We start from the raw sequence: 44998 nt of genomic DNA, 5'->3' as shown, positions 1-44998 counted from the left end.
CGCGCTGGGACTGCAGTACGAGCGCCAGCACCGCGGCCGTCACGAGCAGCACCACCACAGCCACCTGCAAGGCGAAGACCTGCCCTGCAAGGCTCCGAGGGTGTTTGTCCGTGAGTGACCGAACCGGTGCGTTCCGGAATCGGCCGAAACGTGTCGCCACATTGCCCTTTGTAACACCGCAAGGTCGACGGCGCGTCAGGCGAGGCTGGTCGCGGGCGACCGGTGTACGGGGCGCCGCAGGGCTCCCCTTGCCGGTGCTAGCAAAGCCGCGCTAGCGTGTTTCTGTGCCCAAGACTCAGTTGAACGTGAGGGTGGACGAGGCTACCGCCGAGGCCGCGCGACAGCGCGCGATGCAGAGGGGGATGAGCGTGAACCGCTACATAGAGGAGCTTGTGAAGCAGGATGCGGGCGAGGTCGGACACACCTTCGTCGAAGCCGCGGCCGACTTCATGAAGCAGTACGAGTCGGTGTTCGCCGAGGAGTTCGGCCCGGAGCGCAAAGGCACGCGTTGAACCTCCAGATCGACCTTTCCTGGCTGCTCATGGTGGCCGAGCACAAGACTCCCGGCGATCCTCAGGTCGTCGACTGGGGTGCGCTCGTGGCTGCGGTGGCCCGTCATGAAGCCGAGATCTTCGGCAGCCCCGTCTACAGCGACCCGCACGCCAGGGCCGCCGCCCTTCTGCAACTGCTCCTCCATGTCCCAGCGCTCGAACACTCGAACGCGATGTTCTCCTCGGCCGTCGCATACGGCTATCTCGTCGCCTCCGGGCTGAAGGTCATCACCTCGCCCGAGCAGGTGCGCGACCTGGCTCGAATGGTGAAGGAGGGCAAGGCGGACGTCCGGGCCATCGCCGACGAACTGCGCAGTTGGAGTCTGTGACACCACCGGCACGCGGTGGTGGACCAATGCCTCAGCCAACCGCGGCCGGCCGCCGCGCCACGCCCAGCACACACGCGGACGTGGGCAGCCGGATTCCCCAGTCGGGCATCCTGACCCTGCGGTAGGCCTCCACCGTGAACCCGGCTCTTTCGATGGCGGCCACGGTGTCGCGCGCCGTGTGGCACCCGCCCGTCACCAGCGGCCAGACCGTACGGTCCAGCGCCCGCTGGGTCGCTGCCATGATCCGGTCATCAGCCCGCACATGCTCGAAGAAGCGCAGCTCGCCGCCGGGCCGCAGCACCCGTACGATCTCCGCGAGCGAACGTTCCACATTCCGTACGGTGCACAGCACCAGCGATGTGACGGCCCCGTCGAACGCCTCGCTCTTCACCGGCAGGGCTTCTGCCGCGCCCGGCATCACATCCACCGGAATTCCGGCACGCAACGCCGACCGCACCGCCAACTGCCGCAGGCTGCGCTCGGGTTCGATGGCCACCACCTCCGACACCGCGGGCGGGTAGTGCGCGAAGTTCAGGCCGTTGCCCGCACCTATCTCGATGACTCGGCCGGACATGCCGGCCAGCAGCTCCGAGCGCACCGCGGCCAGCCCCGCCCCGGTCTCCGCGGCCACGCTCATCCGGGCGTAGAGCCGAGCGAAGACGGGGTGGTGCACCGCTCCCTCCGGGATTTTCGTGCTGCGCAGACGCATGACGGACCTCCTCGACACGGCGCTCGACCGGAAAGGTACGGCTACTTCGATTCTCCCCCCGTCCCGCGCGGCTCGGCCGCCCACTCGGCCGGCCGATTCCCGCCGAGTTGCGCCGTCAGCCAACTCCCGGCCTGCGCACGGAAGTCGGAGGGCGCCAGCGCCCCCGCACCGGCCGGCACGGCACCCAGCAGCGGGGCGCCCGCAGCCACCGGAAGGTCTTCCAGATTGCAGCGCGTCGCGAGGTCCGGCTCGGAGGGCATGCTGCCCACCACCACACCGAGGCACTCCAGCCCCCGCGCCCGCAGGGCCTCCGAGGTCAGCGCGGTGGAATTGAGAGTGCCCAGTCCCGCCGGCGCCACGACCAGGACCGGTGCGCCCAGCAGCCGTGCCGCGTCGGCCAGGGTCGCGCCGTTGTCGTCGAACCGTACGAGCAGTCCGCCCGCACCCTCGACCAGCACCAGATCGTGTCCGGCCGCCAGCTTCTCGGCCGCCTCGGCGATCTCGTAAGGCCGTACCGGCGGGAGACCGGCCCTGCGGGCGGCCGTGGCAGGTGCCAACGGCTCGGGGAACCTGGCCAGTTCGACCGCGGTCACATGGCCGCCCGCCAACCGTGCGACCTCGGCGGCATCGCCGGGCTCGCCGGGAGCCAGCCCCGTCTGGGCAGGCTTGAGCACCGCCACGCTGCGATCCCGGCACGCCGCCGCCACAGCCGCGGTCACGACCGTCTTGCCGATCTCCGTGCCCGTACCCGTCACCACCAGAACCGTCATCTCAGCCCTCCCGCGCAGCCGCGCACACGGCGCGGCAGATCCGCGCCACATCCTCGTCACCGGTCACATACGGCGGCATGGTGTAGACGAGATCGCGGAACGGCCGCAGCCACACACCCTCCCGTACCGCAGCCCGGGTCGCGGCCTCCATGTCCACTTCGTGATCAAGCTGTACGACACCTATCGCTCCCAGCACCCGCACATCCCGAACCCCGGGCAGCTCCGCAGCCGGGGCGAGACCGTCCCGCAGCCCGCCGCCGATCCGCTCGACCTCCTTCTCCCAGTCCTGGCCGAGCAACAGGTCGATGGATGCGCATGCCACCGCGGAGGCGAGCGGATTGCCCATGAACGTAGGTCCGTGTGCCAGCACCGGTACCTCGCCCCGCGAGATGCCCTCCGCCACTCGTGAGGTGCACAGCGTCGCCGCCATCGTCAGATACCCGCCGGTCAGCGCCTTGCCCACGCACATGACATCCGGCGAGATCCCCGAATGCTCCGCGGCGAACAGCTTCCCCGTACGGCCGAAACCCGTGGCGATCTCGTCGAACACCAGCAGCACGTCATGCGCATCGCATGCCTCGCGCAGCACCTGCAGATAGGCGGAGGAGTGGAACCGCATCCCGCCCGCGCCCTGCACCACCGGTTCCACGATCACCGCGGCCAGCCGGTCGGCGTGCTCCGCGATCAGTTCCCACAGGTGTTGTACGTACGCGGCATCCGGCTCCGCGTCGAAGCCCGCCGGCGGCTCGTCCGCGAAGATCTGCCGGGGCATTACGCCCGACCACAGCTCGTGCATGCCACCCTCGGGGTCGCACACCGACATGGGCTGCCAGGTGTCCCCGTGATAGCCGCCGCGCCAGGTCAGCAGCCGCTGCTTGGCCGGCCGCCCGGCCGAGCGCCAGTACTGCAGACACATCTTCACCGCGACCTCGACCGACACCGACCCGGAGTCGGCGAGGAAGACATGCTGCAGCGGCTCCGGGGTGATCTCGACCAGCCGGGTGGCCAGCCGCACGGCGGGCTCATGGGTGAGTCCGCCGAACATCACATGACTCATCCGGTCCAGCTGACCGCGTGCCGCCTCATTGAGCACCGGATGGTTGTAGCCGTGCACCGCCGACCACCAGGACGACATGCCGTCGACCAGCTCGTGCTGCCCGTGGGCCGGTTCGGCGAGCCGGAGCCGTACCCCGGACGCGGACTCCACGACCAGTGGCTCCTGACGCCCCGGCATCGGGCCGTACGGATGCCAGACGTGGGCCCGGTCCAGCAACCGCAGTTCGGCCGGGGAGAGCGCCTCAGGCATTGGGGGCGAGATCCGTACCAGCGCCGCGGCGGCGAACCGCCACCAGATCCGTGCGTGCAGCCGGGATCTCGCTGGGCTCGGCAGCGGCTTCCGAGGGCGTGTCGCCACAGGGTGCGCACCCGCCGTCGTGCGAACCGCAGCCGCCGCCCTCCTGCGCACGGTGCGCAGGCAGCGTCGTCGTCCCTGCTCCCTCCACCTCGAAACCGGCGTCCGCGATCATGTCCAGATCCGCCTGCCCCGCCTGTCCCTCGCTGGTGAGGTAGTCGCCCAGGAAGATCGAGTTGACCAGGTGCAGAGCGAGCGGCTGCATCGAGCGCAGATGCACCTCGCGCCCGCCCGCGAGCCGCACCTCCACATCCGGGCAGACGAACCGGACCACCGCCAGAATGCGCAGGCACCGCTGCGGCGTGAGGTTCCACTCCTTGGCCAGCGGGGTCCCCTCGAACGGGATCAGGAAGTTCACCGGCACCGAGTCCGGGTCCAGCTCGCGCAGCGAGAAGACGACATCGACCAGATCGGCATCGCTCTCACCCATCCCGGCGATCAGCCCGGAGCACGCCGAGAGCCCGGCGGCCTGCGCCTGCTGCACGGTCTCCACCCGGTCCGCATAGGTATGGCTGGTGGTGATGTTCCCGTACGTCCCCTCGGACGTGTTGAGGTTGTGGTTGTACGCGTCGGCGCCCGCCGACCGCAGCCGGTCGGCCTGTCCGTCGGAGAGCAGACCGAGGCAGGCGCACACCTCGACGCCCTCGTGCCGCTCCTTGATCGCCGCGATGGTCTCCGAGACCCGGTCGACATCCCTGTCCGTCGGACCGCGACCGCTCGCCACCAGACATACCCGCTTGGCGCCGCCCGCCACCCCGGCCGCTGCGGCCTTCGAGGCCTCGTCCGGTTTCAGCCAGGTGTACTTGAGGATCTCGGCCTTCGACCCGAGCCGCTGCGAGCAGTACGAGCAGTCCTCGGGGCAGAGCCCGGACTTGAGATTGACCAGATAGTTCAGCTTCACACGCCGCCCGAACCACTGACGGCGCACCCTTCCGGCCGCGGCCACCACTTCGAGCAGATCGTCGTCCGAGGTCGCCAGTACGGCGAGTGCTTCTTCACGGGTCGGCAGCTCGCGCCGCAGTCCCTTGTCCACCAGCGTGTTCAGGAGGTCCATGACATCGATCCTGGCCTACGGCACGGCCCGCAGCCAAGGAGGAACCGGACAACAGAGCCTGTCGAGGGTGTGTGTATTGCCACACCATGACCTGCTGCGCCCCCGGTTAAGCTCTGTAAGCTGCCTACAAAAGGGACCGTTCATGCCCTTCGCTCCGTTCGACTGGATCGACGACGAGGCGCGCCGCCGCGCGGACGCCGGACTCGTCCGCGTGCTCCGCCCCCGGCCCGCCGAACCAGAGCTTCTGGACCTTGCGAGCAACGACTATCTGGGCCTGACCCGGCACCCCGAGATCATTGCTGCCGCGGCCGAGGCCGCGCACCGATGGGGCGCGGGGGCGACCGGATCACGGCTCGTCACCGGCTCCACCGCACTGCACGCCGAACTCGAACGCGAACTGGCCGATTTCTGCGGTTTCGAGGCGGCTCTGGTGCTGTCGTCGGGCTACGCGGCCAATCTCGCCGCCCTCACCGCTCTCACCGGTCGCGGCTCGCTGATCGTCTCCGACGCGGTCAACCACGCCTCGATCGTGGATGGTTGCCGGCTGTCCCGGGCCGAGACCGCCGTCGTGCCGCATGCCGACCCCGATGCCGTACGCAAGGCGCTGCAGGCACACGAGGGACGCGCGTTGGCGGCCACCGACTCGGTCTTCTCGGTCGACGGCGATGCCGCGCCGCTTTCCGAACTGGCCGACGTCTGCCGAGCGGAGGGCGCCGCACTGCTCGTCGACGACGCACATGGCCTCGGCGTGCTGGGCGAAGGCGGCCGGGGTGCGCTCGCCGCCGCCGGTCTTGCGGGCAGCGAGGGAATCGTCACCACGCTCACGCTGTCCAAGTCCCTGGGCAGCCAGGGCGGAGCGGTCCTCGGACCGGCCCGGGTCATCGAGCATTTGGTCAATACGGCTCGTACATTCATCTTCGACACGGGTCTCGCACCGGCCGCGGCGGGCGCCGCTCTGGGGAGCCTGCGGCTGCTCCATCGCGAGCCGGAACGCGCCGGCAGAGCCCGCGCGGTCGCCACCGCTCTGTACGAGCGGCTGACCGAGGCCGGTCTGACCGCCGTCCGCCCCGACGCGGCAGTGGTCTCGGTGCGGGCACCCTCGGCGGATGCGGCGGTGCGCTGGGCGGCCGACTGCCGCACCGCGGGAATCGCGGTGGGATGCTTCCGGCCGCCGTCGGTGCCGGACGGTGTCTCCCGGCTGCGACTGACCGCGCGAGCCGACCTGACCCAGCATCAGATCGCCACCGCCGTGGCGATCGTGCGACGGACCGCTCCCGTCAGCTGACCGAACCCCGGTGCAGGCCGGAGACGAAAATTTTCCAGGCCGCCGCGGAGAACCGCAACGGTGGCCTGGACACATCCTTGAAGTCCCGTACGGCCAGCCGTCCGTTTCCGAACGGCGCGGTCTCCACACAGTTGTTCATACCCGTGCTGCGGCTGCTGCGCCGCCACCGTAAATCGTGCTGTGCGAGGCAATCCGACATGAGCCCCCCTCGGGCAGTCCGGGGTCACCGACCGTCGCGGTCGATCGCGGCGATGAGGTCCAACGAGTGCTGCGGCGACAGCGCGTGCGCCTGCATGGTGCGGAAGGCCGAGCTGTACGCCTCAAGGTCTTCTTTCCGCTCCAGATAGAGGCTACTCGTCAAATGGTCGAGAACTACCACGTCCAGATCAGAAGTGTTCGGAAATGAGAAGATAACGAAAGGGCCGGTGAGTCCGGCATGGCAACCGACCGAGAATGGCAGCAACTGAAGCTCCACGTGAGGTAGTTGAGCCACGCGAGTCAGATGGCGCAGCTGGTTTCTCATCACCCGGCCCCCGCCGACCTCGCGCCGCAGCACCGCCTCGTCGAGCACCGCGCTCAGCCGCAGCGGCGGATCGGTCCGAAGCACCCCTTGCCGGGCGAGCCGCACCTCCACCAGCGAGTCCAGCTGGCGGGCGGGTAACCCGTCCAGCGATGCCCGGGTCACCGCGCGTGCGTAGTCGGCCGTCTGCAGGAGCCCCGGCACTACCGAGGTCTCCAAGGTCCGCGCGGTCCGCGCCTGGGACTCCAGACTGATGAAGTCGCGGTACTGCGGCGGGATCAGACCGCGATAGGCATGCCACCATCCGGTACCGCCACCGCCCGCCGAACCCGCCAGCGCTGCAAGAAGCGTCCGCAACTGCGTGTCGTCCACGCCGTACGCGTCCAGCAGCCGGGTCACATCGGCCGGTCGCACCCCACTGACACCGGTTTCGATCCGGCTCACCTTCGACTGGTGCCAGCCGAGCGTCCGAGCGGCGTCCCGACTTGTCAATCCGGACGCGTGGCGCAGACTCCGGAGCTCCTCCCCGAGCTTGCGGCGCCTTACCGCAGGGCCGTGCTGCATCTGCGGCCTCCCTCCCTCTTCCGCCGAGCGGACAGTGTGACGCCCGCGTACGGCCTTGCGTGGCAGGGTCACCGCATTGAGCGACAGATATATGCATATCTTGGTGGATCGCCGTTGCGGAGAGCAGCACCAGTGGCAATCCGGCGCGAAGCGCGACCGAGACCGGTGGTGGGTCGGTTCCGAGGGGAAAGGGACGGCTAGCCATGGCAGACCATCGGGAAGCAAGCGTCGCTCTGCCACTGTCGACGGCGGCAAGACAGATCACGGCCGGGGCCACGGGCGTGATGTCCGGACAGGCGTCAGCGGACCCGCCCGTAATAGACGCTCTTCGTCCAGATCTTCTCCAGCCGGACCACCGCGCCGGTCCTCGGTGAGTGCCAGATCTTGCCCTTGCCGGCGTAGATCCCCACGTGGTAGATGCTGCGGCCGTGATGGAAGAAGACCAGGTCGCCACGTTGCCTGTGCGAGGCGGGGATATGGCGAGTCTTGTTGTACTGCTGCTGGGCCGTGCGCGGGATTTTCTTGCCCGCCTTCTTGAACGAATAGACCGTCAGACCCGAGCAGTCGAAGCGGTTGGGGCCGGTGGCCCCCCACCCGTACGGCGATCCCTTCTTCGATGCGGCGATGTTGAGCGCTTTCATCGAGAAAGTCGCTGCCTGGGCCTGGCTCGTGGCGCCAGGGGCGAGCATGGTGCCGCCGACCGCGGCCAGTGTCAGAACCGAGGCCGTGCCGGCCCGGGCGAGCAGAGACGGGACATGAACCTGCGCAGTCATGCGCAACCCTTCGTCAGCCGCCTGTGAAGGATGACCTGTCGGGTTCGGGCTGGCGAAGTTGCCCGGCCGCCCCTGGGCGGCTTCACCCCGAGGGCCGACCGGTGTTCCGGTCGGCCCGTTGTGCTCGGGTCCTCCACTCCTGCCGATCCACTTCTGTCGACCAGGCATCCGGACGGCGGCAGGACTCGGCGTCCGCCCGAACCGCCCCGCCGCGGTGGCGGGGGCTTGTCGTCCCAGGGATCTTGACTCACCGGCTGCCCGATTTCTCAGGGAAAGCAGCGATATGTGAGGCTTCTCACGACTGATCCGTTCGGGTGAGGCTGATGAATTCGGACGCTCTGCCGGTCGCTCGGACCGGTCTCGTACCAGGGGTGGAATGACAGATTCCGCTCACTGTCCTCATAGGAAAGCGCAAGTTGAGATGTCCCTCGCGAGGGCGAACCCCTACGCCGAACGAGCGAGGAATTCCGATTTGCCTGCCGGGCGTGTCGCGCAGGGGAGTTGAGCAAAGCCCGTCAGAGGTGAAGGCAGGGGGAGTTGACCGGACTCGGCAGGGGTGTCGGCGAACTGGCCGATCAACTCGTCCGAGCAGGGGGCACGGTGACACGTTCCGCCCGCCGTTCCCCGTCCAGTACACGCAGCGCCCGCGCCAGGGTGGCGGCGTGGATCTGTGCTTCTCCGCGCTCATGCATCAACGCCAGTGCGTCCCGTAGCGCGCCCGCCCGTGAGACCAGCGCCTGTGCGGCGCGCAGTGCGCCGTAGGTGTCGCTGCCGCGGGCCGGGTTGATCCGGCCCAGTTGGTCGAGGGCTTCGAGGTAGCAGTCGATGAACTCTCCCTCGGCGCACGTCAGTGCGGGGAGCGGCGGCAACTCCGGTGACTGCATCGGGCGTTCACCTCGCGCTGTGCGGCGGGAATGACGACATCCGGTTCTCCACGATGTGGTCCACCAGGCCGTACGCCTTGGCGCCCGCCGCGTCGAGAATGAGGTCGCGCTCGATGCAGGTGGTGATCTGCTCGGCGCTCCGGCCGGTGTGACGGGCCAACAGCGTGGTGAGCATCTCGCGGACCCGTTCCATTTCCTGTGCCTCGATCTCGAGATCGGACGGCTGACCCCGAACCGGCTCGGTGAGGTCGGGCTGCTTTACGACGACCCTGGCACCGGGCAGTGCGTGCCGTCGTCCGGGAGTGCCCGCGGCGAGCAGTGCGGACGCGCAGGAGCCGGCCTGACCGAGGCAGTAGGTCTCCACCTCGCAGGTGAGGTACTGCATCGTGTCGTAGATCGCGGACATGGCTCCGAACGAGCCACCGGGGGAGTTGATGTAGAGCGAGATGGGCCGGTCAGGGGCGTCGTGTTCCAGATACATGAACTGGGCGATCAGGTCGGTGGCCGCGGTGTCGTCGACCGGGGTGCCGAGGAAGACGATCCGTTCGGCGAGCAACTTGGAGTACGGATCGAGGGTGCGGGTCCCGTTGGTCGTGTGTTCGGTGAACTCGGGCAGCACGTAACGGGTGGTGGGGCGTAACAGCATGGCGATGCCTTTCCTCCGGGTCTGCACGGGCGCGTGCACAAGCTTCTGTAGAAAATGTACAGGACGTACAGAAGGTTGTGATGGGGAGCGACGTATCCTGGTGATCCACTAAATGACCCGGGTCAGAGGCTGTTTTTTGCTGTTCGCCGAGCGTAGATGTCTCACATATCTGTCACGACTTCTTGATCATCAGGCTGCTTCGCCCTCACTGAAGCCAAGCAGGAAGTGGGGTGGCCCGAGGCGGCGCGGAGGTCCTCGGGGCTCGGGTGAACGTACACCCGCTTGGTGAAGTTGGCGTTGGCATGCCCGGCCCATGCGGCGAGGGCGACGTCCGACACGCCGTTGACGGCAAGAAACGTGAGGCACGAGTGGCGCGCGCTGTAAAGTCGGACCTTTTGTAGCTCTAGCTTCTGCTGCAGGGAGTACGCGGCCTCACGCAGGTGGCGAGTCGTGAGCGGCCGGCCGAGGTGTTGGGCCGTCGAGGGGCGAAGTCCTGTGCCGGCTTGGCCGCCACGCCTGCGGGTGCCGACAAGTAGCCAGGTGACCATGGATTCGACGTGTTCCCCCGTCAGTTCCTGCAGGCGCATATGGCCGAGGTAGGAATGCACGTGGATCAAAGCGTTCTTGTACCCCTGGACCGTGCTCTCCTCCAGGTCCTCGGCCTTCTTGGCCAGCCAGATGTCGAGTCACTCGGACACCGTGATCTTGCTCGGCATGACGAACATGCCCGTCGCCCGCCGATTGCGGATGCGGGCGATCCCCTCACGCACCTCCGTGGCAGGTCCGTCGTGACGGTGCGTCGCTTGCGCTTGCCTTGGGCGTCATGGCCCATGTCGACGACGGCGCGGTAACGGACCTGGCCGCTCTGGCAGGCCGTCCTCGTTGCGCCCGTCGTGCGGACCCCGAACGACGACCCCGAGGGCGACGACCCGCAGGACGTCGTCGGGGCGGTCATGTGGCTTGGGGAGTCCGAGAGCGAGATCGAGGGCGCGGACACGGTCACGGACAACTCCCAAGGCATGAGGCTCCCTGTCGTGTCGACCACGATGTGCCGCTTACGGCCGTTGATCTTCTTCCCGCCGTCGAAGCCGCGTGAGGACGCGGGCACGGACGCGGCGGCCTTGACCGACTGGGCGTCGATGATGCCCGCGGTCGGCTCCGGATCCCGGCCGGCCGCCTCGCGGGCCCTCCCACGCAGCCGCGTTATGGGTGTTACATGCGTTAGTGCGATATCGGCCTCAGCCTGGACCACTTCGAGGGTCGCACCTGGTGCGGCCCGGCACCACCATGTCACCCTCGTGACCGCCGCCCACGCCTTCCTCACCCTCCGGCGCCTCAACCCAAAAGCCGAAGCGTCGGCCTGACCTTCTACCAAGCCCTCGACACCATCCAAAACCTGATTCGGGCCTGGACCGGCGAATGCCCCACCTGCCACCGCGACTTACCCAACACACAACGACAACGCCGCACCCACCGAAGCGCAACACGAAGTGCTACTAGGGGTGCCAGGTGACCGGGAGGTGGCGCGGGCCGCGGATCAACGCGGTGTCCTCGCGCCAGGGCACTTCGGTTTGGGGGACGGCCAGGCGTGGGTCCAGGAACTCCTGTAGGAGCGTCGCGAGTACGACCCGGACCTCGGTCCTGGCCAGCTGGGCGCCGGGACAGAAGTGCGGGCCGAAGCCGAAGGCCAGGTGCGGATTGTGCGACCGCTCGAGATTCAGGACCTGCGGATCGGTGAACACCGCCTCATCGAAGTTGGCCGAAACCATCGCGGGGAAGACCGCTTCTCCCTCGCGCACGGTCACATCGCCCAGCGTCACGTCCTCGGCGGCGATCCTGGGCAGCGACTCGCTGCCGCCCAGCGGAATGAACCGCAGCAGTTCCTCGACCGCCGTGTCGATCCGCTCCGGGTGCTCCGCCAACTCCGTCCACAAGCCGTCGACGAGCAGCGTGAGGACGGAGTTGGCGATCGCGTTGGCCGTGGTCTCGTGGCCCGCCGCCAGGATGGTCACCCCCAGGGTGACCAGCTCCTCCTCGGACAGACGTCCCTCGTCCTCGTCGCGCGCGGCGATGAGTTCGGACAACAGGTCGTCCTGCGGCTCGGCGCGGTGGCGGGCGATGCGTTCGGCGAGGTAGGACGTCAGTGCGTCGGCGGCGGCCTCGACGTCCTCGGCCGGGACACCGACGCCGCTGAACACCAGCTCGGAGAAGCGCTGGAAGAAGTGTTGGTCCGAGGCGGGTACGCCCAGCATCTCGCAGATCAGCGTGATCGGCAGCGGCATCGAGAACGAGTCGACCAGGTCCACCGGCGGACCGGCGGCCCGCATCCCTGCGACGAGCTCGCCGACGAGCTCCTCGATGCGGGGCCGCCACAGTTCGACGTTCCGGCGCGAGAACGCCCCCGAGATCAGCCTGCGTATCCGGGAATGCTCCGGCGGGTCCAGGGACAGAATGTCGCCGCCCGGATTTAGCCATGCCTGCGTCCGCGGGACGTCCGCCTGCACGGTGGCGGCCCGCGAGAACCGGGAGTCGCCGAGCGCGGTCTTGACCTCGACCTGTCGGGTCACCAGCCAGCCCTCACCGCCGTACGGCAGTTCCACCCGCTGAACCGGGCACTTCGCGCGCAGATCGGCGAACTCCGGCGGGACGTCCAGCCGGTGGTCGTCGGGAAAGGGGTACTTCATCACCTGTTCCCCGCTCAGCCGCCTGCCCGAGTTCCTGATGGGCGTGCTCCTGGCGAGGATCGTGCAGACCGAGCGGTGGTGGCCCCGAGTGAACGTGTGGTGGATCGCGCTGCTGTGCGTGGCCCTGTGGGGGCTGCTGCACGTGCTCCCCGCGACGTTCCGCAGCAGCGGACTGCTGACGCTCGGCATTGCCCTGTTCGTCCCGCTGATCGCGGTGCGCGACATCGAGGGGAAGCCGTCGTGGCTGGACAACCGGCCCATGGTGTTGTTCGGCAACGCCTCCTACGCGGCGTACCTGGTGCACTTCCCGCTGCTCGGCCTGGCCCGCTACCTCACGGGGGAGACCGACCGCTTCGGGTTCTGGGTCGCGACGCTGATCGTGGTCGTGCTGTTCGTGGTCACGCAGCTGATCGGTCTTGCCATGTTCCTCGGTCTGGAACGCCCACTGATGCGCAAGTTCGGCAGACCGCGCTGGTCACTTGCCGTGTCCACCCCGCCTGTGCTGGCCACGACCGACGCGGCCAGCACGCGTCGGTGATAGCCTCCCGACCGTGTCCCGCAGGCGGCGTACCCCGCAGGGTACGCGGTGGGCGGGCACAAACCTTCAGGGGTTTCCCACCACATGTCAGACCAGAATCAACTCAAGGAATTCTTCAAGTTCCAGCAGGGGATAATCGACGAGTTCCGCGCCAACGAAGGCAAAGTCGGCGGGATGTTCGATGGTTCCACCCTTTGCCTCCTCACCACGACGGGGGCGCGTACCGGCCGGCCCCGTACCCAGCCGCTCGGCCTGATGCAGGTCGACGGGCAGGACTTGGTCGTCGCCTCGGCGGGCGGCGCACCGACCCATCCGGCCTGGTACCACAACATCCGTAAGAACCCGATCGTGACGGTCGAAAAGGGTTCCCGCACGTTCCGGGCGATCGCCTCGATCCCTCCGGGCGAGGAGCGCGACCGGCTCTTCGCGGGGATCGTCGCGCAGGAGCCCGGGTACGGCGAGTACCAGAAGAAGACCGAACGAATCATTCCCGTCGTCGCACTGCACCCGGTCGACCTCGAACCCGACCGGGTCAAGCACCTCGGTGACGAACTAGTCGAAATGCATGACTGGTTGCGCAGCGAACTGACGGACCTGCGCAAGCGGATCGACGACGTGGTCGAGGGCAGGGCCGACGACGTCGCGCCGAAGGCCGAGGGCGGCAACGTACTCGCCGAACTGCGGTCGCACTGCCTGGACTTCTGCCACGCGCTGCACATTCACCACGGCGGCGAGGACATCGGTGCCTTCCCGGTGCTGCGCGAGCGGTTCCCGGCACTGGAACCGGTTCTGGACAAGTTCGCCGAGGAACACAAGGTCGTGGTCGAACTGCAGAACCGGATCAAGGAACTGGTCGAGGATTTCGCTCCCGACCGGGACGATCCGGTGCGGCTGCGCGCGGAGGTGGAGGACCTCGCGAGCCGGCTCGAAGCGCACTTCGACGAGGAGGAACGCCAGCTCGTCACCGCGCTGAACGCCATGGGCCCCGCGCCGGAGCGCGGCTGAGCAACCAAGTGGAGCACGGGCGGAACTCCGCCCGTGCTCCACTGCTGTTCAGGTCGTGCTGTCGCGCAGCCCGTGGCGGAAAGTCACGCAGTGCTCGTACGCGGGTAGCAGACCACTTCGCGTGGCGGACGCGAGAGTCGGTGCATTCTCGTCCTTCGGCGACATCAGAAAGGGAACGAACGCTGTCGGGCCATTCGATGGCGAGATCCGGATCGAGGGGGGATTCCGTGTTCGCGGTCCGGGTTGTAGCCCTCCGAGCACAGATAGACGACGGTGGTGTCGTCGGTCAGGGCGAGAAAGGCGTGTCCAAGGCCCTCGGACAGGTAGACGGCGTGGTGGGCCTGATCGTCAAGACGTACGCCCTCCCACTTGCCGAAGGTCGGTGAACGATCTCCTGTCCAGGTGGGCTGGCCCCGCTGGTCGTCGACGACCTCGACGGGGCCCGTCGCGCCCGCCAGCCTGATCACCGTTCGCACGAAACTGTCCCCGTGCTCCCCGAACAGCCACGCTGTCCGGACCACGTAGCCGGTGTGGGGGAGTGCCTCCAGAACGGCACGTTCCCCTGCCAACTTACTTCGGCCGTAGGCGGTTCGAGGAGCGGTCGGCGCGTCCTGGGGGTACGGCCGCATGGCGTTTCCGTCGAAGACGTAGTCCGTCGAGACCTGCAGCAGTACGGCTCGCAGAGCGCCGCACTCCTCCACGAGGAGGCGGGAGCCCGTCCCGTTGACTGCGTGGGCCTCGGTCTCCTTCTGCTCCGCCTCGTCAACCGCGGTCTACGCCGCGCAGTTGACCACCAGGGCCGGACGGTGGGCCGGCAGGACCCTCCGCACCGCGTCGGGGTCGCTGATGTCGAGGTCGGAGCGGTCGACCCCCACCACGGAGATGCCGACCTTGTCCAGCCGGGCCCAGGAGATCGCGGGCCAGCATCCCGTCCGCTCCGGTCACGAGCCAGACCGGCTCATCGGCAGTCGTCACAGTACGGCCCGCTCCAGCAGGGGTTCCCACCACACACGGTGGTCGCGGTACCACTGCACCATCTCGCGCAGGCCCTGCTCAAGCTTCACCCGGGGCTCGTAGCCGAGCTCTTCGCGGATCTTGGTCCAGTCGACGGAGTACCGCTGGTCGTGGCCCTTGCGGTCCTCCACATGGATCACACTGGTGTCCCACTGCGCCCCGCACGCGTCGAGGATCAGGGCGGTGAGCTCCTTGTTGGCGAGCTCGGTTCCACCCCCGATGTTGTAGACCTCGCCCGCGCGGCCACGGGTGCGCACCAGTTCGATGGCTCGGACGTGGTCGTCCACATGGAGCCAGTCCCGGACGTTGCCGCCGTCGCCGTACAAGGGCACCTTCTTGCCGTCCAACAGGTTGGTGACGAAGAGCGGGATCAGTTTCTCGGGGAAGTGATGGTGACCGTAGTTGTTCACTGGTGCCAATGAACTTGCTGAGTTCTGTCCTCAACGTGCGGGAGCAGCGAACCTGGGTATGCGCTGATGTCACGCCTCACCCTTCTTCACGAAGCCAGTGTCGTCAACGATCAGCACGCCGTCGTCGGCGCCGAGGTGCTCGGTGACGTAGGCCTGCAGGTTATCGCGGACCTCGTCGGCCTCCCAGCGGCTCCGGGAGAGCAGATGCTGCAGCCCGTCAGGGGTGCCATGACCGGCGTATTCGGCGAGCTGCCAGCCGTTCTTGCGGCCCACAGGGCCAAGAAGCCCACGGACGTAGTCCCGCATCCGGTGCCGGGGTTCCACACGGGCGAAACGGCCCCCGATCCGCAAGAGGGGATCGCCAAGTCCCTCTTCCCACAGGTTCGTTGGTGCATCGTGCATGCGGGCGGACTGCCCACAACGTCGCCACTACAAGCAGCGGAGCCACACGTTCGTGGGACGGCCCGGCAAAGACCGTCCCACCCCCGTTCCAGCCCGCTACACTCTCCACGCCCAAGCCGTTGACCAACGCCAATGAAGAAGTCCGGCTGGAGTATTAGTTGAGTATCGCGCGTGCTGGTTCTCGCCATTTGGCGGAGCCTACTGGCGGACGCTCTTGCTGTTGCTTCGCGGCAGGTTCGGGAGAACAGGGCCGACGCGGCGACGGCGGCGGGCGCGGGCCGCGCTCCTTGTGGGACCAGACCGAGGCCGTGCGCGCGGCATGGCGGTCTCGGCGAGCCGCCCGCCGACACCTTCGGACTGGCCGGGAGACCTCACGGCCAGGACGTCTGGCTACACTAGCCCGATCGCGTCACGTGAGTCGTCGATCCCCGCCGAGACCAGGATCCAGGGCGAACAGAAGACTCTTCGTGTCACGTCGTCTCACACATCTCTCACAAACGAGTGCGCACGGGAGCACGCGAAAGCCTCTGACCTGGACATTCGCTGTCGCCACGGACCACGGCAGACCAGGTAGACATTACATAGGCTAGGGAGCATGGCCTACGAGATTCCGGTGACGCAAGCCCGAGCTGAGCTCGCCGAACTGATCAACCGCGTCGTCTACGGCGGCGAGCGAGTCGTTGTGACGCGGCACGGGAAGCCGCTCGTGGCGCTTGTTTCGGCCGCTGACCTGGAGCGACTCGAAACCGAAGAGACGGTTGCCGAGGAGCAGGTGATCAGCTCGGTCTCCTCGATCGGCTCCTCCGTGTCCGCTCCCGGCGAAGGGCGGCGCTTCGGCATCGCGGCGGAACACAAGGGACACCGCGAGCCGGGCACCTGAGCGCCCTGCTGACGCGCCGTCACCCCGCGGCCGGGACGGCGCGGCCGTCCTGGGCAGCCACCGACCGTCGGCCAAATCCTGGTTGTGGACCGTCGTTCAACGAGAAGCGTTCCGAAGCGCGCCTGCCGGGGCCGGCCGTCGTCTCACACCGCTCGTCCGTCCGGCTGTTCCGGTGACGGCGGTCTCCCCCGACGCACGCCTGCTGCGCAGTTTCTTGGACGACGCACTGAGTGACGTACTCAAGACCCCGACGGGGTGAAGAACGCTCAGCGGGACACGGGTGTCCGGTTATTGATTCGGTAAAGAAGTGGCTGTGTGACCTGTTCTCAGGAACCTCACACACGACAGGATCCGCGAGAGGTCCTGTATGGACTGCGCCGCCACCGGCGGCACTTCAGATGTGGGGGAGGTTCCACTTGAGACGCACAGCAGTGCTCGGCTCGGCCGGCGCCCTGATCGCGGGCACGTTCATAGCAGGCACGGTCACCGCACCGGCGGCCACTGCCGAAGGCCGTCACCACCAGGGTTCCGAGGCGCGCGGCGTTCAGGTCGCCGCGGCACGGGCGGCCAGGTCCGGCATCGACTGGAAGGACTGTCCGGCCGACTGGGCCATCGCCAAGCCGATCCAGTGCGGCTGGGTGACCGTGCCGCTCGACTACGCCAGGCCCGACGGCAAGCAGATCAAGATCGCCGTCGACCGGCACGTCAGCACCGGCACGGAGGACGAGCGACAGGGCGCCCTGCTCTACAACCCGGGCGGCCCCGGCGGTTCGGGCATGGCATTCCCGAAGCGCATCATCAACAAGAGCCCGATCTGGGCGAACGCGGCGAAGGCCTATGACTTCGTGGGCTTCGACCCTCGGGGCGTCGGCCACTCCGCGCCGATCTCCTGCATCGACCCCCAGGAGTACGTCTCGGCTCCGAAGGCCGACCCGGTACCCGACTCCGAGGCCGACAAGCGCGCCCAGCGAAAGCTCGCTGCCGAGTACGCGGACGGCTGCGCCGAACGCAGTGGCGACATGCTGCCGCACATGACCACACCGAACACCGCACGCGACCTGGATGTCATCCGCGCCGCCCTCGGTGAGAAGCAGCTCAACTTCCTCGGTGTCTCCTACGGCACCTATCTGGGCGCGGTCTACGGCACGCTCTTCCCGACCCACGTCCGCCGCATGGTTGTCGACAGCGTCATCAACCCGGCGAAGGACAACATCTGGTACCAGGCCAACCTCAACCAGGACATCGCCTTCCAGGGGCGCTGGGACGACTGGAAGGCATGGGTCGCCAAGAACGACTCCGCCTTCCACATCGGCGACACCCCCGAGAAGGTCGAGCAGGCGTGGCTGAAGCTGCGCGCCGCCGCGAAGCGGAACCCGATCGGCGGCGTCGTCGGCCCCGCCGAGCTCATCGGCTTCTTCCAGAGGGCGCCGTACTACGACTCCACCTGGGCCTCCGTCGCCCAGACCTGGAGCGATTACCTGGGCGGCGACACCCAGGCCCTGGTCGACGCCGCGGGCCCGGACATGTCGGACATCGCGGGGAACATCTCCTCGGAGAACGGCAATGCCGTGTACACGGCGGTCGAGTGCGCGGATGCCAAGTGGCCCACCAGCTGGCAGAAGTGGGACCGTGACAACACCCGGCTGCACAAGGACTACCCGTTCATGACCTGGGCCAACGCCTGGATGAACCTGCCCTGTGCGACATGGTCGGCCAAGCAGCAGACTCCGCTGGACGTGAAGACCCACAAGGGCCTGCCGCCGGTGCTGATCGTGCAGTCCGAGCGTGACGCCGCCACCCCGTACCAGGGCGCCGTCGAACTGCACAAGCGCTTCAAGGGCTCGCGCCTCATCACCGAGCGGGACGCCGGTTCGCATGGTGTCACCGGCCTGGTCAACCCCTGCATCAACGAGCGGGTGGACACCTACCTGCTCACCGGCAGGACCGACCGCAGCGACGTGACGTGCGCCCCGCACGCCACCCCGAAGCCGTAGCGGTCACGCCTCACAGGCATGGGCGGCCGGCGGTCTTGGACCACCGGCCGCCCGTTCTCGCGTACGGACTCCGCTTCACGCCTTCCGGTCGTACGTCTCCAGCCAGGCGTCCTCCGCCGCGTAGTCGAAGAGCTTCTTCCCGTACGCCCGCAGCATGACGGGGAAGGCCTCCGTCCAGTCCCTGCCCTCCAGTTGCGCGGCGATCCACTCGACCGTCTCCGGAAGGGACTCCACATAGCCCGTCACGGCCCGGTATCCGAGCTCCTGCTCGGCAGCTGCCATGTCGTACACGAGGGGATGGGCAGCGCTCCAGGGCGTCGAGCCGACGCCGTCCTCCCCGGGTGCGCCCGCCATCAGAACGGTCTCGGTCTTCCGGCCGAGCACCACGTCGACGGCCTCGCCGATCTCGGCGACCGTCGGCGCCTGCGGATCCCCGGCATTGAGCACCCGCGAACCGGGCCGCCCGGCGGCGAGCCGGATCAGCTCGGCCAGATTGGAGACATGGACCGGGTGGAAACGGGACGTCCCGCCGTACGAGAGCACCCGCCTACCCCGGCCATCCAGGAGCCGCTTCACGAAATACAGCTCCCGGGGCGAACGGCAGTACGCCCCATGGATCGCCCCCGCTCGCAACAACGTCACCGGCAGGTTGTTTCCTGCCGCAAGCAAATCCTGCTCCAGTTGTATCTTCCGCGTTCCGTACGTGGCATCCCCGGGCGGCACGGTGCGCTGTGTCTCCGGGACCGGCACGGGGTACCGCGGGGCTCCGTCGGGCTCGCCCTGTGTGTCGAAGCTGCGCCCCTGGTCGTCCTCGTACACCGCACCGCTGGAGATGACCACCGCCGAACCGATCCGGTCCGCGAGACCGGTCAACTGCCGGGCGTGATCCGCGCCGTACGCCACCATGTCGACCAGTACGTCACAGCCGTCGCCCAGCGCCGCCGCGAGTACCCCGTCCTTGTCCCGGTCGAGAGCCGTCGTGCGCACCGCGCCGTCCCACCGCGTGTCCCGGCCGCCGCCGCGCGAAGCGGCCGTCACCTCCCAGCCGTCCTCGACGAGCGCCTGCACGGCCACTCGCCCGATCTGTCCCGTCGCTCCGAGGACCCATGCGCTTCCCTTGGTCATGAGAGGCACGCTATGGCGAGGCCGTCGACCGGACCAGCGGAGTTCACCCAGCGCGGATTCGCCGTCAGCGTCGCGACTTCGGGAACTTCTTCGACCGCCCGGCGTAGAGCCGGCCGTCGTGCGGACGGGGCCCTCATGGATGGGCCACCGCATTGACGCCACATCAGGTGATCAAGGCTGAACGGAACGGTGGCCGGGGGCGACTTGGACCGGGTGGCGGTGCGGCGGATCCAACAGCCGGAACCGCAGTCGGCAGACCACCGCGTCCGTCTCGCGGCGAACGGCGTGTGCGACGAGGGCACCTCGCTGATTCTGCAGCAGCCGCTGCCACACATGGGCCGGTTCGACTTCGGGGATGAGTACGGTGATCCGGACCCCCGGGTCCGTGGCTGCCAGCTCGCGCACATATGCGGCGACCGGGCGACCGACCGTACGGCGCTGCGAGGTGACGCGCACCAGTGGGACACCCGGGTTCCACAGCGCCCAGTCCCGCTCCAGGGCTTCGGTCTGGATACGGTCCTCGGCATCGGGGTGGCACACCGTCACCGCGCGGACCTCGTCGCCGAGCGATGCCGCCGCGGTCAGAGCCTCGCTGGTGAGCCGGGTGAGGGAGGAGACCGGGACCACTACCAGTGAGCGGTCACGGTGCGGGCGCTCCGGGATACGGCCGACCCCCAGCCGCTCACCGATGCTGGCATACGCGCGGTGGACGCACTCGAAGCCGGCGACCAGCAACGGCAGGGCGACTACGATCAGCCAGGCGCCCTCGTGGAACTTGGTGGCCGTGACGACGGCCGCGCTGACCCCCGTCAGGAGCGCGCCCGCGCCGTTGAGCGCGGCTTTGCCCGCCCACTTGGGCCCGCGCACTCCGCACCAGTGGATGACCATTCCGGCCTGGGCGATGGTGAAGCCGACGAAGACGCCGATCGCGAAGAGCGGGACGAGGGTGTTGGTGTCGCCCCCGGAGAAGACAAGCAGCGCGGCGGAGACGGCCGCGAGCGTGAGGATCCCGTGGCGGTGGACCTGCCGGTCGGCCTTCAGGCCGAAGACATGCGGCAGATAGTTGTCGCGGGCCAGCAGCTTCAGCAGCACCGGCAGACCGCCGAAAGAGGTGTTGGCGGAGAGCGCCAGCAGCACCATGGTGGCGAACTGCACGATGTAGAAGGCGAGATGGTGGCCGAACGATGCTTCGGTGAGCTGCGCAAGCACGGTGACACCTTCGACCGGCTGCAGACCGAACCGGGAGATCAGCACGGACAGACCGATCAGCATCACACCCAGGAGCGCACCGAGCGCGACCTCCGCATGCTGGGCGCGGCGGACGGCCGGGGCGCGGAAGGACGGAACGGCATTGGCGATGGCCTCGACACCGGTGAGCGCCGAACAGCCCGAGGCGAAGGCCTTGAGTAGGAGCAGCGCCCCGACGGTGGTGGCGTCGTCGGCGAGCACGGAGGCATGGCCGGCGGCTGCCTCGGTGCTCACCGGGGCGGACCGGAAGAGACCGACCGCGATCAGCGCCAGGATCGACCCGATGAACACCGCGGTCGGCACGACGAACGCACGCGCGGAATCGACGATCCCGCGCAGATTCACCGCGGTTATCAGGACAAGCACGCCGAGACAGAGCCACAGACGGTCGTCGTACAGGCCGGGGAAGGCGGAGGTCAGCGCGGCCACTCCGGCAGTGACGGCGACCGCGACGTTGAGGACGTAGTCCAGGACCAGCGAGGCGGCCGCGACCAGGCTGGTGCGGCGGCCGATGTGCGTCCTGGCGACCGCGTAGCTTCCGCCACCGTCCGGGAAGGCCGCTATGACCTGGCGGTACGAGGCCACGAGGACGGCCAGGAGGACGGCGATCGCCACCGTGACAGGGAGCGTGAAGCCGAGCCCGTGGCCGCCGGCCGCCGCCAGGACCAGGACGATCGCCTCGGGCCCGTACGCCACCGAGGCCATCGCGTCGAGCGAGAGCGCGGCCAGGCCGGTGAGGGCGGTGAGCTTGTGCCGGGCCCCGGTATCGGGGGGTTCCTCGGCACTAGGTGCCGAACCGGGGTCTGAGGTTGGAACAGACATGTGCTTCGCGGTCCTTTGATCGGGTCTGCTCAGGGTGTTCTCCTTTTCGGCCGGTGATGACTGTTGATGGCGCATCCTTGGCGCGAAACGGTGATCTCTTCGCGCGTTCTTGACAGGGCGGTCGGGGCGACGGCGGAACGGACAGGACGTTTCAGAGCTGCTGCCGACCACCGGCAGAACCGCCGACCGCGTCTTTCTCCCGCGCGGGATTCCGTACGCGTCACCGGACGATGAGTGAACCCTTCATATAAGGGTGAATTGTGCAGATAAACGAGTACGTGCCGGGCTTGGTCGGCGCGGTGAAGCTGACCGTGCGCCCCGACGCGACATTGCCGGTGTCGAACGCCTTGCTGCCGGTCGCGGTCACGGTGTGGGTCGCCGCGTCCTTGTTGACCACGGTGATCAGCGTGCCCGGTGCGACCGTCAGACGGGCCGGCTCGAACGCGAAGTCCTTGATCGTGATCAGCACCTTGCCGGCCGGGGAGGAAGTGGGGGAGGGCGAGGCGGAAGCGGGTGGTGTGGCGCTGGAGGGCGTCGAGCTGCCGCCGCTGTTCGAACAGCCGACGAGAGCGGTCGTGCAGACGACCGCTGCGGCCACGGTGATACCTGCCCGGCCGGGCAGAATCGGAGCGCACATGATGTCAGTGACCGCCACCGCTGGTCGGCTGAGCCGGACCCGGCTTCGGCGTGCCTGATTTCGCTGTGCCCGTGACCTTGTTACCGGACGTGTCGAGTACGTACCACGCAGCGCCGAAGTCGTTCACGTTCTGGCCGTTGATGTCACCGGCCTTCTTGTCACCCGCGAAGTAGTAAAGGGGATGCCCGTTGTACGTGACTTCCTTGTTGCCGTCGCTGCGTTTCGTCGTACCCAGCAGACCGGCCTTCACGCCCTTGCCGGCGACCGGCTTGCCGCTGACGATCAGGGGAGGCCATGCCTTGGCGCAATCGCCCGAGCAGGTCGACTTGGACGTGGTGTCGGCCTCCCAGAGGTAGAGGGTCCGGCCCTTCCCGTCGACCAGGATGGTCCCGAGCGGACTGGACGCGGAGGCCACGGTTCCCGACGCGGAGACCGATTCCGACGGGGAGGCCGAGGGAGAGGGGCTTCCTGATGCCGCCGGGGCGCTCGCACCGGCGGATTCGGACGCCGCCGACTTCGCACCGCCGCTGTTCGAACAGCCACAGACGGCGGCGGCGAACAGTCCCACCGCGATCGCGGCAGCGGCTGTCGTTGCACGGTTCCCCATCACAAGAGCTCCTCGGATCCGGCCGCCGCTCCGGCGGCACTGTGGCCCGAACGTTAGGGGCCCCGCGACCGGGGAGCGGGCAGGCGCTCGGGGCGACCCGCCGGTCGAATCCGTCCGGGTGCAGGACATCCGCCGACCGGTACTCCAGCCGGACCCGCCGACTGCCTCCGGAGGGTGGGACCCGCGGCGCGACTCCCTGCCCGGTGCGAACTCAGAAGATCATCCGAGGACCCGGTGAGGCCACGGCCACTGAGCCGGGTGACCCACTCGGCTCAGGACTCGCGCGTCGCGGCCATCCCCAGGGTGATCAGGCCGAGCACCACCCATCCGAACCAGAGCCAGCCGCTGCTCCCCAGCGCCACCGTGTAGGCGGTGACCGCCACCAGGGCCGCCACGGTGAGCATTCCCATGGTCTTCGTGGATCCGGACATACCCCGCACCCTCCTCATCGGCCACGCGGCCGTGGATGCCATCGTCACCCCGGAGGCGTGCCCACCGCTACTGCCCGCGCGCCTGCAACGAGGCGAGATAGGCGTTGTACGCCTGTAGCTCCTTGTCCCCGTTCCGGTCGGCCGCCCGGTCGGAGCGCTTCGCCATCCGCTGTTCGGAGCGGTACCACTGGAAGACCAGCGCGATCAGTACCAGCACCGACGGGATCTCGCTGAATGCCCAGGCGATACCGCCCGCCGCGCCCTGGTCGCTCAGAGCGTCGATGCCGAGCGAGGCCGGCGGGTACTTGTACGTCTCCACCATCGGCGTCGTGGCCATCATCAGCGCGATACCGAAGAACGCGTGGAACGGCATCCCCGCGAACAGCTCCAGCATCCGCATCACATAGCCGGGCCGGTGCGGCCCCGGATCGACGCCCATGATCGGCCAGAAGAACACCAGGCCGACCGCCAGGAAGTGCACCATCATCGCGATGTGTCCGGCCTTCGAACCCATCAGGAAGTCGAAGAGCGGGGTGAAGTACAGCGCGTAGAGGCTGGCGATGAACATCGGAATCGTGAAGACCGGGTGTGTGATGACCCTCATGTACCGGCTGTGCAGCAGCATGAGCAGCAGCTCGCGCGGGCCGGTTCGGCCACGGCCCGCGACCGGGAGCGCACGCAACGCCAGAGTCACCGGAGCGCCCAGCAGCAGCAGGATCGGTGACAACATGCTGATCACCATGTGCTGCACCATGTGCACACTGAACATGACCATGCCGTAGTCGTTCAGCTTGGTGCACATCACCAGGGCGATGGACAGCACGCCGATGACGAAGAAGACGAGCCGGCCGACCGGCCAGCTGTCCCCGCGCCTGCGCAGCCTCAGTACGGCGTACCCGTACAGGCCCAGGGCGAGAACGCAGCTGATGAGAAAGAACGGGTCCGCGGAGAATTGGAGCCCACGTCCCAGCGTGAACGGCGGCAGATCCATGTTCATGCCGTGCCCGCTGTGATCCATCTGTTCACTCCCGCTGGGGACGTCCCCGTATCGTGCCGGTTGTCCCGACCAGAGTAGAACTGCCCCCGGCCGCAGCTGCGGCCGGGGGCAGTTCGTCGGACAGGGGTGTCGCTCAGAGCACGCACTCCGCCTCGGCGTACCGCTCGGCCGGTACCGTCTTCAGGGTCTCCACGGCCTCGCTCAACGGCACCATCACGATGTCCGTGCCGTGCAATGCCGTCATCAGGCCGAATTCGCCACGGTGCGCGGCCTCCACCGCGTGCCAGCCGAAACGGGTGGCGAGAACACGGTCGTACGCGGTCGGGGTGCCACCGCGCTGCACATGGCCGAGGATCACCGGGCGGGCCTCCTTGCCGAGGCGCTGCTCCAGCTCGACGGAGAGCTGCGTGGCCACGCCGGCGAACCGCTCGTGCCCGTAGATGTCCTTGGTGCCCTGCTCGAACTCCATGGAGCCCTCGCGGGGCTTGGCGCCCTCGGCGACCACGACGATCGCGAACTTCTTACCGGCCGAGAAGCGCTTGCCGACCAGCTCGGTCAGCTCGTCGATGTCGAAGGGGCGCTCCGGCACGACGATGGCGTGCGCACCGGCCGCCATGCCCGAGTGCAGGGCGATCCAGCCGGTGTGGCGGCCCATGACCTCGACGATCAGCACCCGCTGGTGCGATTCGGCGGTGGTCTTCAGCCGGTCGAGGGCCTCGGTGGCGACACCGACGGCGGTGTCGAAGCCGAAGGTCACATCCGTGGAGGCGATGTCGTTGTCGATCGTCTTCGGTACGCCGACGATCGGCAGACCCGCCTCGGAGAGCAGATGGGCCGCCTTCAGCGTGCCCTCGCCGCCGATCGGGATGATCGCGTCGAGACCGAGATCGGCGACGTGACCCCTGGCCTGTTCGACGCCGCCGCGCAGATGGGCGGGCTGGACCCGGGAGGAGCCGAGGATCGTGCCGCCGCGGGCGAGAATGCCGCCGACCGCGTCGAGGTCGAGCCTGCGGTAGTCGCACTCGAGGAGACCCTTCCACCCGTCGTGGAAGCCGATGACCTCGTCGCCGTGGTCGACCACCGCGCGATGCACGACGGAACGGATGACGGCGTTGAGGCCGGGGCAGTCGCCGCCGGAGGTGAGCACACCAATTCGCATTGCCCGGGAAACCTTTGCAACGTGGGCCGACGACCGGACCACGTCGTCCGGTTGGATCCCGCCACCCTACCGGCGCAGGGCGACGGGACCGAACCGGGCGTCCGCCTGCTGGACGCCGCTCAGCTGAGCGAAATGTGCCTCATCAGGCGGTCTGGGTCGCCGAGGCGATGCGCTCGGCGCGCAGCGCCTCGTACCAGCGGTCGTCCGTCGGCGGCAGGGCGTTGACATCGAGCGCCAGCTTCAGCAGCAGATCCGCGATCAGCGGGTTGCGCGCCATCACGGGCCCGTGCATGTACGTACCGAAGACGGTGTCGTTGTACGCACCCTCGGTGCCGTCGCCGGTGCCGTTGCCCCGGCCGAACTGCACCCGGGCGAACGGCCGTGCCGTCGGGCCGAGATGGGTGATGCCCTGGTGGTTCTCGAAACCGGTCAGCGGCGGCAGGCCGAGGCGCGGGTCGATGTCGGCCAGTACGTCACCGACGCACCGGGCCCCCTCGCCACGGGTGGAGACCACGTCGAGCAGCCCGAGACCCGGCTCGCGCTCACCGAGGTCATTGATGAACTCATGGCCGAGGATCTGGTACCCGGCGCAGACCGAGAAGATGATCGCGCCGTTGGACGCGGCCCGGCTGAGCCCGCCGTCGCGGCGCAGCCGCTCCGCGGCGAGACGCTGTGGCCGGTCCTCACCGCCGCCGATCAGGTAGATGTCGCCGGACGTCGGAACCGGCTGGTCGCTGCGGACGTCGACGCGCTGCACGTCGAGACCGCGCTGCCGGGCCCGGCGCTCCACCACGAGCGCATTGCCCTGGTCGCCGTAGGTGCTGAGGAGGTCGGGGTAGACCCAGACCAGGCGCAGACCGTTGTTGCTCATGCTTCGTCCTCTCCGGAGGTGGCCGGGGCCGGGGTCAGTTGCCGACACGACGGCGCAGGTCCTGGAAGGCGGTGTAGTTGGCGATGACCTCGATACGGCCGGGCGGGGCCTGCTGCACGGCCTCGTCGAGGTTCTCGCAGACCCGGAAGTCGAGACCGGCCACTTCGAGACGGACCGCGAGGTCCAGCTTGCGGTCGCCGAGCACGAAGATCGGGTGACCGGCGAGCTGGGTGTAGTCCACGTCCCACAGCCAGGAGGTGTCCGTGCCGTCCGCGCCACGGGCGTTGACGGAGAGGATCACCGGGGTGGGCGGCGGGTCGATCAGGGAAAACGTTTCGAGCCAGCCCGCCGGGTTCTTCGCCAGCAGCAGCCGTAGCTCACGGCCGAGGAAGGACACCACGTCATAGCGGCCCGCGACGGCCTGCACCTGATACATGCGCTCCAGCGCGACCTGTGGCGGCACACCGAAGACGGCGGCCACGGCGGCGGAGCTGGTGGCGTTGGCCTTGTTGGCGCGTCCGGGCAGCTGGAGGTGGATCGGCCATGCCGATCCGTGCGGATCCAGGACGTAGTCGCCGTGCAGCACCCAACTGGGGGCGGGGCGGCGGAATCCGCACTCGCCGCAGAACCAGTCGTCGCCGGGGCGCTGCATCACACCACCGCAGGACGGGCAGGACCAGGCGTCGTCCTTCCACGCCTGGCCGGCCGCGACCCACACCACATTGGGGGAGGAGGACGCCGCCCAGACGATCAGCGGGTCGTCGGCGTTCGCGACGATCACGGCCTTCGAACCGGACAGCCCCTCACGCCACTTCTCCGCGAGCATCCGGGTCTCCGCGGCGCGGTCCAGCTGGTCGCGGGAGAGGTTGAGCAGTGCGATCACCTTGGGCGTCGTGTCACGTGCGACCCCGGCGAGGTACTTCTCGTCGACCTCTATCACGCCGTACTTCGCGTCCGAGCCGCCCGCCAGCGCCGAGGTGATGCCCGCGGGCATGTTCGCTCCGAGCGCGTTCGACACGACCGGGCCCGCGGCGCGCAGAGCCTCGGCGATCAGCCGGGTCGTCGTCGTCTTGCCGTTCGTCGCCGACACGAGGATCACGTCCAGGTGCTGCGCCAGCCGCCCCAGCAGGTCGGGGTCGAGCTTGAGTGCCACCCGGCCGCCGATCACCGATCCGCTGCCGCGCCCCGCAGCGCGCGACACCGCTGCCGCGGCCTTACCCGCCGTCACGGCCAGCTTGGCCCGCGGCGACAGCGGCTCCGTGTTGCCTGCCATCGTCCTAGATCCTCCTTGCATCGGTCCGCGCCCAGCCTATCGATGTCCGGCGCGGCGACCGCACCGCGGCACCGTCCGGGAGGTGGAGGTCACGCGGAACGTACGATTGCTGCCATGCGAAAACGCCCGATCCCCGGCAGTTCCGGACTGATTCGTGCCATGAGTCTGCTCGGTGATCCGGTGCTGCACGGTGCCTGTGAACCCGTCACGGACTTCGGTCCCTCGCTCGCCCGCCTCGTCGAGGACATGTACGCCACCATGTACGCGGCCCAGGGGGTCGGACTCGCGGCCAATCAGGTCGGCGTTCCGCTGCGGGTGTTCGTCTACGACTGCCCGGACGACGACGACGTCCGTCACCTCGGGCATCTCGTCAACCCGAAGCTGGTCGAGGCGGACGGCATCACCGTACGCGGCCCGGAGGGCTGTCTGTCGCTGCCCGGCATCGAGGCCGGCACCCCGCGCTTCGACCGTGCCGTGGTCGAGGGTGTGACCGTCGAGGGCGAGCCGGTACGGATCAACGGCACCGGCTTCTTCGCACGCTGCCTGCAGCACGAGTGCGACCATCTCGAAGGCATGGTCTACACGGACCGGCTGACCGGGCTGCGCCGGGCGAGGGCGCTGCGCGCGGCCCGCCGGGCGCCCTGGGCGCCCGGCGGCTGACCGCGCGGCCCCTCAGAACCCCGGGCCGCCGGGCCTGTCGCCCGCGGCAGCCAGCCTGCCCCACAGCAGATCCGCCAGGCTGCGCACCAACTGCTCCCGGGGACAGGGGCGTTCCCCCAGCCACCAGTCGCCCGCGGCGTGCATCATGCCGACGATACCGTGGCCCCATATGCGGGCCATGGCCTCGCTGTCCGGGCCCAGATCCACCCGCTCGGCGATCACCAGGGCGAGCTCCTCGCCGAGCCGGCGCAGCAGCGGCGCGGAGTGCCGTCCGACATCGAAGCCCTGCTCGTTCGTGGGTGCCGAGTCGTCGGAGGGGTGCATCAGGAAGCGGTAGACCTGCGGGCGGGCCTCGATCGCGGCGAGATAGGTGTCGAGCGTCGACTCCACGCGCCGACGGCGCTCGGCGGGCGCGTCGAGCGCGGCCCGCAGAGCGATGAGCAGGGCATCGGTGTGGCGCTTGGCGAGGGCGCGGTAGAGGCCGCCCTTGTCGCCGAAGTGCCGGTAGAGGATGGGCTTGGTGATTCCGGCCTCCGCCGCGATGGCGTTCATCGAGGCCCCCGGTCCGTCCCTGAGTACCACGCGGTCGGCGGCCTCGAGCAGCTCGCGGCGGCGGTTCTCGGCCGCTGTCCGCTGGCGCTCGGCCTGTCCTGTGGTCTCCATGTCGCCTCTCCCCGCCCCTGGCCATGCAATTGCGTCCTGCCTGCGCAACGTAACACCCTGCCCTGCGGGACGCGGATCGGAACCGGGCGGTTGACAGGGGCTACTTGCCGGTAACAGACTGCGGTTACCGCAAGTAACGAGTGGTTTTCCGGGGCAGTACGTGGAGGGGAACATGGCTGAGTTCACGCTCGAACTCAATGATGACCAGAAGCAGGTCCGTGACTGGCTTCACGGCTTCGCCGCGGATGTGATCCGTCCGGCGGCTTCGGAGTGGGACGAGCGTGAGGAAATGCCATGGCCCGTCATTCAGGAGGCGGCCAAGCTCGGCATCTACTCCCTCGATTTCTATGCCCAGCAGTTCTTCGACCCGACGGGCCTCGGTATTCCGATGGCTGTGGAGGAGCTCTTCTGGGGGGACGCGGGCATCGCCCTGTCGATCGTCGGTACGGGCCTGGCGGCCGTGGGCGTCCTCGCCAACGGTACCGAGGAGCAGATCGGCACCTGGATCCCGCAGATGTACGGCGACGCCAAGGATGTGAAGGTCGCCGCCTTCTGCTCCTCCGAGCCGGACGCAGGTTCCGACGTCGCCTCGATGCGTACCCGCGCGGTGTACGACCAGGCCAAGGACGAGTGGGTGCTGAACGGCACCAAGACCTGGGCGACCAACGGCGGCATCGCCAACGTCCATGTCGTCGTCGCCGTGGTCGACGCGGAGCTCGGCTCCAAGGGGCACGCCTCGTTCATCGTGCCGCCGAACACCCCCGGTCTCTCCCAGGGCCAGAAGTTCAAGAAGCACGGCATCCGTGCCTCGCACACCGCCGAGGTCGTCCTGGAGGACGTCCGTGTCCCCGGCCATTGCCTGCTCGGCGGCAAGGAGAAGCTCGACCAGCGCCTGGCCCGGGCCCGTGAGCGCGCCGCGTCCGGTGGCGAACGGGTGAAGAACGCGGCGATGGCCACCTTCGAGGCTTCCCGCCCCGCGGTCGGTGCCATGGCGGTCGGCACCGCCCGTGCCGCGTACGAGGTCGCGCTGGACTACGCAAAGACCCGCACCCAGTTCGGCCGGCCGATCATCGACAACCAGGGCGTCGCCTTCCAGCTCGCCGACATGCGCACGCAGATCGACGCGGCCCGGCTGCTGGTCTGGCGCGCCTCCTGGATGGCGAGCACCGACAAGCCGTTCACCTCGGCCGAGGGCTCCATGTCGAAGCTGTACGCGAGCGAGACGGCGAAGAAGGTCACCGCGCAGGCCGTCCAGATCCTCGGCGGAAACGGCTTCACCCGCGAGTACCCGGTGGAGCGGATGCACCGGGACGCGGCGATCTACACGATCTTCGAGGGCACGAGCGAGATCCAGCGCCTGGTGATCGCACGCACCCTCTCGGGCGTGCCGATCCGCTAAGGGCTGTCCCGTAATCCCTGGTGGGCGCGCGACGACAGCTGCTTCCCCAAGCTCTCGGCTGCGCTCGAGCAGGGGAGGCCCCATCCTCGCCGCGTTGTCGGGACGCCCGAATACATCCAGTATTCGGGCGTCCCTCCGTCTTGCGATGCACCACATCTGACGCCGCGCGCTGATCCACCACGGATTACGGGACAGCCCTTAGGGCCGGGCAGAGGGCGGTGGTGTGCACGGTTCACGCTCGTGCGGCCCGGCACCCCGCGTCGGCTGTCCTCAATCGCCGGATTGGCTGAAATTTCAGTCAGTCCGGCGATTGGGGACAAAGCTGCCGTCCGGTATCGAGGACGGAACCGGTCAGGCGGGCAGCTGGGCCTCGATGGCCGCGACGAGCTCCGGCGCCTCCGGCTCCGTGCCCGGGCGCAGGCGCGCGACCGGCTCGCCCGCAGGCGAGATGAGGAACTTCTCGAAGTTCCACTGGACGTCACCGGCCTCGCCGTCCTGGTCCGCGAGCCCGGTCAGCTCGGCGTAGAGCGGGTGGCGCCCTTCGCCGTTCACGTCGGTCTTCTCCAGCAGCGGGAAGCTGACACCGTACGTCGTCGAGCAGAAGGTCCGGATCTCCTCCGCGCTCCCCGGCTCCTGGCCGGCGAACTGGTTGCACGGCACGCCGAGCACGGTGAAGCCGCGGTCCGCGTACTCGTTCTGGAGCCGCTCCAGGCCCGCGTACTGCGGGGTGAGTCCGCACTTCGAGGCGACGTTCACCAACAGGACCGCCCGGCCGCGGTAGTCGGCCAGGGAGGTGGGCTCGCCGGTGAGCGTGCGCAGCGGGATGTCGTACAGCGTCATGAGGCTCTCCTTGTGAGGGTGACTTCCACGGCCATTGTCACGCCCACAAGTTGATCGGCACGAAATCGATCGGCAGGATCCAGCCGAGGAAAGCGTTGCCTGCCGAACGGTAGGGCTGTTCGGCAGGGCCGCCGCTCTCGGTATCCACCACGAGGACGGCCAACTCATCGGCGCAGGTGCCAGTTCGGGTCCGGGGAGACGGTCCCGATCGCGAGGCGGGTCCTGTCCCGGCTGCACAGCTTTCACGGCAGGGCGATCACCAGTGCGTAGCGGACCTGCTCCGGTCCGGGGCAGTGGAAGTGCGATGGGCCGCGCAGCCGGAAGCGCCCCGATATGAGAAGAGCCGTGTCATGGGCGAGGGCCGGACGTGGTTGTTCTGCTGACCGGGTGCTGTCGTGCCACGCTTGTTCCGGGAGGTCCCGGCGGGCCCACTCGGGTCTGCCGGGTTGCGCTGCTACCCGAGGAGGCCGATATGGCCAGTGCCAGCACCGGGCCGAGTGTGGTGCGTGACGCCACTCCGAGTTCGCATCATCCCTTCCGGTACGGCTGGACCACCTTCGCGGCGGTTCTGATGATCTTCGGCGGAGCGATGGCGGCCTTTGAAGGGATCGCCGCCATCGCCAAGGACAAAGTCTTCGTCGCCGCGCGCAACTATATGTTTCACTTCAGCCTCACCGGCTGGGGCTGGATCCACTTCATTCTGGGCATCGTCATAGCCGTCACCGGCTGTGCGCTGCTTGCCGGGGTCGCACAGGCACGCGTCGTGGGCATCGTGGTCGCAGGCCTGAGTGCACTCGCCAACTTCCTGTGGCTGCCCTTCTACCCGTTCTGGTCCATCGTGCTCATCGCCATCAACGTCCTCATCCTCTGGGCGCTGTGTGCGGGCCCGCAGGAGGCGAAAGTGGCCTGAGAGCCTGTCGGGTGACCTCTGATCGGGCGGCCACGGCCTGCCCGTCATTCTCGGTCCGGTCCTGAGCCGGCACCTGTCGGAGCGTCGGGTGCCGGAGGCAAGGCGGCCGATGACGGAACGAGCCGTAGCGTGACGACATAGGAGATCACGACCGAGACGATCACCAGCGGCATGACGGTGAGGCCCTCGGATCCCAGCAGCAGCGTGGCCAGCAGTACCGAGGTCATCGGCAGCTTCAGCATCGCCACGCACATGGCGCCGATGCCCATTGCGAAGCCCGACGTCAGGTTCAGCCCGGGGAGATGGGACAGCGCGATCCCGCCCGCCGCTCCTACGAACATCGCCGGAAAGACAGGGCCACCCCGGAAGCTGCTCAGGGACGCGCAGTACGCCAGCGCCTTGCAGAGGACGAGCACGAGGAGCGTGGCAACCGAGTAGCCCGCGCTCTCGGAGAGCAGCGGGTCGAGCGCGCTCTCCCCGGAGTACAGGACCCCGGAGGCGTCCCTCCCCGTGCTCTCCGCGTACACGAACGCCACCAGACCGACGACCAGGCCCATGACCGCGGTGGCCACCACCGTCCGCCGCTCGACCCGAGCCTGCAGGAACAGGGCGAGCCGCTGAATGCCCGTACCGGCGAAGGCCGCCGCGAGGCCCAGCACGACCGCCCAGCCGAACTGCGCGATGTCGGTCTTCTCGGCGTGGGGCACGTGGTGGAGCTCCAGGGAGTACGTCCCCAGGCCGGTCCATGAGCCGAGACCGGTGAAGATGAGCGCCCCGATACCGGCGGCGAGCAGGCCGGGCACCAGGGCGATCCCGAGCATCATCCCGGCCAGCCCTGAGGCCTCCATCAGGAGAAAGGCACCCAGGAGCGGAGACCCCAGAAGTGCGCTGATGGCGGCGAAGCTCCCCGCAGCTGCCACCACGGCACTCGCCTTGGGGCTGATGCCGGGCTTCACCAGACGCACCGCGAACGTGGCCAGACCGCCGCCGAGCGCGATGAGCGGCGCCTCGGGACCGAGTACCGCCCCGGCGCCCAGCGAGGCGAGTGCCGCGAGTGCGATGCCGGGCAGCTCCACCGCCGTGGGCGCCCCCGTTTTCATGCGACCGTCGGCGGGCCGGTGGCCGCCGTTCCCGGGGAGATGGCGGACGGTCAGCCCGACCAGCAGGCCGGCCACGGCAAGCAGCGGCACCGGCCACCAGGAGGGCGTACCGGTGAAGCCCAGCGCCTTGGGCAGGTCGTCGTAGGTGAGCGACTGGAGTTCGTGGACGAGAGCGAGGAAGCCGAATGCCGCAGCCGAGATCGGGACCCCGAGAATCGCCGCCACCACGAGAAGCATGGCGTAAGCACGCGTGCGGATCAGTCCGAAGGGGTCCGGCGGCGCTGTGGTGGGCGCCGCGACGGGCTTGGCCGACATGAACGTTGTCTCCTCAGCGTCGGAACCCATCTGGAACACGCTGTCCCGCAAGCGTTCACAAGGAGTTAGCACAATGCGGGGACGTGGCCGTGATACACCCGCTGTGTGAGGGCGGTGATTCTTGTACGGCCATTCGCTCGGAGCAGCGCCGTGAGCGGGCCACTGCTCACGGCGTAACAACGGCCGAGGCCGACGTCCGATGTGAGTCCACGTGCGGCACCGAGATGCGCCGCGGCCCACCCGCTGGTGCAATGGCCAAGGCCGTGGTCTCCGGCGGAACCGGGGCAGTCGAGATGCTGAGGAGCTGGCGTGAGCGGCGAGAGCGACGAGACAGGACCGATCGACTACCTGGTGGTCGAGTTCCCGGCGGGAAGCCGGATGACGGGAGAAGGACTGCCCATGCTGGTCGGCCTGGTCGACCAGGGCATCATCCGCATCCTGGACCTGATGTTCATCAGGAAGAACAAGGACGGAACGGTCGAGGGCGTGGAACTCACCGAGCTGACCCGGAACGGCGGTGATGCCTTGGCCGTGTTCGAAGGGGCGTCCTCCGGCCTGCTCGGAGAGGACGACATCGCCGAAGCGAGCGCGGTCCTCGAACCCGGCAGCGCTGCCGGAATCATCATCTACGAGAACGTGTGGGCGGGACCGTTCGCCGCGGCGCTGCGCCGCTCCGGAGGCCGGCTCGTCGCCAACGGGCGTATCCCGATCCAGGAGGTCCTGGCCTCGCTCGACGCAGCCGAGTCCACGGTCTGAGCCGTTCCCGGTCCCCTCGGGCGACGATCGCCGCGGATCCCCGGTCGGGCCGACCGTCCGGCAGGGTCGGGGCCGGGCCGACCGTCCCCGCAGAGCAAGTCAAAGGAGATGCACCATGCCAGGCCTTCTTCGCGGCATCGCCCGTACGGCGGTGATCGCCGGAACCGCCACCTCGGTCTCCAACCGGGTCTCCCGGAGACAGGCGGGCCGCTGGGCACGGCAGTACGCCGCGCAGGCGCAGACCCAGCCCGTCCCCACAGCGCCTCCGCCGTCCGCTCCCACGTCGCTCGCGCCGGAGGACGAGATGAGCAACAAGATCGCTCAGCTCAAGGACCTCGGTGACCTGAAGAACCAAGGAGTGCTGAGCGAAAGCGAGTTCGCTGCCCAGAAGGCCAGAATCCTCGCGCCCTGACCCATCCTGTGTTGTATGCCGTTCGGAAGTCGCGGAGCAGACGGGCGTCTTGAGAGGATCGATTCGTGGAGCCCGCTGAACCCTTCCCCGAATCCGGCATCGAGCCCTTGCCCGAGGACGGCCCGACCGCCCGGACCGCCCGTCGACGGGTGGTGCGCTGCCGCATGTGCGGGCGCCCGCTCACCGGTACGGAGTCACGCCGCACCGGCCTCGGCCCCGCCTGCGACGCCAAACTGCACCCGGCGCCCCCGGACATCCGCACCCGCCGCCACGAGGTCGAGCAGGACCCCCTCCCCGGCATCTGAGCCCGGGCACCGCTACTCGCCCAGGCGGCGGAACAGCCCCTCCTGCACCACGGACACCAGCAGATTGCCCCCGCGGTCGTAGATCCGGCCGCGCGCCAGCCCCCGTCCGCCTGTTGCGACCGGCGACTCCTGGTCGTAGAGGAACCACTCGTCCGCACGGAACGGCCGGTGGAACCACATCGCGTGGTCCAGCGATGCCATGTCGAAACCGCGCGGACCCCACAACGGCTCCACCGGGATACGGACCGCGTCGAGCAGCGTCATGTCGCTGGCGTATGTCAGCGCGCAGGTGTGCACCAGCGGGTCGTCGCCCAGCGGGCCGACCGCACGCATCCAGACCGCACTGCGCGGGTCCGCGCCCTTGACCTCCTCCTGCGTCCAGCGCAGCCGGTCGACGTACCGGATGTCGAAGGGCTGCCGACGGGCCATGCGCTCCAGCGACTCCGGAAGCACCCCGAGGTGCTCACGCACCTCCGCGGCGACGGTGGGCAACTCTTCGGGGTCGGGGACCTCACGGGCGGGCGGCAGCTGGTGCTCGAAGCCCGCCTCCTCCGGCCGGTGGAAGGACGCCGTCAGATTGAAGATCGTCCGGCCCTGCTGGACGGCCGTCACCCGGCGGGTCGTGAACGACCGGCCGTCCCGGATGCGCTCGACTTCGTAGACGATCGGCACACCCGGACGCCCCGGTCGCAGGAAGTAGGCGTGCAGCGAATGGACAGGCCGGTCCCCGTCGGTGGTACGGCCGGCCGCCACAAGCGCCTGCCCGGCGACCTGCCCGCCGAAGACCCGCTGCAGCGACTCCTGCGAGCTGCGCCCACGGAAGATATTGACCTCGATCCGCTCCAGGTCGAGCAGATCGACCAGGCGTTCGGCGGGGTTCGTCATGTGGTTCGTCTCCACTCTCGCAGTGGCGCCGCTCCCACGGCGTACGCCCTCACAGCTGACCGACGGAGGTGACGCGGACGACGGCCCGGCCCTCCTCGTCGGAGGCGGCCAGATCGATCTCCGCGCTGATGCCCCAGTCGTGGTCGCCGTTGGGGTCGGCGAAGGTCTGCCGGACCCGCCAGAGGCCGTGCGCGGCGTCCTCGTCGATCTTCAGCAGCTTCGGCCCGCGGGCGTCCGGGCCGGTGCCCAGATCCTCGTACTCGTCCCAGTAGGCGTCCATCGCATCGCCCCACGCGTCCTCGTCCCAGCCCGCGTCGCCGTCCAGCTCGCCGAGCTCGCCGACCTTGTCCAGCGCGGCCAGCTCGACCCGGCGGAACATCGCATTGCGCACCAGCACCCGGAAGGCGCGGGCGTTGGCCGTGACAGGCTTCACCTCGTCGGCCCGCTCCTGCGCCTCCTCGGCGGTCTCCACCTCCGGGTTGGCGAGCTGCTCCCACTCGTCGAGGAGACTGGAGTCCACCTGTCGGACCATCTCGCCGAGCCAGGCGATCAGGTCCTCGAGGTCCTCGGACTTGATGTCGTCCGGAATCGTGTGCTCAAGAGCCTTGTACGCGCTCGCGAGATAGCGCAGCACAATGCCCTCGGTGCGGGCCAGCTCGTAGTTGGAGGTGAACTCCGTGAACGTCATGGCGCGTTCGTACATGTCACGGATCACGGACTTCGGCGACACCGGGTGGTCGCCCACCCACGGGTGGCTCCTGCGGTAGACGTCGTACGCGTGCCACAGCAGCTCGCTCAGTGGCTTGGGGTATGTGACGTCCTGGAGCAGCTCCATGCGCTCCTCGTACTCGACTCCGTCCGCCTTCATCTGCCCGACCGCTTCGCCGCGCGCCTTGTTCTGCTGGGCGGCGAGGATCTGCCGTGGATCGTCGAGCGTCGACTCGACGACGGAGACCATGTCGAGCGCGTACGAGGGAGAGTCGGGGTCCAGCAGATCGAAGGCGGCCAACGCGAAGGTGGACAGCGGCTGGTTGAGCGCGAAGTCCTGCTGGAGATCGACCGTGAGCCGGACGGTACGGCCCTCCGCGTCCGGCTTGTCGAGCTGCTCCACGACACCGCCGTCCAGCAGCGAGCGGTAGATCGCGATGGCCCGGCGGATGTGACGCAGTTGCGCCCTGCGCGGCTCGTGGTTGTCCTCCAGCAGACGCCGCATCGCCTCGAAGGCATTGCCGGGACGCGCGATCACCGACAGCAGCATCGTGTGCGTGACCCGGAAGCGGGAGGTCAGCGGCTCCGGATCGGACTGGATCAGCTTGTCGAAGGTGGTCTCCGACCAGGCGACAAAGCCCTCGGGGGCCTTCTTGCGGACCACCTTGCGCTTCTTCTTCGGGTCGTCGCCCGCCTTCCTGACCGCCTTCTCGTTCTCGATGACGTGCTCGGGCGCCTGCGCCACGACAAAGCCCGCCGTATCGAAACCGGCCCGGCCCGCACGGCCCGCGATCTGGTGGAACTCACGGGCGCGCAGCGTACGGACGCGCGTGCCGTCGTACTTGGTGAGCGCCGTGAACAGCACTGTGCGGATGGGCACGTTGACGCCGACGCCGAGGGTGTCCGTACCGCAGATCACCTTCAGCAGACCGGCCTGGGCGAGCTTCTCCACCAGGCGCCGGTACTTCGGCAGCATGCCCGCGTGATGCACCCCGATGCCGTGGCGCACATAGCGGGAGAGGTTCTGGCCGAACTTGGTGGTGAAGCGGAAGTTGCCGATCAGATCGGCGATCTTCTCCTTCTCCTCCTTGGTGCACATGTTGATGCTCATCAGCGACTGCGCCCGCTCGACGGCCGCGGCCTGCGTGAAATGCACGATGTAGACGGGCGACTGCCTGGTCTCCAGGAGTTCGGTGAGGGTCTCGGTGATCGGGGTGAGCCGGTACTCGTAACTGAGCGGCACCGGCCGGGTCGCGGAGCGCACCACGGAAGTGGGCCGGCCGGTGCGGCGGGTCAGGTCCTCCTCGAACATCCTGACGTCACCGAGCGTGGCCGACATCAGGACGAACTGGGCCTGCGGCAGCTCCAGGAGCGGGATCTGCCAGGCCCAGCCGCGGTCCGGCTCGGCGTAGAAGTGGAACTCGTCCATCACGACCTGGCCGATGTCGGCGTACTTCCCGTCGCGCAGCGCGATGGAGGCCAGCACCTCGGCCGTGCAGCAGATCACCGGGGCGTCGGCGTTGACGGAGGCGTCGCCGGTGAGCATGCCGACATTCTCCGTTCCGAACAGCTTGCACAGGTCGAAGAACTTCTCCGAGACCAGTGCCTTGATCGGCGCGGTGTAGAAGGTGACCTTGTCCTGGGCCAGGGCGGTGAAGTGCGCAGCCGCCGCGACCAGGCTCTTTCCGGAGCCGGTCGGGGTGGAAAGGATCACATTCGCGCCGGAGACCACCTCGATCAGCGCCTCCTCCTGAGCGGGATAGAGGGTGATGCCCCGCGTCTCGGTCCATGACGAGAAAGCCTCGAAGAGGGCGTCGGGGTCGTCGGTCGGGGGCAGCTGATCGATAAGGGTCACGCCCCCATCTTGCCTGCCTTCCGCCCGGATGAGGGAACCGGACGACCATATGAAGATCACGGACGGTACGCTGCCCACTCAACTCGGCCGTGCCCGGGCGGCAATGGCAGCAGGACAACTTTGGGGGCGGGAAGAATCATGATGGGACCGGCACACTCTCTGTCAGGGGCGGCGGCCTGGCTGGGGGTGGGCGCGGCGGCGGACGCCGCCGGCCACGCGATGCCGTGGCCCGTCCTCGTCGTCGGTGCGCTGATCACCGCCGGAGCCGCACTCGCCCCGGACCTCGACCACAAGTCCGCGACCATTTCGCGCGCCTTCGGGCCGGTCTCCCGGGGACTCTGCGAGATCGTCGACAAGCTCTCGCACGCCGTCTACAAGGCGACCCGGGGCTCCGGCGACCCGCGCAGGAACGGCGGCCACCGGACTCTGACGCACACCTGGCTGTGGGCGGTCCTGATCGGCGCCGCGGCCTCCGCCGCGGCGATCACCGGCGGCCGGTGGGCGGTCCTGGCGATCCTCTTCGTCCACATGGTGCTCGCCGTCGAAGGACTGCTGTGGCGGGCCGCACGGATGTCCAGCGACGTCCTGGTGTGGCTGCTCGGCGCGACCAGCGCCTGGCTGCTGGCTGACATCCTGGACAAGCCGGGGAACGGCTCGGACTGGCTCTTCAGCGCCCCCGGCCAGGAGTATCTGTGGCTCGGGCTGCCGATCGTGCTCGGCGCCCTCGTCCATGACATCGGTGACGCGCTGACCGTCTCCGGCTGTCCGATACTGTGGCCCATCCCGCTGGGCCGCAAGCGCTGGTACCCGGTCGGGCCGCCGAAGGGCATGCGCTTCCGGGCCGGCAGCTGGGTGGAGCTGAAGGTGCTGATGCCGGCCTTCATGGTGCTCGGGGGAGTGAGCGGGGCGGCGGCGCTGAACTTCATCTGACCACCGCAGTCGGACCTCGGGATTCCTGCCCCTGAGATCGGACCGCCGGATCGCGGCCGTCTGCGTGCTCGGCAGTCCTCACCCGTGCCAGGACCGCCACAGCGCCGCATAGGCGCCGTCCGCAGCCACCAGCTCGTCATGACTTCCCAGTTCGCTGATCCGGCCGCTCTCGACCACCGCGATCACATCCGCGTCGTGTGCGGTGTGCAGCCGGTGGGCGATCGCCACGACCGTACGACCGTCCAGCACCCGTGCCAGTGAACGTTCCAGGTGCCGGGCGGCACGCGGGTCCAGCAGCGATGTCGCCTCGTCCAGCACCAGTGTGTGCGGATCGGCCAGGACCAGCCGGGCCAGTGCGATCTGCTGGGCCTGAGCCGGTGTCAGCGCCAGGCCGCCGGAGCCGACTTCGGAGTCCAGCCCCTCTTCCAGGGCCCGCGCCCAGCCGGCCGCGTCGACCGCCGCGAGCGACGCCCACAGCTCGGTGTCCTCGGCGCCGGCACGGGCCAGCAGGAGGTTGTCCCGCAGCGAACCGACGAACACATGGTGCTCCTGGTTGACCAGCGCCACATGCGTCCGTACGCGCTCCGCCTTCATCCGCGACAACTCCGCCCCACCGAGTGTGACTTCACCCGTACGCGGGGCGTAGATCCCGGCCAGCAGCCGGCCCAGCGTGGACTTGCCGGCGCCGGACGGGCCGACCAGTGCGAGGCGCGTACCCGGTGCCACGTCCAGCGACACCTTGTGCAGGACGTCGAGCCCGGCGCGGTAGCCGAAGCGCACCTCGTCCGCCCGGACATCACGGCCGTCCGGGACGACCTCGGCATCGCCCGCGTCCGGCTCGATGTCCCGGACGCCGACCAGCCGGGCCAGCGACACCTGCGCGACCTGCAACTCGTCGTACCAGCGCAGGATCAGGCCGATCGGGTCGACCATCATCTGAGCCAGCAGCGCTCCCGTCGTCAGCTGTCCCACGGTCAGCCAGCCCTCGATGACGAACCAGCCGCCGAGCATCAGCACCGCGCCGAGAATCGTCACGTAGGTGACGTCGATGACGGGGAAGAGCACCGAACGCAGGAAGAGCGTGTACCGCTCCCACGCCGTCCATTCCTTGATCCGCCGGTCCGACAGCGCCACCCGGCGCGCACCCAGACGGTGGGCCTCCACGGTCCGTCCGGCATCCACGGTCTCCGCGAGCATCGCCGCGACCGCCGCATACCCGGCGGCCTCCGAACGGTAGGCGGACGGCGCCCGCTTGAAGTACCAGCGGCAGCCGAGGATCAGGACGGGCAGGGCGACCAGAACCGAGAGCGCCAGCGGCGGAGCCGTCACGGCGAGCGCGGTCAGGAGCAGCCCCGCCCACACCACACCGATCGCCAGCTGCGGCACGGCCTCGCGCATCGCATTGGCCAGCCGGTCGATGTCCGTGGTGATCCTGGAGAGGAGATCACCGGTCCCGGCCCGCTCCAGTACGCCCGGCGGCAGGCCGACCGACCGTACGAGGAAGTCCTCGCGCAGATCGGCCAGCATCTCCTCACCGAGCATCGCGCTGCGCAGACGCATCATCCGGGTGAACACGGTCTGCACGATCAGCGCGAGCGCGAACACCCCGGCGGTGCGTTCCAGATGCAGATCGGTGACGCCGTCGGAGAGGTCCTCGACCAGCCCGCCCAGCAGATACGGGCCGACGATCGAAGCGATCACCGCGATGGCGTTGAACGAGATGAGCACGGTGAACGGTCTGCGATGGCGCCGCAGCAGTTCCCGTACATAGCTCCGTACGGTGGTGGGGGTGCCGACCGGCAGGGTCGTCGCCGACTCCGGTGCGGCCGGGTCGTACGCCGGTTGTGCGACGCCGATCATGCCCGTTCCTCGATTTCCTCGATCGTCTTGATCCTCTTGATCGCGTCCTGAGTGGTCAGGACCGCGATCTCGTCATCCGTCTCGCGCGTCACGATCGCTCGATAGCGGGGGTCCGTGTGCAGGAGTTCACGGTGTGCGCCGACCGCGACGACAGAGCCTCGGTGCACCAGCACCACCCGGTCCGCGAGGTCGAGCAGCAGCGGTGACGAGGCGAACGCCACGGTCGTACGGCCCTGGCGCAGTGCCTTGACTCCGGCGGCGACCCGTGCCTCCGTGTGCGAGTCGACGGCGGAGGTCGGCTCGTCGAGAACCAGCGCCTCCGGGTCGGTCACCAACGAGCGGGCCAGAGCGAGCCGCTGGCGCTGGCCGCCCGAGAGTGACCGGCCGCGTTCGGTGATGCGTGTCGTCATCGGGTCGCCGTCCGCGGCGACGGACGCCTGCGCCAACGAGTCCAGCACATCGGCGCACTGGGCGGCGGACAGCGCGTCCTCGGCGGTCACCCGGCCGGACGACGGAACGTCGAGCAGCTCGCGCAGGGTGCCTGAGAGCAGTACCGGGTCCTTGTCCTGGACCAGTACGGCGGTCCGCGCCGAGTCCAGCGGGAGTTCGTCCAGCGGTACGCCACCGAGCAGAACGGACGGGGTTTTCTGCGCCGCCGTGGAGTCGTCCGTGGAGTCGCTTGCTCCGTTCTCTGCCGAAACCTCCGCCCCGTTCGAGGCCTGGTCCGCGTCCGGATCCGCGCTCGCATGCGCGTGTCCGCCGAGACGCTCGGCCAGCCGGCCCGCCTCGTCCGGATCGCCGCAGACCACCGCGGTGAAAAGGCCGGCCGGGGCCATCAGCCCGGTGACCGGGTCGTACAGATCGCCGGTCGGTGTCACGTCGACGGTCGACGGCTGGGCCGTGCGGTGCAGCGACAGCACCCGGACCGCGCGCTGTGCGGAGGGCCGGGAGAAGGAGTACGCCATCGCGATCTCCTCGAAGTGACGCAGCGGGAACAGCAGCAGCGATGCCGCGCTGTACACCGTGACCAGCTGACCGACCTCGATCCGGCCGTCGCGGGCCAGCGTCGCCCCGTACACGACCAGCGAGATGAGCAGCACGCCCGGCAGCAGCACTTGGATCGCCGCGATCAGCGACCACATCTGTGCGCTGCGCACAGCGGCTTTGCGGACCTCCTGCGAGGCGCGCCGGTAGCGGCCGAGGAACAGTTCCTCGCCGCCGATCCCGCGCAGTACCCGCAGCCCCGCGACCGTGTCCGAGGCCAGTTCGGTGGCTTTGCCCGCCTTTTCGCGCTGGAGGTCGGCGCGCCGGGTGGCCCGGGGGAGCAGCGGCAGCACAGCCAGGGCCAGCAGCGGCATGGCGAGTGCCACCAGTACACCCAGCGACGGCAGATAGAGGATGAGCCCCACGCAGATCAGCACGAGGGCGGCAGCGGATGCCGCGAAGCGGGAGAGCGCCTCGACGAACCAGCCGATCTTTTCGACGTCGCCGGTGGACACCGCGACGACCTCGCCCGCTGCGACCCGGCGGGTCAGCGCAGCACCGAGCTCCGCGGTCTTACGGGCCAGCAGTTGTTGAACGCGCGCGGCGGCGGTGATCCAGTTGGTGATGGCGGCCCGGTGGAGCATGGTGTCGGCCAGTGCGATCAGCACACCGAGGACCGCGAGCAGGCCGCCTGCCCACGCGAGCCGACTGCCGGAACGGTCGACGACCGCCTGCACGGCGAAGCCGATGGCAGGAGGCAGCCCGGCAAGGGAGCACTGATGCAACAGACCCCAGGACATGGACTTGAGCTGGCCGCGGAGCTGATTGCGGCCGAGCCACAACAGGAAGCGTGGGCCCGACCGGACATCGGGATCGCCGGGATCCGAGTACGGAAGATCGCGAATCTGCATGATGTCCCATGGTTCGGTGTGTATCGGTTTGTTCGGCGGATGACTCAAACCGTGCAAGGTTCGCCCCGGGACGTCCGTCGGAGCAATTGGTTTTCTCCGAGAACGGCCCTCATCGCGCCATGGTCGCGATGAGGGCATGGGAGGTGCTGCGGGGTCCGCTCGGCCGAACAGACCCCGCAGCCCGTCGTATCAGCCCGTCAGGCCTTCTCCGGATCCTCCGAGTCCATGCCGGAGCGGGCCTTCTTCCACTCACCGCGGGTGAAGTCCGGTATCTGCTGCGGCGCGCCCTTCGCCTTGATGGACAGATGGCTGAGCGGAACGGGCGACGTCCACGTCGCGGCGTCGTACACATCGAAATCGGGGACAAGGCCCAGCCGCATGCACTGCATCAGCCGGAACACCAGCATGTAGTCCATACCACCGTGACCGCCGGGCGGGTTGGCGTGTTCCTTCCACAGCCAGTGGTCCCACTGGGTGTACTTGGCGAAGTCGCCCCAGTTGTCGTTTGTGTGGTCGGGCTCGATGTAGATACGGGCCGGGTAGTCCTCGAAGACACCCTTCGTACCGCCGAGGCTGTTGATCCGCGAGTACGGATGCGGAGTGGACACATCGTGCTCCAGCCGGATGACCCGTCCCTTGGCGGTCTGGACGAGACTGATCGTCCGGTCGCTCTCGATGTAGGTCTCCTTCCAGCTCGGATCACCGGCCGGCATGTTCTTCTTCCGGTACTCGGCGAGCCCCAGGGACGGGGAACCGACACTGGTGATGCTCACCGCACGGTCGCCGCGGTTGATGTCCATGTAGTTGGCGACCGGACCGAAACCGTGGTTGGGGTAGAGATCGCCGCGCAACCTGGTGTGCCACAGCCTGCGCCAGGGACCTTCGTAGTACTCCGGGTCGAACATCAGGCCGCGCAGATCGTGGTTGTACGCACCCGCGCCGTGCAGCAGATCACCGAAGAGACCGGCATGCGCCATGCGCAGCACCCGCATCTCGTTCCGCCCGTAGCAGCAGTTCTCCAGCTGCATGCAGTGGCGTCTGGTGCGCTCGGAGAGATCGACCAGCTCCCACAGTTGGTCGAGCTGGAGAGCGATCGGACACTCCACACCGACATGTTTGCCGTTCAGCATGGCGGTCTTCGCCATCTCGAAGTGGAAGCCCCAGGGCGTTGCCACATAGACGAAGTCGACGTCCCCGCGCTTGCAGAGATTCTCGTAGTCGTCCTCGCCGTTGGTGTACACGGCGGGCGCCGGCTGACCGGCGGCGGTCACCTTCGCCGCCGCTCGTTCGGCCTTGGTCTTGACCGGGTCGCATACGGCGACGACCTGTACGCCGCTGACGGCGAGGAAGAGATCGATCATGCCGCCACCCCGGTTGCCGAGGCCGACGATGCCGACCCGGACGGTGGAGCGCCGGTCGAACGGCACCCCCACCATGGTGCGCCCCCGGCGCTTCGGAGCGGCCGCCTGTCCCGCGACAGCGGCCTCCGGGCTCCGACTGGGGGAGGCAGCGGCCGCGGTGCCGCTGCTGAGACCGCCGAGTCCGAGCCCGGCACCGGCCACTCCGGCGGTCGTCCACAGGATCGAGCGGCGGCTCATCGAGTCTTCGTCGCCGCTCTGCGTACGGTTGTCCTGCTGTGCTGCGTCGTTCATCGATCCTCCAGAAGGGGGGTCTGACGTGCGCGGCTTGTGAATGAACTTCGTTGATGAGATTGGTAGTTGATGCTGCCGATGCGCAAGGGGGTGATGGGGCTTCTGCTCTGGAATCATGGACTTATGTGCACATACAGAAGCCGGGTGGGCTCGGCCATGACCGAACCCACCCGGCGATCGAGGAAATCAAAGGGACCGGCGGACGAACCGGGACGGGTCGGTCACCGGTCGGCCGCCGGTGATCACCGCACAACGGCTCC

Annotated in this window: 44 protein-coding genes, 5 pseudogenes and 1 riboswitch (1 of these 50 cut by a window edge); of the genes and pseudogenes, 15 read left to right on the top strand and 34 right to left on the bottom strand. The window is 68.6% G+C overall.

Annotated features, from left to right (window positions below; genetic code table 11):
* Positions 1 to 284 precede the first annotated feature (284 nt).
* The gene (locus ACH4EW_RS24960; protein ID WP_383965323.1) at positions 285 to 512 is read left to right on the top strand and encodes an antitoxin; all 228 of its coding nucleotides are present in this window, start codon (positions 285 to 287) and stop codon (positions 510 to 512) included.
* Entirely contained in the window at positions 509 to 880 is a 372-nt protein-coding gene (locus ACH4EW_RS24955; RefSeq protein WP_398260404.1) for a fic family toxin-antitoxin system, toxin component, read from the top strand. Before ACH4EW_RS24960 ends, ACH4EW_RS24955 begins: the two co-directional genes overlap by 4 nt.
* Before the next feature lie 31 nt (positions 881 to 911).
* Here the strand turns inward: ACH4EW_RS24955 and ACH4EW_RS24950 are convergent, their stop codons facing one another.
* Genes ACH4EW_RS24950 through bioB form a run of 4 tightly spaced genes read right to left on the bottom strand, consistent with a single transcriptional unit; the run spans position 912 to position 4824 of the window.
* Entirely contained in the window at positions 912 to 1589 is a 678-nt protein-coding gene (locus tag ACH4EW_RS24950) for a class I SAM-dependent methyltransferase (RefSeq protein ID WP_398260402.1), read from the bottom strand.
* 41 nt (positions 1590 to 1630) lie between these two features.
* Positions 1631 to 2359 (bottom strand): dethiobiotin synthase, encoded by a 729-nt coding sequence (gene bioD, locus ACH4EW_RS24945; protein ID WP_398260400.1) that lies wholly within the window; start codon positions 2357 to 2359, stop codon positions 1631 to 1633.
* A 1-nt stretch (position 2360) separates the two neighbouring features.
* Positions 2361 to 3665, bottom strand: coding sequence for an adenosylmethionine--8-amino-7-oxononanoate transaminase (locus tag ACH4EW_RS24940; protein WP_398260398.1), 1305 nt, complete (start codon positions 3663 to 3665; stop codon positions 2361 to 2363).
* On the bottom strand, positions 3658 to 4824 hold the full coding sequence (gene bioB, locus ACH4EW_RS24935) for a biotin synthase BioB (RefSeq protein WP_398260396.1): 1167 nt from the start codon (positions 4822 to 4824) through the stop codon (positions 3658 to 3660). Before bioB ends, ACH4EW_RS24940 begins: the two co-directional genes overlap by 8 nt.
* A 142-nt stretch (positions 4825 to 4966) precedes the next feature.
* On the opposite strand from bioB, the gene ACH4EW_RS24930 reads away from it, so the two are divergent.
* Positions 4967 to 6109 (top strand): 8-amino-7-oxononanoate synthase, encoded by a 1143-nt coding sequence (locus ACH4EW_RS24930; RefSeq protein ID WP_398260394.1) that lies wholly within the window; start codon positions 4967 to 4969, stop codon positions 6107 to 6109.
* Here ACH4EW_RS24930 and ACH4EW_RS24925 read toward each other — a convergent pair.
* The 7 genes and pseudogenes from ACH4EW_RS24925 to ACH4EW_RS24895 form a co-directional block, all read right to left on the bottom strand.
* Positions 6102 to 6308: a DUF397 domain-containing protein gene (locus ACH4EW_RS24925; RefSeq protein ID WP_398260392.1), complete on the bottom strand. Its 207-nt coding sequence runs from the start codon at positions 6306 to 6308 to the stop codon at positions 6102 to 6104. The genes ACH4EW_RS24930 and ACH4EW_RS24925 overlap by 8 nt on opposite strands.
* A gap of 24 nt (positions 6309 to 6332) precedes the next feature.
* The gene (locus ACH4EW_RS24920) at positions 6333 to 7193 is read right to left on the bottom strand and encodes a helix-turn-helix domain-containing protein (RefSeq protein WP_398260390.1); all 861 of its coding nucleotides are present in this window, start codon (positions 7191 to 7193) and stop codon (positions 6333 to 6335) included.
* Between the two features lie 299 nt (positions 7194 to 7492).
* Positions 7493 to 7966: a C40 family peptidase gene (locus ACH4EW_RS24915; RefSeq protein ID WP_398260388.1), complete on the bottom strand. Its 474-nt coding sequence runs from the start codon at positions 7964 to 7966 to the stop codon at positions 7493 to 7495.
* 3 nt (positions 7967 to 7969) lie between these two features.
* Positions 7970 to 8143: riboswitch (cyclic di-AMP (ydaO/yuaA leader) on the bottom strand.
* A gap of 398 nt (positions 8144 to 8541) precedes the next feature.
* The gene (locus ACH4EW_RS24910) at positions 8542 to 8850 is read right to left on the bottom strand and encodes a hypothetical protein (RefSeq protein ID WP_398260386.1); all 309 of its coding nucleotides are present in this window, start codon (positions 8848 to 8850) and stop codon (positions 8542 to 8544) included.
* Between the two features lie 7 nt (positions 8851 to 8857).
* Positions 8858 to 9493: an ATP-dependent Clp protease proteolytic subunit gene (locus tag ACH4EW_RS24905; RefSeq protein WP_398260418.1), complete on the bottom strand. Its 636-nt coding sequence runs from the start codon at positions 9491 to 9493 to the stop codon at positions 8858 to 8860.
* 164 nt (positions 9494 to 9657) lie between these two features.
* The gene (locus tag ACH4EW_RS24900; protein ID WP_398260416.1) at positions 9658 to 10149 is read right to left on the bottom strand and encodes a tyrosine-type recombinase/integrase; all 492 of its coding nucleotides are present in this window, start codon (positions 10147 to 10149) and stop codon (positions 9658 to 9660) included.
* 365 nt (positions 10150 to 10514) lie between these two features.
* Positions 10515 to 10679 (bottom strand): annotated as a pseudogene (locus ACH4EW_RS24895) (transposase); the annotation flags it as partial.
* A gap of 51 nt (positions 10680 to 10730) precedes the next feature.
* Here ACH4EW_RS24895 and ACH4EW_RS24890 point away from each other — a divergent pair.
* Positions 10731 to 10860 (top strand): annotated as a pseudogene (locus ACH4EW_RS24890) (IS701 family transposase); the annotation flags it as partial.
* A gap of 132 nt (positions 10861 to 10992) precedes the next feature.
* On the opposite strand, the gene ACH4EW_RS24885 reads toward ACH4EW_RS24890, so the two are convergent.
* Complete coding sequence (locus tag ACH4EW_RS24885) at positions 10993 to 12180, bottom strand: cytochrome P450 (protein ID WP_398260384.1); 1188 nt, start codon at positions 12178 to 12180, stop codon at positions 10993 to 10995.
* A 37-nt stretch (positions 12181 to 12217) separates the two neighbouring features.
* Between ACH4EW_RS24885 and ACH4EW_RS24880 the strand changes: the two genes are divergently transcribed.
* Positions 12218 to 12718, top strand: a complete 501-nt coding sequence (locus ACH4EW_RS24880) for an acyltransferase family protein (RefSeq protein WP_398260382.1) — start codon at positions 12218 to 12220, stop codon at positions 12716 to 12718.
* 84 nt (positions 12719 to 12802) lie between these two features.
* On the top strand, positions 12803 to 13723 hold the full coding sequence (locus tag ACH4EW_RS24875) for a nitroreductase/quinone reductase family protein (RefSeq protein ID WP_398260380.1): 921 nt from the start codon (positions 12803 to 12805) through the stop codon (positions 13721 to 13723).
* A 48-nt stretch (positions 13724 to 13771) separates the two neighbouring features.
* On the opposite strand, the pseudogene ACH4EW_RS24870 reads toward ACH4EW_RS24875, so the two are convergent.
* The 4 genes and pseudogenes from ACH4EW_RS24870 to ACH4EW_RS24855 all read right to left on the bottom strand — a co-directional run.
* Positions 13772 to 14109 (bottom strand): annotated as a pseudogene (locus ACH4EW_RS24870) (dTDP-4-dehydrorhamnose 3,5-epimerase family protein); the annotation flags it as partial.
* Positions 14110 to 14172: 63 nt separating this feature from the next.
* Positions 14173 to 14598: pseudogene (locus ACH4EW_RS24865) on the bottom strand (SDR family oxidoreductase); the annotation flags it as partial.
* A 96-nt stretch (positions 14599 to 14694) separates the two neighbouring features.
* Positions 14695 to 15156: a dTDP-glucose 4,6-dehydratase gene (locus ACH4EW_RS24860; RefSeq protein WP_398260378.1), complete on the bottom strand. Its 462-nt coding sequence runs from the start codon at positions 15154 to 15156 to the stop codon at positions 14695 to 14697.
* Positions 15157 to 15225: 69 nt separating this feature from the next.
* Positions 15226 to 15549, bottom strand: a pseudogene (locus ACH4EW_RS24855) (transposase); the annotation flags it as partial.
* A 595-nt stretch (positions 15550 to 16144) separates the two neighbouring features.
* Here ACH4EW_RS24855 and ACH4EW_RS24850 point away from each other — a divergent pair.
* Together ACH4EW_RS24850 and ACH4EW_RS24845 are read left to right on the top strand one after the other, a co-directional pair.
* Positions 16145 to 16429 carry a type II toxin-antitoxin system Phd/YefM family antitoxin gene (locus tag ACH4EW_RS24850; protein WP_398260376.1) on the top strand — a complete coding sequence of 95 codons (285 nt, stop codon included), beginning with the start codon at positions 16145 to 16147 and terminating at the stop codon, positions 16427 to 16429.
* A 416-nt stretch (positions 16430 to 16845) separates the two neighbouring features.
* On the top strand, positions 16846 to 18423 hold the full coding sequence (locus tag ACH4EW_RS24845; RefSeq protein ID WP_398260374.1) for an alpha/beta hydrolase: 1578 nt from the start codon (positions 16846 to 16848) through the stop codon (positions 18421 to 18423).
* A gap of 75 nt (positions 18424 to 18498) precedes the next feature.
* On the opposite strand, the gene ACH4EW_RS24840 is transcribed toward ACH4EW_RS24845, so the two are convergent.
* The 9 genes from ACH4EW_RS24840 to ACH4EW_RS24800 all read right to left on the bottom strand — a co-directional run bounded on the left by ACH4EW_RS24840 (position 18499) and on the right by ACH4EW_RS24800 (position 27593).
* Positions 18499 to 19548 carry an NAD-dependent epimerase/dehydratase family protein gene (locus ACH4EW_RS24840; protein ID WP_398260372.1) on the bottom strand — a complete coding sequence of 350 codons (1050 nt, stop codon included), beginning with the start codon at positions 19546 to 19548 and terminating at the stop codon, positions 18499 to 18501.
* 171 nt (positions 19549 to 19719) lie between these two features.
* Positions 19720 to 21618, bottom strand: a complete 1899-nt coding sequence (locus tag ACH4EW_RS24835) for an APC family permease (protein ID WP_398260370.1) — start codon at positions 21616 to 21618, stop codon at positions 19720 to 19722.
* 220 nt (positions 21619 to 21838) lie between these two features.
* Positions 21839 to 22255, bottom strand: a complete 417-nt coding sequence (locus ACH4EW_RS24830; RefSeq protein WP_398260368.1) for a cupredoxin domain-containing protein — start codon at positions 22253 to 22255, stop codon at positions 21839 to 21841.
* A 4-nt stretch (positions 22256 to 22259) separates the two neighbouring features.
* Positions 22260 to 22862: a hypothetical protein gene (locus ACH4EW_RS24825; RefSeq protein ID WP_398260366.1), complete on the bottom strand. Its 603-nt coding sequence runs from the start codon at positions 22860 to 22862 to the stop codon at positions 22260 to 22262.
* Between the two features lie 272 nt (positions 22863 to 23134).
* Positions 23135 to 23293 carry a hypothetical protein gene (locus tag ACH4EW_RS24820; protein ID WP_398260364.1) on the bottom strand — a complete coding sequence of 53 codons (159 nt, stop codon included), beginning with the start codon at positions 23291 to 23293 and terminating at the stop codon, positions 23135 to 23137.
* Between the two features lie 67 nt (positions 23294 to 23360).
* The gene (locus ACH4EW_RS24815) at positions 23361 to 24311 is read right to left on the bottom strand and encodes a cytochrome c oxidase assembly protein (RefSeq protein ID WP_398260362.1); all 951 of its coding nucleotides are present in this window, start codon (positions 24309 to 24311) and stop codon (positions 23361 to 23363) included.
* A gap of 112 nt (positions 24312 to 24423) precedes the next feature.
* Positions 24424 to 25449 carry a 6-phosphofructokinase gene (locus ACH4EW_RS24810; RefSeq protein WP_398260360.1) on the bottom strand — a complete coding sequence of 342 codons (1026 nt, stop codon included), beginning with the start codon at positions 25447 to 25449 and terminating at the stop codon, positions 24424 to 24426.
* A gap of 142 nt (positions 25450 to 25591) precedes the next feature.
* Positions 25592 to 26320, bottom strand: a complete 729-nt coding sequence (locus ACH4EW_RS24805; RefSeq protein WP_398260358.1) for a type 1 glutamine amidotransferase — start codon at positions 26318 to 26320, stop codon at positions 25592 to 25594.
* Positions 26321 to 26354: 34 nt separating this feature from the next.
* Positions 26355 to 27593 (bottom strand): MurT ligase domain-containing protein, encoded by a 1239-nt coding sequence (locus ACH4EW_RS24800; protein WP_093893409.1) that lies wholly within the window; start codon positions 27591 to 27593, stop codon positions 26355 to 26357.
* 114 nt (positions 27594 to 27707) lie between these two features.
* Here ACH4EW_RS24800 and def point away from each other — a divergent pair, with 114 nt between their 5' ends.
* A complete protein-coding gene (def, locus tag ACH4EW_RS24795; RefSeq protein WP_398260355.1) occupies positions 27708 to 28253 on the top strand; it encodes a peptide deformylase in 546 nt (181 codons plus the stop codon).
* 12 nt (positions 28254 to 28265) lie between these two features.
* On the opposite strand, the gene ACH4EW_RS24790 is transcribed toward def, so the two are convergent.
* Positions 28266 to 28916, bottom strand: a complete 651-nt coding sequence (locus tag ACH4EW_RS24790; RefSeq protein WP_398260353.1) for a TetR family transcriptional regulator — start codon at positions 28914 to 28916, stop codon at positions 28266 to 28268.
* 172 nt (positions 28917 to 29088) lie between these two features.
* Here ACH4EW_RS24790 and ACH4EW_RS24785 point away from each other — a divergent pair, with 172 nt between their 5' ends.
* A complete protein-coding gene (locus tag ACH4EW_RS24785) occupies positions 29089 to 30315 on the top strand; it encodes an acyl-CoA dehydrogenase family protein (protein WP_398260351.1) in 1227 nt (408 codons plus the stop codon).
* 351 nt (positions 30316 to 30666) lie between these two features.
* On the opposite strand, the gene ACH4EW_RS24780 is transcribed toward ACH4EW_RS24785, so the two are convergent.
* A complete protein-coding gene (locus ACH4EW_RS24780) occupies positions 30667 to 31155 on the bottom strand; it encodes a glutathione peroxidase (RefSeq protein ID WP_398260349.1) in 489 nt (162 codons plus the stop codon).
* A 472-nt stretch (positions 31156 to 31627) separates the two neighbouring features.
* On the opposite strand from ACH4EW_RS24780, the gene ACH4EW_RS24775 reads away from it, so the two are divergent.
* Positions 31628 to 32065: a hypothetical protein gene (locus ACH4EW_RS24775; protein WP_398260347.1), complete on the top strand. Its 438-nt coding sequence runs from the start codon at positions 31628 to 31630 to the stop codon at positions 32063 to 32065.
* 44 nt (positions 32066 to 32109) lie between these two features.
* Here the strand turns inward: ACH4EW_RS24775 and ACH4EW_RS24770 are convergent, their stop codons facing one another.
* Entirely contained in the window at positions 32110 to 33480 is a 1371-nt protein-coding gene (locus ACH4EW_RS24770; RefSeq protein WP_398260345.1) for a chloride channel protein, read from the bottom strand.
* A gap of 309 nt (positions 33481 to 33789) precedes the next feature.
* Here ACH4EW_RS24770 and ACH4EW_RS24765 point away from each other — a divergent pair, with 309 nt between their 5' ends.
* From ACH4EW_RS24765 to ACH4EW_RS24755, 3 genes are all read left to right on the top strand, one after another.
* Positions 33790 to 34236 carry a DUF6325 family protein gene (locus ACH4EW_RS24765; RefSeq protein ID WP_398260343.1) on the top strand — a complete coding sequence of 149 codons (447 nt, stop codon included), beginning with the start codon at positions 33790 to 33792 and terminating at the stop codon, positions 34234 to 34236.
* A gap of 115 nt (positions 34237 to 34351) precedes the next feature.
* Positions 34352 to 34648: an SHOCT domain-containing protein gene (locus ACH4EW_RS24760; protein WP_398260341.1), complete on the top strand. Its 297-nt coding sequence runs from the start codon at positions 34352 to 34354 to the stop codon at positions 34646 to 34648.
* Positions 34649 to 34713: 65 nt separating this feature from the next.
* Positions 34714 to 34953 carry a DUF6011 domain-containing protein gene (locus ACH4EW_RS24755; RefSeq protein WP_398260339.1) on the top strand — a complete coding sequence of 80 codons (240 nt, stop codon included), beginning with the start codon at positions 34714 to 34716 and terminating at the stop codon, positions 34951 to 34953.
* Between the two features lie 12 nt (positions 34954 to 34965).
* On the opposite strand, the gene ACH4EW_RS24750 is transcribed toward ACH4EW_RS24755, so the two are convergent.
* Positions 34966 to 35838: an acyl-CoA thioesterase gene (locus tag ACH4EW_RS24750; protein WP_398260337.1), complete on the bottom strand. Its 873-nt coding sequence runs from the start codon at positions 35836 to 35838 to the stop codon at positions 34966 to 34968.
* Positions 35839 to 35887: 49 nt separating this feature from the next.
* The gene (locus ACH4EW_RS24745) at positions 35888 to 38401 is read right to left on the bottom strand and encodes a DEAD/DEAH box helicase (protein ID WP_398260335.1); all 2514 of its coding nucleotides are present in this window, start codon (positions 38399 to 38401) and stop codon (positions 35888 to 35890) included.
* Positions 38402 to 38539: 138 nt separating this feature from the next.
* On the opposite strand from ACH4EW_RS24745, the gene ACH4EW_RS24740 reads away from it, so the two are divergent.
* Positions 38540 to 39331, top strand: coding sequence for a metal-dependent hydrolase (locus ACH4EW_RS24740; RefSeq protein ID WP_398260333.1), 792 nt, complete (start codon positions 38540 to 38542; stop codon positions 39329 to 39331).
* A gap of 78 nt (positions 39332 to 39409) precedes the next feature.
* On the opposite strand, the gene ACH4EW_RS24735 is transcribed toward ACH4EW_RS24740, so the two are convergent.
* The 4 genes from ACH4EW_RS24735 to ACH4EW_RS24720 all read right to left on the bottom strand — a co-directional run.
* Positions 39410 to 41191: an ABC transporter ATP-binding protein gene (locus ACH4EW_RS24735; RefSeq protein ID WP_398260331.1), complete on the bottom strand. Its 1782-nt coding sequence runs from the start codon at positions 41189 to 41191 to the stop codon at positions 39410 to 39412.
* Complete coding sequence (locus ACH4EW_RS24730; protein WP_398260329.1) at positions 41188 to 43086, bottom strand: ABC transporter transmembrane domain-containing protein; 1899 nt, start codon at positions 43084 to 43086, stop codon at positions 41188 to 41190. Before ACH4EW_RS24730 ends, ACH4EW_RS24735 begins: the two co-directional genes overlap by 4 nt.
* A gap of 197 nt (positions 43087 to 43283) precedes the next feature.
* Positions 43284 to 44738, bottom strand: a complete 1455-nt coding sequence (locus tag ACH4EW_RS24725; RefSeq protein WP_398260327.1) for a Gfo/Idh/MocA family protein — start codon at positions 44736 to 44738, stop codon at positions 43284 to 43286.
* 242 nt (positions 44739 to 44980) lie between these two features.
* On the bottom strand, positions 44981 to 44998 hold the end of the coding sequence (locus ACH4EW_RS24720; protein ID WP_398260325.1) for an FAD-binding and (Fe-S)-binding domain-containing protein. Its footprint extends 2934 nt past the window's final position; 18 of the gene's 2952 nt are visible here — the last part of the coding sequence; its start codon lies beyond the right edge, outside the window; it ends in the stop codon at positions 44981 to 44983.

The organism is Streptomyces sp. NPDC018000, from assembly GCF_044328025.1.
In the GTDB taxonomy this organism is placed as follows: Bacteria; Actinomycetota; Actinomycetes; order Streptomycetales; family Streptomycetaceae; genus Streptomyces.
The sequence above is the reverse complement of the archived record's forward strand: the minus strand, read 5'-3'. Positions and strand labels throughout refer to the sequence as shown.

Excerpts from the sequence above, each read along its gene's own strand:
- ACH4EW_RS24950 (WP_398260402.1), bottom strand. The coding sequence starts at position 1,589 with ATGCGTCTGCGCAGCACGAAAATCCCGGAGGGAGCGGTGCACCACCCC.
- bioD (WP_398260400.1), bottom strand. The coding sequence starts at position 2,359 with ATGACGGTTCTGGTGGTGACGGGTACGGGCACGGAGATCGGCAAGACG.
- ACH4EW_RS24940 (WP_398260398.1), bottom strand. The coding sequence starts at position 3,665 with ATGCCTGAGGCGCTCTCCCCGGCCGAACTGCGGTTGCTGGACCGGGCC.
- bioB (WP_398260396.1), bottom strand. The coding sequence starts at position 4,824 with ATGGACCTCCTGAACACGCTGGTGGACAAGGGACTGCGGCGCGAGCTG.
- ACH4EW_RS24930 (WP_398260394.1), top strand. The coding sequence starts at position 4,967 with ATGCCCTTCGCTCCGTTCGACTGGATCGACGACGAGGCGCGCCGCCGC.
- ACH4EW_RS24925 (WP_398260392.1), bottom strand. The coding sequence starts at position 6,308 with ATGTCGGATTGCCTCGCACAGCACGATTTACGGTGGCGGCGCAGCAGC.
- ACH4EW_RS24920 (WP_398260390.1), bottom strand. The coding sequence starts at position 7,193 with ATGCAGCACGGCCCTGCGGTAAGGCGCCGCAAGCTCGGGGAGGAGCTC.
- ACH4EW_RS24915 (WP_398260388.1), bottom strand. The coding sequence starts at position 7,966 with ATGACTGCGCAGGTTCATGTCCCGTCTCTGCTCGCCCGGGCCGGCACG.
- ACH4EW_RS24910 (WP_398260386.1), bottom strand. The coding sequence starts at position 8,850 with ATGCAGTCACCGGAGTTGCCGCCGCTCCCCGCACTGACGTGCGCCGAG.
- ACH4EW_RS24885 (WP_398260384.1), bottom strand. The coding sequence starts at position 12,180 with ATGAAGTACCCCTTTCCCGACGACCACCGGCTGGACGTCCCGCCGGAG.
- ACH4EW_RS24880 (WP_398260382.1), top strand. The coding sequence starts at position 12,218 with ATGGGCGTGCTCCTGGCGAGGATCGTGCAGACCGAGCGGTGGTGGCCC.
- ACH4EW_RS24875 (WP_398260380.1), top strand. The coding sequence starts at position 12,803 with ATGTCAGACCAGAATCAACTCAAGGAATTCTTCAAGTTCCAGCAGGGG.
- ACH4EW_RS24850 (WP_398260376.1), top strand. The coding sequence starts at position 16,145 with ATGGCCTACGAGATTCCGGTGACGCAAGCCCGAGCTGAGCTCGCCGAA.
- ACH4EW_RS24840 (WP_398260372.1), bottom strand. The coding sequence starts at position 19,548 with ATGACCAAGGGAAGCGCATGGGTCCTCGGAGCGACGGGACAGATCGGG.
- ACH4EW_RS24835 (WP_398260370.1), bottom strand. The coding sequence starts at position 21,618 with ATGTCTGTTCCAACCTCAGACCCCGGTTCGGCACCTAGTGCCGAGGAA.
- ACH4EW_RS24830 (WP_398260368.1), bottom strand. The coding sequence starts at position 22,255 with ATGTGCGCTCCGATTCTGCCCGGCCGGGCAGGTATCACCGTGGCCGCA.
- ACH4EW_RS24825 (WP_398260366.1), bottom strand. The coding sequence starts at position 22,862 with ATGGGGAACCGTGCAACGACAGCCGCTGCCGCGATCGCGGTGGGACTG.
- ACH4EW_RS24820 (WP_398260364.1), bottom strand. The coding sequence starts at position 23,293 with ATGTCCGGATCCACGAAGACCATGGGAATGCTCACCGTGGCGGCCCTG.
- ACH4EW_RS24815 (WP_398260362.1), bottom strand. The coding sequence starts at position 24,311 with ATGGATCACAGCGGGCACGGCATGAACATGGATCTGCCGCCGTTCACG.
- ACH4EW_RS24810 (WP_398260360.1), bottom strand. The coding sequence starts at position 25,449 with ATGCGAATTGGTGTGCTCACCTCCGGCGGCGACTGCCCCGGCCTCAAC.
- ACH4EW_RS24805 (WP_398260358.1), bottom strand. The coding sequence starts at position 26,320 with ATGAGCAACAACGGTCTGCGCCTGGTCTGGGTCTACCCCGACCTCCTC.
- ACH4EW_RS24800 (WP_093893409.1), bottom strand. The coding sequence starts at position 27,593 with ATGGCAGGCAACACGGAGCCGCTGTCGCCGCGGGCCAAGCTGGCCGTG.
- def (WP_398260355.1), top strand. The coding sequence starts at position 27,708 with ATGCGAAAACGCCCGATCCCCGGCAGTTCCGGACTGATTCGTGCCATG.
- ACH4EW_RS24790 (WP_398260353.1), bottom strand. The coding sequence starts at position 28,916 with ATGGAGACCACAGGACAGGCCGAGCGCCAGCGGACAGCGGCCGAGAAC.
- ACH4EW_RS24785 (WP_398260351.1), top strand. The coding sequence starts at position 29,089 with ATGGCTGAGTTCACGCTCGAACTCAATGATGACCAGAAGCAGGTCCGT.
- ACH4EW_RS24780 (WP_398260349.1), bottom strand. The coding sequence starts at position 31,155 with ATGACGCTGTACGACATCCCGCTGCGCACGCTCACCGGCGAGCCCACC.
- ACH4EW_RS24775 (WP_398260347.1), top strand. The coding sequence starts at position 31,628 with ATGGCCAGTGCCAGCACCGGGCCGAGTGTGGTGCGTGACGCCACTCCG.
- ACH4EW_RS24770 (WP_398260345.1), bottom strand. The coding sequence starts at position 33,480 with ATGTCGGCCAAGCCCGTCGCGGCGCCCACCACAGCGCCGCCGGACCCC.
- ACH4EW_RS24760 (WP_398260341.1), top strand. The coding sequence starts at position 34,352 with ATGCCAGGCCTTCTTCGCGGCATCGCCCGTACGGCGGTGATCGCCGGA.
- ACH4EW_RS24750 (WP_398260337.1), bottom strand. The coding sequence starts at position 35,838 with ATGACGAACCCCGCCGAACGCCTGGTCGATCTGCTCGACCTGGAGCGG.
- ACH4EW_RS24740 (WP_398260333.1), top strand. The coding sequence starts at position 38,540 with ATGATGGGACCGGCACACTCTCTGTCAGGGGCGGCGGCCTGGCTGGGG.
- ACH4EW_RS24735 (WP_398260331.1), bottom strand. The coding sequence starts at position 41,191 with ATGATCGGCGTCGCACAACCGGCGTACGACCCGGCCGCACCGGAGTCG.
- ACH4EW_RS24730 (WP_398260329.1), bottom strand. The coding sequence starts at position 43,086 with ATGCAGATTCGCGATCTTCCGTACTCGGATCCCGGCGATCCCGATGTC.
- ACH4EW_RS24725 (WP_398260327.1), bottom strand. The coding sequence starts at position 44,738 with ATGAACGACGCAGCACAGCAGGACAACCGTACGCAGAGCGGCGACGAA.